This window comes from Photobacterium makurazakiensis (genome assembly GCF_050336715.1).
GTDB lineage: Bacteria > Pseudomonadota > Gammaproteobacteria > Enterobacterales > Vibrionaceae > Photobacterium > Photobacterium makurazakiensis.
In genome coordinates this window covers 1-57,671 of the sequence record NZ_JAKJSJ010000027.1, presented here as the reverse complement: position 1 = coordinate 57,671, position 57,671 = coordinate 1, and the positions used below count along the sequence as shown (strand labels likewise).

60 protein-coding genes (1 of these 60 running past the window's edge) are annotated in these 57,671 nt (G+C 40.7%); 19 read left to right on the top strand and 41 right to left on the bottom strand.

Translation table 11 applies throughout. The features are described from left to right. A protein-coding gene (gene proC, locus L4D09_RS13430; protein ID WP_428458017.1) for a pyrroline-5-carboxylate reductase crosses the window boundary here: on the top strand, positions 1-767 show its 3' portion. It extends 91 nt beyond the left edge of the window; the window shows 767 of its 858 coding nt (coding positions 92-858); its start codon lies off the left edge, out of view; the stop codon is at positions 765-767. Between the two features lie 119 nt (positions 768-886). On the opposite strand, the gene L4D09_RS13425 is transcribed toward proC, so the two are convergent. The 3 genes from L4D09_RS13425 to L4D09_RS13415 form a co-directional block, all read right to left on the bottom strand. Further along, the gene (locus L4D09_RS13425) at positions 887-2,821 is read right to left on the bottom strand and encodes a TRAP transporter permease (protein ID WP_428458016.1); all 1,935 of its coding nucleotides are present in this window, start codon (positions 2,819-2,821) and stop codon (positions 887-889) included. Positions 2,822-2,934: 113 nt separating this feature from the next. After that, positions 2,935-3,900: a TAXI family TRAP transporter solute-binding subunit gene (locus L4D09_RS13420; protein WP_428458015.1), complete on the bottom strand. Its 966-nt coding sequence runs from the start codon at positions 3,898-3,900 to the stop codon at positions 2,935-2,937. 235 nt (positions 3,901-4,135) lie between these two features. Further along, on the bottom strand, positions 4,136-4,861 hold the full coding sequence (locus L4D09_RS13415; RefSeq protein ID WP_428458014.1) for a GntR family transcriptional regulator: 726 nt from the start codon (positions 4,859-4,861) through the stop codon (positions 4,136-4,138). 244 nt (positions 4,862-5,105) lie between these two features. On the opposite strand from L4D09_RS13415, the gene hpf reads away from it, so the two are divergent. After that, positions 5,106-5,462 (top strand): ribosome hibernation-promoting factor, HPF/YfiA family, encoded by a 357-nt coding sequence (hpf, locus tag L4D09_RS13410; protein WP_428458013.1) that lies wholly within the window; start codon positions 5,106-5,108, stop codon positions 5,460-5,462. Positions 5,463-5,611: 149 nt separating this feature from the next. Here the strand turns inward: hpf and L4D09_RS13405 are convergent, their stop codons facing one another. Continuing rightward, positions 5,612-6,154 (bottom strand): TetR/AcrR family transcriptional regulator, encoded by a 543-nt coding sequence (locus L4D09_RS13405; RefSeq protein ID WP_428458012.1) that lies wholly within the window; start codon positions 6,152-6,154, stop codon positions 5,612-5,614. A gap of 249 nt (positions 6,155-6,403) precedes the next feature. Between L4D09_RS13405 and L4D09_RS13400 the strand changes: the two genes are divergently transcribed. The 4 genes from L4D09_RS13400 (at position 6,404) to L4D09_RS13385 (ending at position 10,349) form a co-directional block, all read left to right on the top strand. Continuing rightward, a complete protein-coding gene (locus L4D09_RS13400) occupies positions 6,404-7,021 on the top strand; it encodes a hypothetical protein (protein ID WP_428458011.1) in 618 nt (205 codons plus the stop codon). Between the two features lie 103 nt (positions 7,022-7,124). Beyond that, positions 7,125-7,841: a DUF4336 domain-containing protein gene (locus L4D09_RS13395; protein WP_428458010.1), complete on the top strand. Its 717-nt coding sequence runs from the start codon at positions 7,125-7,127 to the stop codon at positions 7,839-7,841. A gap of 278 nt (positions 7,842-8,119) precedes the next feature. Then, positions 8,120-9,184, top strand: coding sequence for an isopenicillin N synthase family dioxygenase (locus tag L4D09_RS13390; protein WP_428458009.1), 1,065 nt, complete (start codon positions 8,120-8,122; stop codon positions 9,182-9,184). A gap of 232 nt (positions 9,185-9,416) precedes the next feature. Further along, positions 9,417-10,349: a DMT family transporter gene (locus L4D09_RS13385; RefSeq protein WP_428458008.1), complete on the top strand. Its 933-nt coding sequence runs from the start codon at positions 9,417-9,419 to the stop codon at positions 10,347-10,349. Between the two features lie 99 nt (positions 10,350-10,448). Here L4D09_RS13385 and L4D09_RS13380 read toward each other — a convergent pair whose 3' ends face one another. Next, the gene (locus tag L4D09_RS13380) at positions 10,449-12,821 is read right to left on the bottom strand and encodes a Lon protease family protein (RefSeq protein WP_428458007.1); all 2,373 of its coding nucleotides are present in this window, start codon (positions 12,819-12,821) and stop codon (positions 10,449-10,451) included. Between the two features lie 254 nt (positions 12,822-13,075). On the opposite strand from L4D09_RS13380, the gene L4D09_RS13375 reads away from it, so the two are divergent. Continuing rightward, positions 13,076-13,600 (top strand): RNA methyltransferase, encoded by a 525-nt coding sequence (locus tag L4D09_RS13375; protein ID WP_428458006.1) that lies wholly within the window; start codon positions 13,076-13,078, stop codon positions 13,598-13,600. A 113-nt stretch (positions 13,601-13,713) separates the two neighbouring features. Here the strand turns inward: L4D09_RS13375 and L4D09_RS13370 are convergent, their stop codons facing one another. Both L4D09_RS13370 and L4D09_RS13365 read right to left on the bottom strand, forming a co-directional pair. Continuing rightward, positions 13,714-14,436, bottom strand: a complete 723-nt coding sequence (locus L4D09_RS13370; protein ID WP_428458005.1) for a hypothetical protein — start codon at positions 14,434-14,436, stop codon at positions 13,714-13,716. Between the two features lie 238 nt (positions 14,437-14,674). Then, positions 14,675-16,666, bottom strand: a complete 1,992-nt coding sequence (locus tag L4D09_RS13365; protein ID WP_428458004.1) for a metallophosphoesterase family protein — start codon at positions 16,664-16,666, stop codon at positions 14,675-14,677. A gap of 186 nt (positions 16,667-16,852) precedes the next feature. On the opposite strand from L4D09_RS13365, the gene L4D09_RS13360 reads away from it, so the two are divergent. Then, the gene (locus tag L4D09_RS13360; RefSeq protein WP_428458003.1) at positions 16,853-17,266 is read left to right on the top strand and encodes a hypothetical protein; all 414 of its coding nucleotides are present in this window, start codon (positions 16,853-16,855) and stop codon (positions 17,264-17,266) included. Positions 17,267-17,338: 72 nt separating this feature from the next. Here the strand turns inward: L4D09_RS13360 and L4D09_RS13355 are convergent, their stop codons facing one another. Beyond that, on the bottom strand, positions 17,339-18,097 hold the full coding sequence (locus L4D09_RS13355) for a DeoR family transcriptional regulator (protein ID WP_428458002.1): 759 nt from the start codon (positions 18,095-18,097) through the stop codon (positions 17,339-17,341). Between the two features lie 294 nt (positions 18,098-18,391). Between L4D09_RS13355 and ltnD the strand changes: the two genes are divergently transcribed. The 6 genes from ltnD to L4D09_RS13325 all read left to right on the top strand — a co-directional run bounded on the left by ltnD (position 18,392) and on the right by L4D09_RS13325 (position 24,969). Continuing rightward, complete coding sequence (gene ltnD, locus L4D09_RS13350) at positions 18,392-19,297, top strand: L-threonate dehydrogenase (RefSeq protein WP_489685999.1); 906 nt, start codon at positions 18,392-18,394, stop codon at positions 19,295-19,297. Positions 19,298-19,299: 2 nt separating this feature from the next. Then, positions 19,300-20,559, top strand: coding sequence for a 3-oxo-tetronate kinase (otnK, locus tag L4D09_RS13345; RefSeq protein ID WP_428458001.1), 1,260 nt, complete (start codon positions 19,300-19,302; stop codon positions 20,557-20,559). Beyond that, the gene (gene otnC, locus L4D09_RS13340) at positions 20,552-21,184 is read left to right on the top strand and encodes a 3-oxo-tetronate 4-phosphate decarboxylase (RefSeq protein ID WP_428458000.1); all 633 of its coding nucleotides are present in this window, start codon (positions 20,552-20,554) and stop codon (positions 21,182-21,184) included. The genes otnK and otnC overlap by 8 nt, the downstream gene beginning before the upstream one ends. After that, a complete protein-coding gene (gene otnI, locus L4D09_RS13335; RefSeq protein ID WP_428457999.1) occupies positions 21,184-21,960 on the top strand; it encodes a 2-oxo-tetronate isomerase in 777 nt (258 codons plus the stop codon). The genes otnC and otnI overlap by 1 nt, the downstream gene beginning before the upstream one ends. 151 nt (positions 21,961-22,111) lie before the next feature. Next, a complete protein-coding gene (locus tag L4D09_RS13330; RefSeq protein ID WP_428457998.1) occupies positions 22,112-23,566 on the top strand; it encodes a GntP family permease in 1,455 nt (484 codons plus the stop codon). Between the two features lie 164 nt (positions 23,567-23,730). Next, complete coding sequence (locus L4D09_RS13325) at positions 23,731-24,969, top strand: multidrug effflux MFS transporter (RefSeq protein ID WP_428457997.1); 1,239 nt, start codon at positions 23,731-23,733, stop codon at positions 24,967-24,969. 98 nt (positions 24,970-25,067) lie between these two features. Here L4D09_RS13325 and L4D09_RS13320 read toward each other — a convergent pair whose 3' ends face one another. From L4D09_RS13320 to L4D09_RS13310, 3 genes are all read right to left on the bottom strand, one after another. Next, on the bottom strand, positions 25,068-25,439 hold the full coding sequence (locus L4D09_RS13320) for a VPA0510 family protein (protein ID WP_428457996.1): 372 nt from the start codon (positions 25,437-25,439) through the stop codon (positions 25,068-25,070). A gap of 247 nt (positions 25,440-25,686) precedes the next feature. Then, on the bottom strand, positions 25,687-27,771 hold the full coding sequence (locus L4D09_RS13315) for an EAL domain-containing protein (protein WP_428457995.1): 2,085 nt from the start codon (positions 27,769-27,771) through the stop codon (positions 25,687-25,689). An 84-nt stretch (positions 27,772-27,855) separates the two neighbouring features. Then, positions 27,856-28,770: a phosphate/phosphite/phosphonate ABC transporter substrate-binding protein gene (locus L4D09_RS13310; RefSeq protein WP_428457994.1), complete on the bottom strand. Its 915-nt coding sequence runs from the start codon at positions 28,768-28,770 to the stop codon at positions 27,856-27,858. 475 nt (positions 28,771-29,245) lie between these two features. Here L4D09_RS13310 and L4D09_RS13305 point away from each other — a divergent pair, with 475 nt between their 5' ends. Next, positions 29,246-30,625 (top strand): amidohydrolase, encoded by a 1,380-nt coding sequence (locus L4D09_RS13305; RefSeq protein WP_428458037.1) that lies wholly within the window; start codon positions 29,246-29,248, stop codon positions 30,623-30,625. Positions 30,626-30,718: 93 nt separating this feature from the next. Here L4D09_RS13305 and gltS read toward each other — a convergent pair whose 3' ends face one another. The 5 genes from gltS to L4D09_RS13280 all read right to left on the bottom strand — a co-directional run bounded on the left by gltS (position 30,719) and on the right by L4D09_RS13280 (position 35,965). Further along, complete coding sequence (gltS, locus tag L4D09_RS13300; RefSeq protein ID WP_428458036.1) at positions 30,719-31,939, bottom strand: sodium/glutamate symporter; 1,221 nt, start codon at positions 31,937-31,939, stop codon at positions 30,719-30,721. Between the two features lie 68 nt (positions 31,940-32,007). Next, positions 32,008-32,811, bottom strand: a complete 804-nt coding sequence (locus L4D09_RS13295; RefSeq protein WP_428457993.1) for a PhzF family phenazine biosynthesis protein — start codon at positions 32,809-32,811, stop codon at positions 32,008-32,010. Between the two features lie 31 nt (positions 32,812-32,842). Then, on the bottom strand, positions 32,843-33,415 hold the full coding sequence (locus L4D09_RS13290) for an NAD(P)H-dependent oxidoreductase (protein WP_428457992.1): 573 nt from the start codon (positions 33,413-33,415) through the stop codon (positions 32,843-32,845). 55 nt (positions 33,416-33,470) lie between these two features. Beyond that, entirely contained in the window at positions 33,471-33,824 is a 354-nt protein-coding gene (locus tag L4D09_RS13285) for a MerR family transcriptional regulator (RefSeq protein ID WP_428457991.1), read from the bottom strand. A 257-nt stretch (positions 33,825-34,081) separates the two neighbouring features. Next, entirely contained in the window at positions 34,082-35,965 is a 1,884-nt protein-coding gene (locus L4D09_RS13280; protein ID WP_428457990.1) for an amidohydrolase, read from the bottom strand. 122 nt (positions 35,966-36,087) lie between these two features. Here L4D09_RS13280 and L4D09_RS13275 point away from each other — a divergent pair, with 122 nt between their 5' ends. Beyond that, a complete protein-coding gene (locus L4D09_RS13275) occupies positions 36,088-37,017 on the top strand; it encodes a LysR family transcriptional regulator (RefSeq protein ID WP_428457989.1) in 930 nt (309 codons plus the stop codon). A gap of 46 nt (positions 37,018-37,063) precedes the next feature. Here L4D09_RS13275 and L4D09_RS13270 read toward each other — a convergent pair whose 3' ends face one another. From L4D09_RS13270 to L4D09_RS13255, 4 genes are all read right to left on the bottom strand, one after another. Next, the gene (locus L4D09_RS13270; protein WP_428457988.1) at positions 37,064-38,101 is read right to left on the bottom strand and encodes a linear amide C-N hydrolase; all 1,038 of its coding nucleotides are present in this window, start codon (positions 38,099-38,101) and stop codon (positions 37,064-37,066) included. A gap of 105 nt (positions 38,102-38,206) precedes the next feature. Beyond that, entirely contained in the window at positions 38,207-39,085 is an 879-nt protein-coding gene (locus tag L4D09_RS13265) for a LysR family transcriptional regulator (protein ID WP_428457987.1), read from the bottom strand. 247 nt (positions 39,086-39,332) lie between these two features. After that, entirely contained in the window at positions 39,333-40,052 is a 720-nt protein-coding gene (locus L4D09_RS13260) for a class I SAM-dependent methyltransferase (RefSeq protein WP_428457986.1), read from the bottom strand. 168 nt (positions 40,053-40,220) lie between these two features. Then, positions 40,221-41,078, bottom strand: coding sequence for a GNAT family N-acetyltransferase (locus L4D09_RS13255; RefSeq protein ID WP_428457985.1), 858 nt, complete (start codon positions 41,076-41,078; stop codon positions 40,221-40,223). Between the two features lie 211 nt (positions 41,079-41,289). Between L4D09_RS13255 and L4D09_RS13250 the strand changes: the two genes are divergently transcribed. Next, on the top strand, positions 41,290-41,595 hold the full coding sequence (locus L4D09_RS13250) for an SH3 domain-containing protein (protein ID WP_428457984.1): 306 nt from the start codon (positions 41,290-41,292) through the stop codon (positions 41,593-41,595). Between the two features lie 47 nt (positions 41,596-41,642). On the opposite strand, the gene L4D09_RS13245 is transcribed toward L4D09_RS13250, so the two are convergent. Then, on the bottom strand, positions 41,643-42,107 hold the full coding sequence (locus tag L4D09_RS13245) for a TetR/AcrR family transcriptional regulator (RefSeq protein WP_428457983.1): 465 nt from the start codon (positions 42,105-42,107) through the stop codon (positions 41,643-41,645). 521 nt (positions 42,108-42,628) lie between these two features. Here L4D09_RS13245 and L4D09_RS13240 point away from each other — a divergent pair. Both L4D09_RS13240 and L4D09_RS13235 read left to right on the top strand, forming a co-directional pair. After that, positions 42,629-43,441 (top strand): EAL domain-containing protein, encoded by an 813-nt coding sequence (locus L4D09_RS13240; protein WP_428457982.1) that lies wholly within the window; start codon positions 42,629-42,631, stop codon positions 43,439-43,441. Positions 43,442-43,450: 9 nt separating this feature from the next. Next, positions 43,451-43,870 (top strand): hypothetical protein, encoded by a 420-nt coding sequence (locus L4D09_RS13235; RefSeq protein ID WP_428457981.1) that lies wholly within the window; start codon positions 43,451-43,453, stop codon positions 43,868-43,870. Positions 43,871-43,951: 81 nt separating this feature from the next. Here the strand turns inward: L4D09_RS13235 and L4D09_RS13230 are convergent, their stop codons facing one another. From L4D09_RS13230 to L4D09_RS13135, 20 genes are all read right to left on the bottom strand, one after another. Next, positions 43,952-44,566 carry a hypothetical protein gene (locus tag L4D09_RS13230; protein ID WP_428457980.1) on the bottom strand — a complete coding sequence of 205 codons (615 nt, stop codon included), beginning with the start codon at positions 44,564-44,566 and terminating at the stop codon, positions 43,952-43,954. 110 nt (positions 44,567-44,676) lie between these two features. After that, a complete protein-coding gene (locus tag L4D09_RS13225; RefSeq protein ID WP_428457979.1) occupies positions 44,677-45,399 on the bottom strand; it encodes a hypothetical protein in 723 nt (240 codons plus the stop codon). 51 nt (positions 45,400-45,450) lie between these two features. Beyond that, positions 45,451-45,987, bottom strand: a complete 537-nt coding sequence (locus L4D09_RS13220; RefSeq protein ID WP_428457978.1) for a hypothetical protein — start codon at positions 45,985-45,987, stop codon at positions 45,451-45,453. A gap of 37 nt (positions 45,988-46,024) precedes the next feature. Continuing rightward, positions 46,025-46,477: a hypothetical protein gene (locus L4D09_RS13215; protein ID WP_428457977.1), complete on the bottom strand. Its 453-nt coding sequence runs from the start codon at positions 46,475-46,477 to the stop codon at positions 46,025-46,027. 2 nt (positions 46,478-46,479) lie between these two features. Next, the gene (locus L4D09_RS13210; RefSeq protein ID WP_428457976.1) at positions 46,480-46,944 is read right to left on the bottom strand and encodes a hypothetical protein; all 465 of its coding nucleotides are present in this window, start codon (positions 46,942-46,944) and stop codon (positions 46,480-46,482) included. Further along, a complete protein-coding gene (locus L4D09_RS13205; RefSeq protein ID WP_428457975.1) occupies positions 46,935-47,465 on the bottom strand; it encodes a hypothetical protein in 531 nt (176 codons plus the stop codon). Before L4D09_RS13205 ends, L4D09_RS13210 begins: the two co-directional genes overlap by 10 nt. Continuing rightward, entirely contained in the window at positions 47,416-47,853 is a 438-nt protein-coding gene (locus L4D09_RS13200) for a hypothetical protein (protein ID WP_428457974.1), read from the bottom strand. Before L4D09_RS13200 ends, L4D09_RS13205 begins: the two co-directional genes overlap by 50 nt. Further along, on the bottom strand, positions 47,853-48,236 hold the full coding sequence (locus L4D09_RS13195; protein WP_428457973.1) for a hypothetical protein: 384 nt from the start codon (positions 48,234-48,236) through the stop codon (positions 47,853-47,855). Before L4D09_RS13195 ends, L4D09_RS13200 begins: the two co-directional genes overlap by 1 nt. Before the next feature lie 11 nt (positions 48,237-48,247). Continuing rightward, positions 48,248-48,640, bottom strand: coding sequence for a hypothetical protein (locus L4D09_RS13190; protein ID WP_428457972.1), 393 nt, complete (start codon positions 48,638-48,640; stop codon positions 48,248-48,250). Between the two features lie 5 nt (positions 48,641-48,645). Next, positions 48,646-49,212, bottom strand: a complete 567-nt coding sequence (locus L4D09_RS13185) for a hypothetical protein (protein WP_428457971.1) — start codon at positions 49,210-49,212, stop codon at positions 48,646-48,648. Continuing rightward, a complete protein-coding gene (locus L4D09_RS13180) occupies positions 49,209-50,090 on the bottom strand; it encodes a hypothetical protein (protein WP_428457970.1) in 882 nt (293 codons plus the stop codon). The genes L4D09_RS13185 and L4D09_RS13180 overlap by 4 nt, the downstream gene beginning before the upstream one ends. A gap of 16 nt (positions 50,091-50,106) precedes the next feature. Then, positions 50,107-50,859: a hypothetical protein gene (locus tag L4D09_RS13175; protein WP_428457969.1), complete on the bottom strand. Its 753-nt coding sequence runs from the start codon at positions 50,857-50,859 to the stop codon at positions 50,107-50,109. Between the two features lie 15 nt (positions 50,860-50,874). Then, entirely contained in the window at positions 50,875-51,372 is a 498-nt protein-coding gene (locus L4D09_RS13170; RefSeq protein ID WP_428457968.1) for a hypothetical protein, read from the bottom strand. Positions 51,373-51,633: 261 nt separating this feature from the next. Next, complete coding sequence (locus tag L4D09_RS13165) at positions 51,634-52,224, bottom strand: GNAT family N-acetyltransferase (protein WP_428457967.1); 591 nt, start codon at positions 52,222-52,224, stop codon at positions 51,634-51,636. Positions 52,225-52,330: 106 nt separating this feature from the next. After that, entirely contained in the window at positions 52,331-52,792 is a 462-nt protein-coding gene (locus L4D09_RS13160; protein ID WP_428457966.1) for a MarR family winged helix-turn-helix transcriptional regulator, read from the bottom strand. Positions 52,793-53,007: 215 nt separating this feature from the next. Beyond that, entirely contained in the window at positions 53,008-54,042 is a 1,035-nt protein-coding gene (locus tag L4D09_RS13155) for a TRAP transporter substrate-binding protein (protein WP_428457965.1), read from the bottom strand. Between the two features lie 100 nt (positions 54,043-54,142). After that, positions 54,143-54,619 (bottom strand): MarR family winged helix-turn-helix transcriptional regulator, encoded by a 477-nt coding sequence (locus L4D09_RS13150; RefSeq protein WP_428457964.1) that lies wholly within the window; start codon positions 54,617-54,619, stop codon positions 54,143-54,145. Between the two features lie 63 nt (positions 54,620-54,682). Beyond that, positions 54,683-55,984 (bottom strand): TRAP transporter large permease, encoded by a 1,302-nt coding sequence (locus L4D09_RS13145; RefSeq protein ID WP_428457963.1) that lies wholly within the window; start codon positions 55,982-55,984, stop codon positions 54,683-54,685. After that, positions 55,981-56,517: a TRAP transporter small permease gene (locus L4D09_RS13140; protein WP_428457962.1), complete on the bottom strand. Its 537-nt coding sequence runs from the start codon at positions 56,515-56,517 to the stop codon at positions 55,981-55,983. Before L4D09_RS13140 ends, L4D09_RS13145 begins: the two co-directional genes overlap by 4 nt. Beyond that, complete coding sequence (locus L4D09_RS13135) at positions 56,517-57,545, bottom strand: TRAP transporter substrate-binding protein (protein ID WP_428457961.1); 1,029 nt, start codon at positions 57,543-57,545, stop codon at positions 56,517-56,519. The genes L4D09_RS13140 and L4D09_RS13135 overlap by 1 nt, the downstream gene beginning before the upstream one ends. Positions 57,546-57,671 lie beyond the last annotated feature (126 nt).

Here is a 57,671-nt window from a genome sequence, read left to right as displayed (position 1 = left end):
TTAATGGCTGGCTACAAAGTGGAATAGCAAGTGATGCCATTCATATCGTTGATCCTAATATGGATTCGTTGTCATCACTGGTAAATAACGATGGTGTATTTGCCTATTCGTCACCAACGGAGCTTCCTGCGAAAAAATTTGATTTCGTTCTACTTGCATTAAAACCGCAGATGGTCGAAAAAATATTGCCACTTTACCGTGACTTTATTGCCTCTGATGCCACATTGATTTCGGTAGCAGCAGGGATTACGAATGAATCACTTGGCAAACTACTACCTGATGTCAATGCTATCATTCGTGTTATGCCAAACACTCCAGCATTAGTGCAACGAGGCGTAATGGTAGCCTGTGCTAATAACAAAGTGCAGCCAGAACAACAACAAGTATGCGAAAGTTTATTTGCTGTACTCGGGCATTTTTACTGGGTCGAAAAAGAATCGCTTATGGATGCCGTTACAGCGGTTAGTGGAAGTGGTCCAGCTTACCTATTTCTGTTCACTGAGTGTTTAATTGAAGCCGGCAACAAAGCAGGCCTCCCGCAAGAGCTAGCACAACAACTAGCGATAAATACCGTTGCTGGCGCGGCTCATTTAGTGACTGTTAACGAAAAAGACGTGGCAGGTTTACGTCGCGATGTAACCAGCCCTAATGGTACAACCGAGGCTGCACTTAATGTATTTATGGAACAACATGGGCTAAACAAACTTGTTGGCAATGCTGTTCAAGCCGCATCAAAACGTAGTAAAGAGCTGGCTGAATTATTCTAATTTATCATTCACTCAAAGCTAAATAGAAAGACACAGTGCCAATACTGTGTCTTTTTTATATAAAATAAAAAGACCTGACTAAGTCAGGCCCTCTTAAATAATTATTCAATAGAACAAAATCAAGTTAGCTCTTGTTTTAATTCTTTATTGAACATCTTAGGCATATAAACCAATCCAGCCACAATACTAACAACAGCAAATACCCGTATAGCAAGATTTAGATCAGAATATAGAGCCAAGAATAAACCTACAATAGCCAGTACAACTCGCATTATTACGCCGAGTCGACCACCTAAATACCCTGTAATTGCACCAGACACTAATGTTAGCCCACCGATGATAGCAATTAAGTGCCCAATAATATTTTGGACTTCACCTTCCATACGCATTTCAGGTACGAAAAGATAACTTAACCCAACAATATAACCCGCAATTGCCATCCTTGATGCATGCAAGCCGGTTACCAACGGGTTGCATCGCGCAATGGATGCCGCAGCATACGAGGCTATCGAAACTGGTGGGGTGGCATCGGCCAAAATGGCAAAATAGAACACAAACATATGTGCAGCTAGCACTGGCACACCAAAGTCATTAATCAGCATTGGTGCCCCAATTGCGGATGTAATAACGTAAGCAGCAGTTGTTGGTACACCCATTCCCATTACCAAGGTAACGAACATCAATATCAGTGCCGCTAGCCATAAGCTGCCACCAGAAACATCTGAAATCAAACTACCAATGGACACCACTAGTCCTGTTTTAGTTAGTACCCCAACAATGATCCCCGCACCAGCGCAAGCAATAGCAATAGGCGCTGTATTCGCACCAGCCTTATACATCACATTTAGCAGTTTCTTCAAATCAAAGCGGGAGCTTCGTTTTAAAGATGTGATAACAAGGGTCGCAACAATAGAATATAATGCAGCAGTGTGCGGTGAATAGCGCATCATCAGCAAGGTTACCAGCACAACTATTGGTAAAAGAAGATGAAAGTCTTTAGCGATATCTTTAAATGTTGGTAGATCGGCAGGGTCCATACCTTTTAAGTTATTCTTCTTCGCCTCTAAGTGAACAGAAATAAAAACTAAAGCAAAGAAACAGAATGAACCTAAAACAGCAGCAACAATAATATCGGAATAAGGCGTATTAGTCATTTCAGCCATAATAAAGGCACCTGCGCCCATAATAGGCGGTGCGCTTTGTCCACCAACACTCGCAGCTGTTTCAATGCCCGCAGCAACCTGTGGGCGATAGCCAATTCGCTTCATCATTGGAATGGTGAACGAACCCGTCGTAAAAACATTTGATGACGCAGAGCCACTCATCGTGCCGAAAAAGGCTGACGTTACTACCGCAACTTTTGCAGGGCCACCAGCGTATCGACCCGCTATCATTTCTCCGCCATTGGTGAACAAACGCCCTGTTCCACTGGCTTCCATGAATGCACCGAAGGCAATAAAAATCGCGACCATCGTTGCAGCAATACCAGTGATTGAGCCTAAAATACCTTGCCCACTTAATAAAAACACCGTTTCGACAACTTCATCATATCCAATTGGTCGATAGTGAAGGACACCCGGCATATAATCGGTGACAAACAAATATGCAATGCTGGTAACCACTAACCCTGCGAGTACAGGGGAAACTGCGCGGCGAATGGCTTCTACGACCAAAATAGTCGCTAATGTTCCCATCAGCATTTCGACTGGCAGAATTTCGTCAACACCCTCTAGACGATAATTAATTCGCTCGGCCTCTAACCAAGAATAAGCGAATGGCACAATGGCAACCAAAAACAATAAGATCCCCGACCAGCTCGGTAAAAAGAACCCCGTATTATTTTCAGAGCGTTTTCGCCCAGGAGTGATAAGAAAAATAAGAGGGAGCAAAAACAATAAATGAATGGAACGTTGGGTTCTCGGCTCTAGATAACCAATAAATGCACTGTAAAAATGAAAACAAGTGCCTATCACTGCCCATCCCATGATGAACAGCATCAACAGTCTTTGAAAGTCTGTTTGTTGTAAGAGTGAATCCTTATTATCAGTAGCCATGACGAGACTCCATTTCGGGCTATAAATAAGCTAGCAACTCATTGCATTACTCAATATTAAGCACAAGCAAATTTGCTTGTGCTTAATGGCGATAGTTAAATTAAGCGTTCAGCTTATAAATAGCCTTTTTCTTTAAAGTACTTCTCGGCACCAGGGTGGATAGGCGCAGGCGCATCACTCATCGATGTGGCACAGTCAAACACTGACATACTGCCATGAATCGAGGTTAGCTTGTCTTGATTGTCACAAATTGATTTAGTGATTTTATATACGGTATCAACAGACACAGAATTATTAACCATTAAGGTTGTTGCCATCTTAATGGTATTTGCTCCTGTATCAACGCCTTGATATGTATTGGCTGGAATAGCAGTAGGAAGCAATCCGTAATTTTTATTCAGCTTATCCAGTTGCTGCTCGGAAAAATCGACAAACGCCAAATCACGAGATTGGCCCATTTCGATAACAACGGCTCCAGGTAGTCCTAAGTTACCAAAAATATAATCAACTTGGCCATCTTTAAACTGGGCACTCAGTTCTGCGAAACTACCGTGGTTAATCTTGAACCCTTGCTTTTTACGCAATGTATTGTAATCAGTATCATTCGCTTCCATTATCCAACGAAAGGCCTGTTCACCTGATGACCCACGTTGAATAATACCGATTTTTACATTCTTGCCCTGTAAAATTTCTTCAACTGTTTTATATTCAGCATCTTGAGCTCGAATAAAGTGGCTATACACATCTGAAAAGCTCATGCCTATCGTGCTGAGTTCTTTGTGTGGTTTACCATTGAACAGAACCGTACCTGTGTGCGCTTGGTAAGTAAAGGTGTCCAATCCCCAACCAAGTTGGCTACGACCGCGGTTAACTTTTGTCGGGTTAGCTGTTCCACCACCAGGAACAACCTTAAGGTTAAACTCTGGGTTTTCTTTTTTAATCAAGTTAGCCAAACCAGAAGACATGCTATACCAGCCGCCTCCGAGCTGGCCAGATGTCCACTCAATAGTTTCAGCTTGGCTGATTGCTGGAACAAGCATTGATGCAGATAAAAGGACGACCTTGTTGAGCACTTTCATTGTTTTCCCTCACTCTATTTATTAGCTGCTTACGCTGTTTATTATTATCATCGCGCTGGCAACTTCTCCGTTGTATTCTGAATTGTATACAGATTGGAATATCAAAGGTCAATTGCTTGTATTTAAAATGTGACCGAGATGTAAAGATCGAAAATAAAAAAATGGGTCTGATCCTAGTAGCAGGATTAGACCCATTTTTAATATGTGTATATTGGTTTGATTATAAATCAGTGATTTAAGTATTACTTTTCACTATATTTGGTGTATTCCCAGTATAGATATGCCCATACCCTTCACGAATATACTTGGCAACCTGCTCTTTACGCTTTTCGACATGGTTTCCCATGATAAACATCGCCTTTTGTGCATCTCGCGCAATCAGTGCTTCAATGATATGAATATGCTCTGACTCATTGCCTGTTGGACGATCGGTTAAATTCACCCAGCGGATAAAATAAATCCGCTGATTAATTTTATTCAAGGCTTCTGCTAGCTCTTGGTTACCAGAAAGCATCACAAGTTGCTGGTGTAACTTTTGGTCAAAATCCAAAAGCACTTCTTTTGGCGTGTCTTCACCTAGCTGAGAATATTCAATGGCAGACGCTTTTAATGCTTGAAGCTCTTCATCCGTCGCTCTTTCAGCAGCAAGGAAGGTGGCCTGCTGCTCAATGATTTTTCTAAACTCATATAGATCAAAGACTTCCTTTTCTTCCAACATATGGCAAAAGAAACCTTTATTTCTTTCCCAACGCAGTAACCTATCTGAGACAAGCTTTTGCATGGCTTCGCGTAACGGGGTTCGGCTCACGCCTAAGTGAGTGGCGAGCTTACCTTCATTAATCCTTTCTCCTGGCTTGAAATGAAAGGAGATAGCCATATCACGTACAGTTTGGTAAACATCTATTTCTTCTTTTGATTTTGTTGATGTTTTGGTTAATTTATCAGTAGTTGAGCTAGGCATTTTTATTATCTTTTAAAAGGTATCTGAGGAAACTGTATTCAGTTTGGTTAATCTGAGTCAAGACTTATCCTGATACCATGATGAAAACTTAGCACTAAACAGTAAAATTAAGCATTTAGTGGGAGTAGAGGCAAGATTATTTGGTAACACAGGGCTCAATCACGTATGTGTAAATCCATACTTGGTCAAAGTGCACTGCGTTTGCTACGTTTAAAAGACATAGTGACTGGAAAGGTATAATTATATGAAAGTAACTGTTCAAACACATCACATATCAATTAATGACGAGTCACGAAAAGAAATTGAAAGTAAATTTGAGAAGGTATCCACTCACTTTCCACAGCTGATCAGCAGCGACGTCATCATCACAAAAGTACACGGGCAACACGAAGTAGAAATTTTTACCAACTATGAAGGTGCACGAGTTTCAGCAAAATCGACTAACGATATAATGTACCCTGCCATTTCAGCAGCCTTAAAAAAACTAGAGACAGGCCTACGCAACCGTAAAGGACAACTGAAAGCAAACCTTCACGCAAAGCCAACCAGCACAAAACCCGAAATTGCTTCAGATATCATCCAAGAAATGAAATTAGTTTAAATAACCAGGCTCATGAAGCCAGCAACTTAGTGCTGGCTTTTTTTTAACTTGAGTCAGTTGACCAATCCTATTTTTTAAAACGTAAAATAGGGATTCCAAGTAAGGCGAGGAAAAAACGCCCTCCTACTCGCAACGCAAACGAAACGCTGTTAATTGTTGGATGAGAGGGCAACGATCCATGACGCTATTTCTTCGATCCTTGTTTGCTTGCCATTCAAAAGCCTTAGCATTAAACCTCCTATTAGAAGTGCATAAGCTTGGTGAGCGTTAGATTCACCAACAATTTTACTTAATTCTAATTGAAAGTTTCTATCTGCCATTCTCAGCAAGGTATCGTTCGCGACATCTTTGTAATCACGGTTTTTAACGTAGTCGAGCAATACCACCATTTCCCCTTGAAAACGATTATCAAGTGTTGAAATCAGACTATTAATGGCTTGCTCTTTATTTTCGGGGATCTCGCTCTGTTCAGATACACCATAAAGGCTTTTAGGCTGCAGAATGAACTCTGTGCAAGCAGAAAACAATTCTTCTTTGCTCGGAAAGTAATGATAAAGCGCACTTTTTGATACCCCAAGTGCTTCAGCAATGCCTCGCATACCCAAGCCATTTAAGCCATGTTCAGCAAAGATATCGACTGCTTTGATAATGAGTTCCTGACGATACGCATCGCGATCTACAATTTTTGGCATAACCCCACCCACCTTAAAAGTCCGATCGGACTATAACCAATTATTGCCAAAAGTCCACTCCTTAATCCAGAAACACGTAATTAGACCATGTGGACTAAAAAATTGACAAGCAGTTATTTTCACCATAAGCTTTAAAAAGACCAAGTGGACTATAAAGAGGTTATCTGGAAAAAGTAACGACGAATTTGTCCACCTTTGAGAAGCAAAACAACAGTGCCAATAGCACTGTAATATCCACCGGAGTAAAACATGTCAAAAGATCAAGTTAAGATAAAAAGTGCCGTCATCGATTGGGTGTGTGCAGGAAAGTTCAGTTTCTCAACAGGATTTGGAGCAACGAAAGCAGAGAGCGCAATAGCCAACTATGCCGCGCTTGTCGCTCCCGTTGCGTTATATTTTCTGTCGTGGCAAGACTTAGGGTGGACGATACTACAAATTGTTGCTGCAAGTTTGCTTGCGTTAGACATGGTTGGCGGCGTATTAACCAACTCTTTAGGTTCAATGAAACGCTTTCTTCATACTGACCAACAGGTAAAGGTCAATTGGTTGGGTAAATTAGTCGGCAGTAAATTTGCCTTCCCACTTATTCACTTTCAGCTATTTGCGGTGCCACTGTGTTTTGATGTTGCGTGGTCTTATGCCTTTTTCTGGTATGCCGCGATGATGATTGCCGTAATTTTAGTCCACTATGTACCGTTATATCTTCAACGCCCTATTGGGTTGTTAGTTGTGATGGTCTCAATCATGATTTCTCCAGCTATACCTGCTGTTGTTGGGCTTGAATGGCTCGCGCCTATATTCATGATTAAGCTAGTTTTATCACATGGTGTAAGAGAAGAGCCTTACCGTCCGACTACAGCTCAATAACAGTGAGCAGTCTACATCCTTATTTAATGAGGATTTAAACCTAGCTTCTGTCTAGCGAGGTGTGAGCGCTAGACGGAGCAGATGATTGAAGGAGGCAAATACGATGATAAAAATCAGTAACAACCTATGGGTATTTGATGGTAAGTCAGTCACTTTTATGATGCTGCCATTTTCAACTCGAATGACGGTAGTAAAACTCGCTGATTCAACGTTATGGGTACATAGCCCAATAGAATTAACCGAAGCGATGAGATCACAAGTCGACTCTCTAGGGAAAGTACAATACCTTATTGCACCAAATCACTTACACCACCTGTTTTTAAAAGAGTGGCAGGATGCTTATCCTGCTGCCCAAACATATGGCACGAGAGAAGTGATGAAAAAACGAAACGACCTTAGATTTACATCCGAGCTTACTTCCGAAATTCCTTACCCTTGGGAAGCAGAGATCGATATGCTTCTTTTTACCGGTTCCAAATTAATGGAAGAGGCTGTCTTTTTCCATCGAGAGTCAAAATCTTTAATTTTGACCGACTTGATTGAGAATTTTCCGCCAACTGACTTTACACAAATCCAGCGCTTGTTTGCTAAGTTTACAGGTATTCTTTCTCCAAATGGTAAAACCCCCATTGATTGGAGAATGAGCTTTATGTTCCATAAAGCAGAGGCGAAACAGCATTATTTACAAATGGTTAAATGGGAGCCTCAACAAATCATTATGGCGCATGGTGAAATTGTAGATAGTGATACGCTGGCCTTTTTACGCAGATCTTTTGCTTGGTTAAGGCTTTCTCATTCTAATCGGCACAGCACTAAGTAGTAATTATTACTGATACTTTTTTGCGCTCATTGCCCGGGCGTTTAAAAGTCAGCCAAAATGTACTCGTATGAACTGGCTTTACAGCCGCTTCAATTTTATTTTCGCCATCACCAAAAAATTACACCCACCATTTCCTACAACATCGATCACATTTTAATAACAATACAAATACAATCGTCTCTTTGCTCGCTAAACTGTATACAGCTTTGAATAAAGTTTGGAATTCAGGGCTAAAAACATACTAATTAAAAATAATTACATAAGTCGAGAGGAAGAAAATGTCTACTGATACCCTGACTCCAAATGCACCAATTAACAAAGAAGCACAGCTTGAAACCATTAAAAATGCTGAATACGGTGTCGCAAGAACCATCACAACCGATGATATTCCTGTGATTGATATTGCACCGCTGGTGTCAGGCGAGAACATTGAAGACGTGGCGGCACAAATCCTTGATGCTGTTACGCACAAAGGCTTCTTCTATATTGCCAACCATGGTATTCCTCAGCAGGTAATGGATAAAGCAGGTGCAGCAATGCGTGGTTTCTTTGCCAAACCACAAGATGTCAAAAGCGAAATTCCTGTTAACACGAGTCAACGTGGCTGGCTAGCGCCGGGTATGGTTACGCTAGAAGGGAATAAAACGCATGATTTAAAAGAGATCTTCTTCTGGGGACCAGAACAATGGACTGAAGAATTAGATCAAAAGCGCGCAGAATTACCTCTCATTGCCGATAATCTATGGCCTGATAGCTCAACGCCTGAGCTTCGGTCTGATCTTATCCCTTATTATGACGCCGCAAACGCCGTTGGACATAAGATCCTCTCTGCTGTCGCTATCGCACTCGGCCTTGAAAAAGACTTCTTCGCTAAACGTTATCAGACCCCTTTATCCCGAGGCCAACTGGTTTATTACCCTGTTTCGACTCAACAAGACGAAGCTGAAGAACGTTACGGCTCAGCGCCTCATACTGATTACGGCGTGCTCACATTACTACTTCAAGATATGAATGGCGGATTAGAAGTACTGACGAAAGACAACGAGTGGGTCACTGCAGTGCCGATCCCCGGCACGCTTGTGTGCAATGTTGGTGACTTGCTACACCGCTGGTCGAACGATCGCTTTAGCTCTAACTTGCACCGCGTCATTAATCGTTCTGGCAACGAGCGTCATTCTATTGCCATTTTCTTCGATCCAACACCAGATGCCGTGATCAATCCGCGAGATATGGGATTAAAGGACACAGACGAAGTACGATATGAATCTGTTATTACCGCTGACTATATTAATGCTCAAAATAAAAAGTCGTTTGCGCAGTACAATAATGGCGATGATAAATAAGCTAGATTAAACCATTCGTTTCGAGATTCAGTGATAGCCTTAACCAATAGACCGTTTCAAAAGCCAGTTGGTATTAGCCACTGGCTTTTCATTAATTGATACGATTTATCACACAAATACCGTGCGCTAACTGGCCTTTTCAGGCACACTCTGTCGACTATTTCCTAACGACCAATCATAGCGATTTTTTGCTTTATTGGTTTGCATTCAAGGCAGAGGTTCAACTTAGCAGATGCTCAAAAGTATCCACCAATCCATAACCAATAATAGTATCACCAATCAAATACCACCGGGCCTGAAGTTTATGCTTCTCTCGGCACTAGGGTTTTCCTTAATGGCCGCCTGCGTTAAATTAGTCAGTGTCTCGGGCATGCCCCTTTTTCAGATTGTTGCCGCTAGGGCGCTTATCTCACTGCTTATCAGCTATGCCGATATTAAGCGGAAGAAAATCCCTGTGTGGGGAAATAATAAACCTCTGCTTATTGCTCGCGGTACGGTGGGTACTTTAGGGTTAATCTGCGTGTATTACGCAATAGCTAACCTGCCGCTAGCCGAAGCGACTATCTTGCAATATTTGCACCCGGTCTTCACCGCTATCTTAGCGCTGCTGTTTCTTAAAGAGCATATTCAAAAGTCGACCATCATTTGTATCTTGCTGAGCATTCTTGGTTTAATCGTCACTGTAAAGCCCAATATGATCACCGATACGGCAGCAGAACTTCCCATGTTTAGCGTCGGTATTGCTATGCTCGGTGCACTCTTTAGTGCCATGGCTTATACCATTGTTAAGCGCCTGAGCCGTACTGAAGACAGCTCGGTGATTGTGTTCTATTTCCCATTTATCGCACTGCCTCTTTCACTTGCCCTGCTTGGTGATAACTTCCAAATACCGACGCTATTTGAAGCCGTTTTACTGGTTTTAGTCGGTATATTCACGCAGATTGGCCAAGTTTGCTTAACGAAAGCAATGAAAACCGAGGCTGCAAGCAAAGCCACAGCCTACTCATATATTCAGGTTGTTTTCTCTATTATATTGGGGGCGCTATTATTCAATGAATTACCATCGGTATGGACACTTCTTGGGGGCAGTTTAATTATTACTGGTACGCTCATTAATATCTTTGGTAGTAAGAAATCGGTCAAACAACCAAAAACAGCAGCTTAATAACACCTGTAAAAATGGCCGCCTAACTGATAATAACGTATCAATTAGGCGGCCATTATTCATTTACTGACGGTTAAATTGTTTGAGCCTTCAAGCCGTTTAACGACGCAATGCATTTAGCTTAAGCTGTGCTTTACCAAATACGGATTCCGTTGGATAAATGCCTTCTTCGGTTACCGTCCCCGCCGTAATACCCGTTAAAATTTCAATCGCTTCCGTCACATGCCCAATCGCCCAAATGTGAAACTCTCCTTTCTCGACAGCTTCAACAATATCTTTACGTAACATTAAATTATGCACGTTAGATTGTGGAATAATCACCCCTTGAGTAGGCTTACGGCCTTTAATGGTACACACATCAAAGAACCCCTCCACTTTCTGGTTAACCCCACCAATTGGCTGCGCTTCACCAAACTGGTTCATAGAACCAGTAATAGCAACATCCTGACGTAATGGCAGCTGCGAGAATGCAGAAACAATGGCACATAGCTCGGCCATCGAAGCACTGTCGCCGTCGACACCACCATAAGACTGCTCAAAAGTAAGGTGAGTCGTTAGTGGGATCTTACTGGTTTTACCAAAGGTCGACGCTAAATAAGCAGATAGAATCATGACACCTTTGGAGTGAATGCTCCCGCCCAATTTGACGTTACGCTCAATATCAAACACCTCACCTTCGCCATAAGCCGTCGTCGCGGTGATTCGATTTGGCGCACCGAATTGATAATCCGATGTAGAAATCACTGACAGCCCATTGATTTGACCTGCGACTGTGCCTTGCGTATCAATCAATGTCGTTCCGTTAGTAAAGGTTTGCATGACATGGTCTTTTAAACGACTGACCCGCTTTTCCTGACTCTGCAGCGCTTGCTCGACATGGTTAGCACGGATCATTGTCGCCTTCGATGACTTCGCCACATAGTTAGTTTCTCGTAGCAAGTTAGCAATATCAGCAGAGTGTAATGATAGTTTGTTCTGATCGTCAGCTTGGCGGGAACTGTATTCGACGATCCTCGCGATCGCTTTACGATCACAATGTAACATTCCGTTATCATTTACAATGCTGGAAATGAACTGAGCGTACTGCGCTTCTGATTCCTCAGTACGATTCATCTCATCTTCAAAATCGGCAGTCACACGGAATAGCTCACTGAACTCAGGATCATAATGCTGGAGTAGTTGGTAAGTTTGATAATCACCAAACAAGATGATTTTAACATTCAACGGAATATCTTCTGGGTCTAATGAAATTGTCCCCGATAACGTGACTTCTTTCTCTAACGAGCTAACGTTTAACTTACGCGCTCGCAACGCACGTTTTAAACCATCCCAGACATACGGTCGCTCTAGCACTTTCACCGCATCCATCAATAGCACACCGCCATTGGCACGGTGCAAGCTACCAGCGCGGATCAATGAAAAATCGGTAAACACGGTGCCTTTATAAGTCGCATTTTCAACATAGCCGAAAATAGAATGATAGTTGGGACTCTCTTCCACCACGATTGGAAATTTATGCTCAGGCTGACTTACCAACACATTCACTTGGTAACGGCGCGGCATTTTTTTATCGAGTGCAGCATAAGCTAACGCAACTTGCTCTTCGCTTTCTTCAAGGAAGATATCAAGATTATCAAGAATGTCGGCTTGCATGGCCTTAAGGTATGCTTTTACTTCCGGTAAAGACTTATAGTTTTCTTTCAACGTTTTAATAAAGTGTGCGACCACATCCAGTGCAACTTCTTCATTCAACTTCTGAATTTTATCGGAAAAATCTTCTTCCAATTCAGTTAGCTGACGCACAATTCCACGCAGCTTACGTTCAAGCTCATTAATCGTATCTTCAAATGCTTGTTGATCTTTTTCAGTTAATAGAGCAAAGGTTTCTTCAGTATGTGGCTCTTCACCATTCAGTGCCACTAACTGGTATTCGCCAGCCGTAGTCACAGAGAGGCTGACGCTGTGCTCTTTCGCTTCATTGGTTAGCGTAATAAGCGCACTTTCTTGTTTTTGTGTTAATTGATTTTTTAGTTTCTCAGAGCGGCTGTAATACATTTCGTTATCGAAAGCCAATGGCAAAGCCTTCACCAAACGTGTCATCAGCTTTTCAATGTCTTTCTTAAATGTATTCCCAGTACCCGCAGGTAACTTTAAGACCTTCGGACGGCGGGTTTCTTCAAAATTTGCGACATAGCACCAATCATAAAGGGTATGCCCACTGCCATTTGGATCATGTCGGTTTAAATAACGCAACATCATCGTGCGCTTACCTAGCCCATTACGACCAATGGCGTAAATGTTGTAACCTTTCTCTTTTATCGACATAGCAAACTCAACCGCTTGCTGCGCCCTCTCCTGCCCAACAATTTCATCAATTGGGGTCAAGTTCTTGGTTGACTTGCAATCTTCAGGCAAGCCCTGCAATTCTGATGCACGATACAGCTTGTCACTGCTTAGAGGTTTAACTGACATAAAGATCCCTCTTCTTATGACACTTCATGTTATCAGTGTAGACAGTAAAACATTATGTTTTAGTGACTTACCTTCAGTTTAAGCTTGAATGCTTCCTACTTAGGTCTTTTTGCTGCTTTTATGAACAAAATTCAGCCCTTGATATTCCCGTATGCTTATTCCTAACATCTAACTCGCTTCTTCTTCGACTACCACTCACTCTACCTCTCTGATAAAATGCCGCGCTCTTAATATCAGGTCAGCGGAAAATATCGATGAAAAATACCCGAGTCAGTATTGGATTAAGTAATCCGAAAAGCCCCACCAATGTGGGTGCGGTTATGCGTGCCGCAGGGTGTTATCGCGTCGATTCGGTTTCTTACACTGGCGAACGTTATGACCGTGCTGCTAAGTTTCAAACTGATACTAAAAGTATGTCTCGTAAAATTCCTCTAACAGGTGTGCAATCATTGCTCGACAACCTGCCTGAAGAAACGAAAATTGTGTGTGTCGAACTCGCAGAAGGTGCGATACCTTTACCAGCATTTGAACACCCAGATGACGTCATTTATGTTTTTGGACCGGAAGATGGCACCATCGCCCAGGATGTTGTTGACCGTGCTGATGCCGTTGTTTATGTACCGACAGTGGGTTGCATGAACCTTGCTGCCACCGTTAATGTGCTGTTGTATGATCGTTTAGCTAAAGCAAGTGATGTTATTGCGGGCGATGAATTAATCCGCCAGAGCCGAGACAACCGCAATAAACTGGTTGTTAAGGCATCAACAGCCGATTTATAAATGTCGACAACACCTTCAGTTTACTGAATGAATAAACCTCATTAGATTTTGGCCAAGCTTTCGAGAATTAAACAAATTGCTCTTAAGCTGGCCAATTAATATCTGACATTGGATTACTGTCCAAGTTTATCCAGAATTACACGTACTTTAGCTTCGTTTTCTTCATAAACAGTTATTGTTTGAATAACATTCAAACAGGCTGGTGTCAGTTGCTGCTGATTTTTCTCTTTTACCGTGGAATAGAGTGTTGCAGGAAAGTCATCAGGAATTCCTTTTGGGTCGCTATATGTCGCTACGGATTCTTGATAGTTATGATGATATTTTAAATACGGCCAGCTAATAATTTCCACCGCTGCTTTTACTATGCCCTTTTTCCATTCATCCCGAACCTCTTCCGGTGATTGTTCAAAATGCATGTCATCGCTCGTTACCGCATCTAACCATCGCTGAACAGAGGCCAAGTAATGTTGATGATCATACTCTTCGATTAACTCCATGACTGCCGGAGACGAATAAGAAAAACAAACATTTAATAAATAAAGCTCCGCAAGTGACTTACCATCAAGTGCGACTAAAGCCCTGTTATAAGCTTGTTCGTGCAATACCGTTTCAACATTTTTACGTTGCTTTTCTTCTTCTCGACGTTTCTCTTTTAAGCATTGAATTCGGGTCTTACCATCTTCAATAAGTTGCTGCGCTTGTTGCAAAACATCAATTTCCGTTGATGAATACAATTCAATAAGATCAACTAAGATAACATTTTTAATGATATTCGATGCCGTTGTTGCCTTGGTTTGCTTGCTTTTCAAGGCTTGGCTATTAGCAAAATCAAGCATAATAATCCCCTCACTATCTACGTTGATGTATACACATCGATACAATTAGGATGATTAGAAGGTTTATGGAATTGGGCTTGGTTAAGTGATAGAAGCGCTCTTTTAATCGCACGTCATAATATTAGTGTAGACAATAAAACACCTTTAATTAGTGACTTGAGTTGTATTTGGTAAATAAAAAAGCCACCTAATCACTCAGGTGGCTCTCAATGTAATCAGCCAACGTTAACCGATCTAATTATTGCTTAACCAACGCAATCTCTAGATCTCGATCAGCAATCATCCACCAGCGATTACCATACTGGCTATCGTAGCCCACCACAGGTTGGTCTGCACACGAGGCTTCTCTAACCGGCGTATTGGTTAAGTAACTTTCATCCCATGGAGCATCAACAATACAATATTGAGTAACCAGTGGATTCCACTCACCATTGCTGTATTCCCCTAAGATCACGTTTTCAGCATTAATGTTCGCGTCGGCGGTAAACTGCACACCGTATAAGTCACCAATATTACTCTCAGCATCCCAGCCTTGGGAAGCAGCCATCGGTAAATCGCGATGCCCTAGTTTCGTGCTGCCATCTGGCTGTGAACCCGGCAAACCAGGACTTACTCGAATGTCCTTTTCTCCACCAAACGCATTTTGATACACACCACCGTGGTTTTGCATACCACTGACGATCAAGATATCTGAGCGAGTTTCAGCTGTTTTTGGCTGCCAGCTCAACGTAACGTGCTTTTTCATATCGATGGTTGTCGCAGGTACAACAACATCTCCTTTTTCTGCACCGGTATCATCAACACCTTGTTGCCCTTTTACAACACGATTATTACCGTTCAGGTTTGGATCCCATGAAGAATGCTGGGTAAATAAGAACTGATAGCTTAAACGCATCATGTCGTTCATGGTTTCAGCTCGGCTTAAGCCTGCGGTATACCCCATTGTGCGTTCCGTCGTATCAACACGGTTAAAGGTATTGTTAATACCGCCAACCAGGCGTGCAGAAGAGCCATCATAGCCAAGGCAATCATTGGTTTTGTACTGAACAATATGATTTAGCACAGGGCGTTGATCATCGGGGATTGAATTCGGATAAATCAAAGATTCACAACGATCTAGGGTACGACTAAAGGTATCCATTAACGTCCAGTTTGGATCTGCTAACTCTTTCATGCCATCTTCATTCTGAAGAATGGTGTGCGGAGTAACATAGGCGTGATAATCAACACGCTGACCGTTAAAGGTTAAAATTGCGGCATTTGCATCAAATGAATTAGAGTCATATTCAGGCTTGAAGGTCGCCATTTTATGCTGAATAACATCTTGAATTAACTCACGTTCACCATAACGGTATTCATAACCTTTGTATGATGCGTTACCACTTACAATCTGAGTGTAAGACGGCATACGGTAGTTACCACCACTTGGCGTTGAAGCAAGTGTATCTACGCTGCTTCGGCCACCCGGATCGTTTGAGCCATAAACGCGAGCATGGATTTGCGAGCGTTGATACATGTGCTCATGGCCCTGTACCCAGATAACGTCATATTCTGCAAACAGTTCGCGGATTTCTTTATGAATATCAAACAAGCGATTGTCGTCTTTTGTGCCTTGAACAATCTGCTCACGCGTTTGACCATATTTAGCACCGACAAGACCATCGTGGCTAGCAATCACCACATGATCGAATTGGCCTTCATTCTCAGCAATCACATCCTGAATCCAGCCAAACGCAATCGGGAGGTTGTAGTACGCCAGGCCAATCATCAATACGTTGTCACGAATAATATAGTAGTTAAGCCACTCGGCAGAAGGCATGTGTACTGCGTCTTCAGGAATATAATGACGCATATTGTCAATCCACTCGACGGTATACGCCCAGCTTGTTTCGTGGTTGCCCATTACAGGCAAGAATTCCATACCAGCTTCACGATACTTTTCAGCCACTTCACGCCACTGCGCCCATTCTTTGGTCGATCCATTATCGGTTAAGTCACCAACAGGGATAACTACGTTCACCCCTTCAGCCTGATGCTTAGCCAGTACGGCTTCCATCGGGTGCATCGCCACATTCCAGCCACCACCTTGAGTATCAGGTAGTAGTCCCACCTTTAACGTTGAGTCAGCCGGAATAATTTTTCCTGATTCGTTATTAGAACTATTACAACCTGCCAATATACCCACTATCGATAAGGCTACCAAAGAGCGCTTCCAAGTCTTATTCTGCATGATCATCCACTACTTACTGCTATTTATTAGATTAACTGAAAAGGAAAATAAGCAATTTAAATGACAATTTGGCGGTTTTATTCCTGCAATTATTGCAGAGGATATATAACAACAGTGTCATGAATCAGTGTTACTAATAAATCAAACTTTCAATGACTACGCGTTAATATGAAAAGCAACATTATAATGAAAGCCGCATTAGGAATAGCGATTTTATTACCCAATATTTCACTTGCTGCATCAACCACCGATACGACAATCAAGCGTCAGCTATCACCTGAGCAAATGATGTTTGAATTACACGAAGAAGCAACATGTTTAGTTGCCGCTCAATACCTAAAAAATGAACGAGTAAAAATACATAAAAATAATTACGCAGCGCTAATTGATGAGTTTTCGGTACCCGTTGACGCAGAAACATCTATTGTGAAGCGGGCTAATATGGAATACACCTATTTCGCTGAGCGTGCGAAAAAGCGTTATACCGACGTCGATCACCACATGTTACTAACATCAGCCTATACACATCGATGTTTATTTATGAATGGTTACGAGGCTCAGCGCCCATTTATTGAAGCATCAGAAAAGAGCACACTGTAAAACGACGATAAAAAGGCATGCTATAAATGGCATGCCTTATTGACGACAAGAGTGGCTTGCTATAGTCCGACGCTATACAGTCACGACATCGATACCACGTTCAGACAGATCATCAGTACAGCTAGATGGAAAATCTCTATCGGTAATGACTTTATCAAAACAATCGATATCAACAGCGTGAAACGTTGCCACCTTTCCGTATTTAGAAGAGTCACTCACTAAATAATTTTGTTGTGACGATGCTACAATTGCCTTTTTAACCAATACCTTGTCTTCACTCGGTGTCGATATACCACGTTGATTCCAAGATGACGTCGAAACGAAAGCCACATCAATGTTCATTTCACGTAGTAGACGCGCTGCTTTATCACCTACCGATGACTGATTACTTTTATCAACCTTTCCGCCAGTATGGTAAAGGCTGCAATCTGAGTGATTCATCAAATACCCTGCAATCGCAAAGTCATTCGTGATCACCAATAGATCATCACGATGATTAAGCTGATGGGCAATTTCTAACGTCGTTGTGCCTGCATCTAAATAAACCGTCATATTCTGCTTTATCAGCTGTGAAGCGTATAAACCGATCTCAGCTTTTTCATTTCGATACTGATTAATCTTCACATCATGAGAAAGCTCTATATGGATGGTTTCTGTAAGCTGAACCCCACCCGATACCGACATTACACGCCCGTCAGATTCTAGCTTGGCGATATCACGGCGAATCGTCATATGTGATACATCAAGTTGCTGAGTCAATTCACTAATGCTGATGACTTCCTGATTACCCAACAAAGTTAGGATCGTTCGTTGTCGTTCTGCCGGAATCATAATGCTTCTTCTATATCTAGTTGGCTTGCACACATCTTAACACTACAAAACCCACTATGTGAATATATGTGAGCATTTGATAAGGCAAAGTTTGATTATTCTCTAAGCTTTCAAACTATTAGCATAATCCCGCTGCAATCTTGCCTTTTATAGCGAGTAACTCACACTCAAGATTCACAATATTTATCACAACCTATGTTAAAAAGTGTGAAGTTGCGCCTAGATCAATCCAAAGAAGCATCATAGAATCACAAACAACAACACAAATTCACAAAAGTTAACATGGAGAGGCAAATGGAAACTCAACAAATACAGTCAGTTGCCGTAATCGGACTCGGTTCAATGGGTATGGGCGCTGCGAAATCATGCATTCGTGCAGGCCTACATACTTACGGTGTTGACTTGAGCACCGACGCATTAAAAGAATTAGAACAAGCTGGCGCAAAAGGTGTTTCACATAATTGTGCCGATTTCGCACAAACACTTGATGCCGTCTTATTACTGGTTGTGAATGCCCGACAAGCAAAAGCTGTACTATTTGATAGCCAACTGGCTGAAAAACTGAAACCTGGTACGGCAGTCATGGTTTCTGCCACGATTTCGGCTGAAGATGCGAAAGCCATTGAAGCAGGCCTTAAAGCGCACCAACTGATTATGCTTGATGCACCTGTTTCTGGCGGTGCAGCAAAAGCCAATATCGGCGAGATGACCATCATGGCATCGGGTTCTGAAGAAGCCTTTACCAAATTAAAGCCTGTACTCGATGCAACTGCTGGCAAAGTCTACAACATCGGTACTGAAATCGGACTTGGTGCAACAGTAAAAATCATCCACCAGCTATTAGCCGGTGTTCACATTGCAGCCGGAGCTGAAGCAATGGCACTGGCTGCTCGCGCGAATATTCCTCTCGATTTAATGTATGACGTTGTGACTAACGCAGCCGGTAACTCTTGGATGTTTGAAAATCGCATGAAGCATGTGGTTGATGGCGATTACAGCCCAACATCAATGGTTGATATTTTCGTTAAAGACTTAAACCTTGTATCTGACACGGCAAAAGACCTGAAATTCCCGCTACCACTAGCTTCTACCGCACTGAACATGTTTACCAGCGCAAGTAACGCCGGCTTCGGTCAAGAAGATGATAGTGCCGTGATCAAAATCTTTGATGGCATCGAACTACCTAAGAAGGAGCTGTAATCATGCTATTAGGAGTGATCGCCGACGATTTCACAGGCGCAACTGATATTGCAGGTTTTCTGGTAGAAAACGGCATGCGTACGATTCAACTAAACGGTACACCAACAACACAGGTCGATATTGATGCCGATGCGGTTGTGATCAGCCTTAAATCGCGCTCATGCCCCGCAGAAGAAGCCATTGAAACGTCAGTTGCAGCCTTACAATGGCTACAACAACAAGGTTGCCAGCAGTTCTATTTCAAATATTGCTCTACCTTCGATAGTACTCGCGAGGGCAATATTGGCCCTGTGACCGACGCTTTGCTCGACACGTTGGGTGAAAACTTCACCATTGTTTGCCCAGCACTTCCAGTAAATGGTCGCACCGTTTTCAATGGCCACTTATTTGTAATGGGGGAGTTGCTGTCTGATTCTGGCATGCGTAATCACCCTGTTACCCCGATGACAGATTCAAGCCTCATTCGCTTAATGGATGCTCAATCTCGCGGTGAGTCAGGTTTAGTCAATTACCAAGTCATCGAGCAAGGTGCAGAACAAGTTACTTCACTATTTAGTGAACTGTCACAAGCAGGCAACCGATATGCGATTGTTGATGCCTTTAACCAAGCCCACCTTGAAACCTTGGGCAAGGCAGCTAAGTCACTGAAACTGGTAACAGGCGGCTCTGGCCTAGCCACAGGTATTGCTAAAAACTGGGCTGAATATTTAAGCGATCAATCGTCAGCCAAAGCCGCTGGCAAGCCACAAAAAGCAAAAACAGTTGTGTTATCAGGCTCTTGCTCAGTAATGACCAACCAACAAGTTGCCAACTATGCGGCTAAAGCACCGCACTTAGTATTGGATATTAAAGCCTGCCTAGAGCAAGACGATTACTGTGAACAAGTCTTCCAATGGGTACTAAATAACCTTGATGGCACATTGGCGCCAATGGTATACGCAACCGCTGAGCCGAAAGTATTAAAGAACATTCAAGCCCAATACGGCGCGCAAGCATCAAGCCATGCTGTAGAGCAGTTTTTCAGCAAACTGGCTCATCAATTAAAAGAGTCTGGCGTGCAGAACTTCATTGTCGCTGGCGGTGAAACCTCTGGTGTCGTGACTCAAAGCTTAAATGTAGAAGGCTTTCACATTGGCCCACAAATCTCACCGGGCGTACCTTGGGTTAAAGCCATTGGCTGTGATCTGTCGCTAGCGTTGAAATCAGGCAATTTTGGTGATGCCAACTTCTTCGAAACAGCACAAGGGTTTTACCATGACTGAACAACAACTCAGAGATCAAATGGTGACACTTGCTCGCTCAATGTTTGAGCGAGGCTATGCTACCGGCGGTGCTGGAAACTTGTCACTTAAGCTGCCCAACGGTCATTTTCTGGCAACACCGACTGGCTCTTCGTTTGGCCGATTAGATGCCGAACGTTTATCCGTTGTCGATATTGATGGTACTCATATCTCAGGCGACCGACCATCAAAAGAAGTGGCATTCCACTTGGCAATTTATCGTAACAACGCTAATTGCAATGCAATTGTTCACCTGCATTCAACCTACCTAACCGCATTGTCGTGCTTAGAAGGGTTAGATACTGACAACGCGATTAAGCCGTTTACCCCGTATTTCGTTATGCGTATCGGTAAGCTACCAGTGATCCCGTACCTACGCCCGGGTGACCCACGCATTGCTGAAGAACTGGCTAAACGTGCTGCTGATTATCGTGCTTTTCTACTGGCAAATCACGGCCCTGTCGTCACCGGCTGCGATTTAGTCGATGCAGTAGATAACGCTGAAGAGTTGGAAGAAACCGCAAAACTGGCGCTGATGCTAGACGGTAAAGCGATCCGTTACCTGAGCGATGTTGAAATTAATGACTTAAAAGGAAGAGGCAAATAATGGCTAAGTTCGCAGCAAACCTCACCATGTTATTCACTGAGGTGCCTTTCTTAGAGCGTTTTGCTCAGGCGCATCAAGCTGGATTCAAAGCGGTTGAGTATCTTTTCCCTTATGCTTTTGAGGCTGAAGAGCTAGCGGGTGAATTGAAAAAATATGGCTTTGAACAAGCACTATTCAATCTACCTCCGGGTGATTGGGATGCTGGCGAACGAGGCTTCGCTGCCATTCCAGGTCGAGAAGATGAGTTCCGTGCCAGTGTCGATACCGCATTGAACTATGCCTTAACCCTAGGCTGTAAAAAAGTACACGCCATGTCTGGCATTGTTAATAACGACTATAGCCACCAGCAGCACGTCGATACTTTTATAAGCAATATCCGCTTTGCCGCCGATGTGTTCGCCGAACACGGTATCGAGCTGATGATTGAACCACTAAACAACCGAGATGTACCGGGATACTTTATTTCTCGCCAGCGTGATGCTGTAGAGCTCATCAAAATGGTCGACCGCCCTAACGTTAAGCTACAGCTCGATCTGTATCACGCTCAGATCATGGAAGGTGACTTAACGGTACTCATTCATGACTTAGCAGCCTACACAGGTCATATCCAAATTGCATCTGTGCCTGACCGCCATGAGCCAAGTGAAGGCGAGCTTAACTACCCTCACTTATTCAATGTACTCGACAAGTCTGGCTATACCGGTTGGATTGGCTGTGAATATAACCCAAAAACAAACACAGTCGACGGACTGGGTTGGGTGAAGCCTTATTTATAAACGTAGACACCGTAATACTTAAAGAAACAAAAAGATAAAGAAATACAGCTTGCGGCACTTGTCCCCCTAAGTGCCGATTGAAAACGATAAACCGACGTGAAACTCAATAAATCATAGAGCCTGCTCAGCAGGCCAAAAAAGGAATGAAAAGATGGATGGAGCAATTTTAGGCATTATTGTTGGTATAACCGCAATGATGGTCATGATAATCAAGACCCGTATCCCTGTCGCACTTGCAATGGTGATCTCTTGTTTAATCATGGGACTATTTGCAGGCATGGCCCCTACGGAGCTCGTCAATGCAATCAAATCGGGCTTTGGTGGCGTATTAGGCGGGATTGGTCTTATCATCGCCTTCGGTGTCATCATGGGTGCTTGTTTCGAAAAATCAGGCGCCGCGGTTCGAATGGCTAAAACCTTTGTTAAGATTTGCGGTAAAGGCCGTGAAGACTTAGCGCTTGGCTTTACTGGCGTATTGGTGGCAATTCCCGTTTTCTGTGACTCTGCTTATGTACTATTACACTCGCTAGTTCGTGCTATTTCTCGCAATACCGGGAAATCTTCGGTTGGTTTGGGTGTAACACTTGCGCTTGGTCTACTGATCACCCATGCACTTGTGCCACCAACACCGGGACCAGTTGCTGTATCCGGCATTCTTGGGGTCGATCTTGGCGTTTACATGCTTTGGGGCTTAGCTGTATCAATCCCAATGATGCTGCTGTCACTTATCTACATCCGTAAAGTCGGTAAAGAGTATTACCGTGTACCCAATGGCGACACTTGGATCACTAACCAAGCTGATTGGGCAAACCTCGAAAACGTAAAAGAAACCAAAGATGAAGAACTACCAAGTAACTTCCTATCATTTGGCCCTATTTTAGTACCCATTGTACTGATTCTTGCAAATACCATCGTAGGTAAAGGTGACAGCTTCTTCCATACTGTTCTAGAGTTGCTAGGTAATCCAGTCGTCGCTGTTGGTATTGGTGTACTAATGGCACTTTATGGCCTAACAACTCAAATTGACCGTAAAGAAATGATTGGCTCAATGGACGATGCACTATCAACCACTGGTCTAATTCTTGTTGTAACAGGTTGTGGTGGTGCAATGGGTGCGGTATTAAGCGCTTCAGGCGCTGGCCCTCAAGTTGCTGAAGCAATTTCAAGTAGTGGTATCCCACCACTACTTGTGCCACTAGCTATCGCGTCAATGCTACGTCTAATTCAAGGCTCAGCTACCGCTTCTATGATGGTTGCTGCAACCATGACCCTACCGCTGGTTGAAACACTTGGCCTAGACCCAGTGTTTGTTGCACTTGCTTGTGCTGTAGGCCCTGTAGGCTTCTCACACTTGAATGACTCATACTTCCATATTATTAGCCGTACACTTGGTATTACCGAGCTGTCTGATCAACTGAAAATTTGGAGTTTGACCTCAACTATTGCATGGGCTATTGGTGCAAGCATTATCATGACGCTGAACCTCTTCTTTGGTAAAGGCGGAACGCTAATTGACCCAATCGTACCAATGGCTGTACTGGGTGCAATCGTTGTCTGGATGAAATCTCGTGAAAAAACACCGTCTGTGAATACTGCGATTTCTTAATCCAACCAATACCCCCTCCCCAATCAAAACAGCCTACTTCGGTAGGCTGTTTTCTTGCTACAAGCTTAACAACAACCATGTTTCTTATGCCTCACACTCAATTCACAGGTAAGCTATTGCCATAAAACAATAATTTAACCCAGTGCGTTATTAAGGATCCATTGTTGAACGGTAGTAACCCTGCAATTTCTTCCCCATCGATATCACCACCATCCATGTTAACTTTGGTGCTACTTACTGGTTTGTCTGCAATGTCGATCAGTATTTTCTTACCGTCCTTGCCACAAATGGCTGAATATTTCGACGTAGAATACAGCGTTATACAGCTCTCAATTTCCGGCTATATCGCAATGAATGCGGTTGTTCAGTTTGTGATAGGCCCACTTTCTGATCGTTTTGGTCGTCGAACGATGATGCTTTGGGCCTGCATGATTTTCGTTCTCGCTACCATTGGCTGTTTGCTGACTGACAATGCATATGTCTTCTTGTTTTTTAGGACACTTCAAGCTGTTGTCATTAGCGCAGGCGTTATTGCCCGCGCCGTAGTAAGAGATATTGCCGATGAGCGTGACGCAGCCAGTATGATTGGCTATATCATGATGGGGATGTCGATGGTACCTATGATAGGGCCAACACTCGGTGGGTTTCTTGGCGAATGGTTTGGCTGGCAAGCTAGTTTCATTCTTTTGCTCATCTCCGGCATTGCTATTAGTATATTAACGTATGTTGATATGGGAGAAACTGCGCCACAAACCCGCTCATCACTGGTACAACAAATCAAAAGCTACCCAAATATACTTATTAACCACGCTTTCTGGGCTTACAGCTTAATTACAATGTTTGCTAACGGTACCTTCTTTCTCTTCCTTACAGGTGGCCCTATTATTGGGTCTGTCGTTTTTGAAATGTCACCATCTGTATTCGGCTTATACTTTGCGTTTACACCATTAGGGTACTTAATTGGTAACTACTTATCGGGCCGATTTTCGAAACACTATGGTATGCAGAAAATGATTGCAGTTGGCATTATTTTCGCCGCTATTGGCTTAGTGGCTATCTTGCTGCTGAGTTATTCGGGGCTAACAACGCCCATCATTTTCTTCGGTTTGATGTTTTTGGTTGGCCTCGGTAATGGTCTTATCTTACCGAATGCCACTGTTGGAATGTTATCGGTCAAACCAGAATTAATCGGTTCAGCCTCTGGGCTTGGTGCAGCAATCATGACGGGAGGTGGGGCAATTTTATCTACCAGCGCAAGTATCGTTGTCTATTCTGATTCAGGCGTCACTCCAATGGTATGGCTAATGCTGCTGACCTTTGGCCTAGTCGCTCTGCTTTATTGGTGGAGTTGTACTATACAGGTAGAACACAGTCATCGCGAAAACACCAAACCTTCTCGATAAACACACTTATACCGACATCGCAATAAAGCCCTACATAGTTATTTTCTTTCTAGTAAAACTATGCGGGCTTTATAATCACTTAACATCAGTACATGCTGCTACCTTGGTCGAGAAACATACTCATAGTTATCGCCACGACGCTTATAATAGTGGTTATCGATAATGGCATAAGTTGCACCAGCAACGATGGCAAACGTAGCAATTTCTGGTAGCCGACTACGATGGTAATGGCGATGCCTTGGTGCTTTTTTAACTATCACCACCTTTTTGTGATGCTTATGATGTTTGTGGTGCTTATAATGTTTATGGTGCTTATGTTTGTGATGCTTTTTATGTTTATGGTGATGCTTATGACCATGTGCCTCAGCTACATTTGGAACAACCAATCCAAACGATAAAATCAGGGTTGCAACTACCCCATTGACCAATGCTTTTTTCTTCCAGTTACCTGGTTTTAACCACTGTTTCATGGTTTTCTCCTCATTATTTATGACGTTAGAATACGTCTCGAGAAGAAAAACAATGTTCGATTAATGTCAATTTATGGTCGTAGGAATGTCAGTAACCATAAAAACATTAATGGATAAACCTAAGCTATTGAATAATCGGTAACGATAGACATATACAGTTACAACTATTAGCCCGCCATATGCAACCAGACAACCCAGATATCAACAATACCAATACTGCTAGCTGAAAAGTTCTGACAATATTTAGCTAAAAGCTGTTAGCACTCACTTTATTTTTTTGAGGTGTTGAACCAAAACATTGCAGTATATATTTAAGGTGGCTCTTACTCATTGGTTTAGCAAAATAAGCCCCTTGTGCCACTAAGCACTGCTCTTTACGTAGAAAGTCTTCACTCTGTATCGATTCAACCCCATTTGCGATAACACCAATCCCCATTTTTTTTGCCATCGAAATAAGGGCAGAGACAATTAGCTCATTTTCACGGCTCGGGTGTATAAAAAAAGAACTATCTATTTTAAAGCCATCAAGTTTAAGCTCTGACACTAACTTCAACGACGTTTGGCTAGCGCCCACATTATCAAGCCATACATCAAAACCATGCGCTTTCACCTTACTAATCATACTTCTAACATCTTTTACGTAGTGAACAAAACTAGACTCAGGTATTTCAATACGAAACWAGGATGGTTTAACCTGATGATTATCCAAATACCTTAGAATTCGATCAAAGTTAAGCTGCTCCATAACTTGCCTTGTTCCTAAATTAAGCGAAAAGTAAAAATCATCACTGACGTACTCGCGCACGCTTTCGTAAAAGTTTATCACTTCAATAATTTGCCATCGGGTTAGTTCATTTAAAATATTTAGGCCTTCAGCAATTTTAATTAAATCTACTGATGAAATAACGCCAAACTCATCATCTTGCCAGCGGATCAAAACTTCAACACCTACCAGTTCATAGTCCGCTAAATTAAACTGAGGTTGAAACTCAAGGAAGTAGCCACTTAACGACTTTAAAGTACTCTGAAGTTTGTTTTCAAGACGATAACGGTACTGAATACCTAGATCCATAGCATGATCATAATGAACATAACGCCCTTTACCACGCCGCTTTGCTTCATATAATGCTATGTCTGCATTTTTTATTGACTGCTCTACTCCCTTAGCGTCATAACATTGGAAAACACCAATACTGGTATTCACATAGAGCTCATTATCATCAATTAGAATAGGCTTTTTTACTGCAGAAATTAAACGGTTCGCGATTAATTCAACTTCTGACTTTCCATTGACATCATTAAGATAAATAACAAACTCATCACCTCCGACTCGAGCCACCATATTTTGTGGTTTCAATGAAATGATCTTGTCTTTGATTCTCAGCGAGGCACGTATGCGATAGGCAACTTCGATCAATACTTTATCGCCAATTTGGTGACCATAGTTATCATTTATCGACTTAAATCCATCTAAGTCCATGAAAAGAACAAAATAATTGGTTTCTCGATGCTCTTCGATTGTTCTTTTAAAGAGATGCCTATTGGGTAAAAATGTTAAAGCGTCATAGTAGGCAAGCTCTTTGAGTTTTCTATCATGATCTTCAAGTAGGTGACACAAGCTATTAAACTTGCCTATCATCGTACCAATCTCGTCCCCCTGACTCTTAACTTTGAAGGGTCGATAATCGCCTTGTTTCATGCTAGCAATATGACGAGTTAACTGATAAATCGGTGATATTAATCTTTGACTAATAATAAACACACAAGCTGAAACAAACAGCACAGTTAACGTAAAATATATTATTGAGCGCTCTGTAAGTTTAGCTTTATGATTATCCAATTGATTAATAATATTTTCGTTTGCTATCCGAGTAATTCTAATGACATCATCAAGCGGCATCTTTATATATATACCAGCAATCACAGACTCATCGATCATAACGGGATAACCTATATCAATCGAAGATTCCCCCTGGTAATTGTAGGTATTTCCAAGTTTAATACTATTTACAACAGCACTATTATCAAACACCTCACCCACTTTAATATTCTTATCCGTTCCATCATGAATAATAATACCATTGTGATCRAAAATAATTACGTCTTCAATTATTTCATAACGATGTAGATGCTCAACCATTAAATTGACATGTTCAAAATCAAGTAAGTATATTGAATCTTTCAACTCATTACTTAAATATCCAGACAATAGTAAACTGTTACTATCTACGATATCTTTATAACTACTTCCAATGATAGCCTGAATAGATTGCGTAGATTGTTCCGTACCTTTCTTCAGTTCTTCTAAATGGACGAATAATAGAACTGCCATCGATAACGTTATAATCGTTGCAATTAATAAAACATTTTTTGTTGCCCACCCAATTCTCATATTGTTGTACAGCTATAGTTCGTTTCAAAAAAGAAGAGTACTTTCAAGCAATCGTTCATCGGTTTCACTTAACTCACTAAAACGGCTTGTTTTTTGATATTTTTTTAGCGCCTTATAAGCAGAAGCACTCTCATGTGCCTGTAAAAGTATGCCTTTTATCGCCGCTTTGTGACTCGCTGGTAATGTTGAACGGACTAACATGTATGACCGTGGTACAGATGGTGTTTTATAAATCAACTTGAGTGCTTCTTTTATGCGAATAGGCACATCCTCATTATCCTCCCAATTAACACTACTTAACACCCCAACATCTACTTTTCGATGATAGACCCAGGTCGAAATATTAACCTCATTATGCCTTCTCGTGAAATCAGATGAAAATACATAATTCACCATAGAAGGCTCACCTACCTCTTCCAAATCTTGGATGTGATTAACAGGTAATTGGTGCTGCTTTAACGCCACCATTGGCAAATAATACCCGCTGGTTGAGCCAGGATCTTCAAACACTACTTTCCGTCCAATCACATCTTCAATAACATCAATTTCACTGTCTTTTCTTGTAAAAAAATAACTATTATATCGAGAAACGTTCTTTTTCCACCGTAATAGTATTGGCTCCATCACTGTCTGCTGATAAATCTGACTTGCGCCATATAAAGTTTCAGAAACAATATCAACCTCACCCCTATTAATAGATCTAATCATATCTTCGATATTCGCCTTAACAATAATCTCATAGCTTTGATAACCAAAAACATCCATTTCTTTTTGCAGATAACCCATTAAAGGCCTTGTTTTTTTTATATGTTTAGATGGATGATTACTAATGACACCAATAGAAAGTGTACGAGTATCTTCTTCACCCATTGAAAATACTGGCCAGCTTATAAAACATCCCAACAACAATATGATTAAAATGTGCATCGGCCGTTCCATACTAAACACCTTGTATATAATACTAGACAAGGAACAACACTTTTGTAGTTCACTAAATTTATGAAAAATACGTCAAGTTTATATCCCTTTTTGGGATGTATGTTTTTTTAGGCATTAACATAGCAACATTCAGCTACCAACTAATGATAAATATATTACTAGCCTTTGATTAATAAAGATAAGCTGTTAATCGATGCATATTTTCAACGTCAATTTATCGTCACCTTTAGTACAAGTCACACGAATAGTTAATGTGCCTTTTTGTGATCTATCGCACTATTACTTCTTAATAAATCGCTTCTCTAGCCTGATTGACCTCCGTTGCCTGACTCATTATCTCATTATGAGATATGAATCTTTGCCCATGCTTACTTTACCGCCTAAAATCACCACGCCGAATTATTCTCTTATAATAGAAACAATGAACAGAAAAATAACACTACTAGCTGCTGGGCTACTTCTTGCAGGTTGCTCGATGCCTTCTTCCCTGCCTGATTACAACGCCTCAATGATCATCACCAATGGTCAACTCCTTACCATTAATGACCATAAAAAAGTTATTGATGATGGTGTTATCGTTATTCAAGACGACACCATTATTGCAGTGGGTAATGAAAGCCTTCTCAGCCGCTATCAAGCACCCAAGGTGATAGATGCTGAAGGTGGTATCGTAATGCCTGGGATGATAAACACTCACAATCACCTACCGATGATTGCATTTCGCGGCCTAGGTGAAGAAGGGATTTCCAACCGCCTATTTGCCTACTTCTTCCCGCTTGAAAAAGAAAAGTTAAGCCGAGAGCTCATCTATGAAGCAACAAAACTTGGTGCCGTTGATCTAGCCCAAAGCGGTGTCACAACCTACGCTGATATGTACTACCATGTGGATGATATGGCGCGTGCAACGAAAGAAGTTGGTTTACGTGCCGTACTTGGTGAAACAGTAATTAAGTTCCCTGTCGTCGATGCTCCACAACCATATGGCGGCATTGAATATGCTAAAAACTTCATTGCTGAATACCAAAATGACCCCTTAATCACTCCCGCCTTTGCACCACATGCGGTGTATACTGTTTCAAAAGAAAAGCTTCAAGAAATCAACCAACTATCTCAGCAGCTGGATGTACCTGTATTAATCCATGTCGGAGAGTTTGGCAACGAAGCTGAGCGCATTGAAGGTAATGATGAGCAACTTAGCCCTGTCGCGTGGCTACAGAAAATTGGTGTATTAGATAACCGTATGGTACTCGCACATGGTATTCACTTAACTCAAGAAGACATTGATTTAGTGAAGGCAGCCGACGCCAGTGTAGCCTACAACCCAATGGCTAACGCCAAAGGTGCAACCGGTATCGCTCCTGCTTGGGACATGTACCAGCAAGGTGTTCGCATGGGATTAGGCACCGACGGGCCAATGAGCTCTAATCAGGTCGATTTATGGCGAACACTTAGCTATGCCGCCAACATGCAACGGCTTAAGCATGAGGATCGTACCATTATGATCCCAGAGCAAGTGATCGAACTCGCGACGATTGGCGGTGCTAAAGCTCTACATATGGAAGATGAAATCGGCTCGCTAGAGGTGGGGAAAAAGGCTGATATCATCATTGTCGAGACCCAATCGCCAAACATGATGCCAAACTACAATCCATACGCAACCTTGGTATATCAGGCTAACCCTAGTAATGTCGCTACCACTATTGTGAATGGTGATATCGTGATGGAGAATCGCCAAATTCAAAATATTGATATGGCTGAAATGCGTGAGTCGGTAAAAATAATTGAAGCAGACATTGCAGAATTTGCGAAAGAGCTGTCAAAGAAAGCGATAAAATCACCTAGCTTGATGAAATAGCTTGATGAAATAACCTGAGACTTTAAAAACAAAGGGGGGATGCATATTGCATCCCCCCTTTTTATTACGTTTGACTACCCATAGCAGCCCTTATTAGAAGCTCGTCAAGAAGTACGGAATAAGCAGAGCATTGACTAAATCAATAAAGAAAGCACACACTAATGGCACGATTATAAAGGCCAAGTGCGAATTACCGTATCGCTGTGATACCGCCGACATATTTGCCATTGCGGTTGGCGTTGAGCCTAGTGATATCCCACCGAAACCCGAACATATTACTGCCGCGTCATAATTCTTACCCATCGCAGGGAAAACAATGAAAAGGTTTATTAAGATAGCGACGATAAACTGCGCTGCTAATATGGCAAAAATAGGCCCTGCTAAGTCAATTAATGTCCACAATTGCATGCTCATCAACGACATGGCAAGAAACGTACCTAAAGATATATCAGCTATTAACGCAATGGCGGGTTTCCGTGTTGGCCAAACTGTACCCGATATTCGAGGATAAGATGAAGGGACAAGGTTAGTAATAACAATACCTGCAAATAAGCAGGTAACAAATAAAGGTAGTTGTAGACCTAACTCGCCGATTGCACCATTAAGAATATAACCAAAAATAGCACAGATATGAATGGCTAGAATGGCATCCAAAAAATCAAACGCAGTGATGGATTTATCACCTTCATCTGACACTCCAATGTCCAGTTCTTCATGATGACTAGGAGAGAGTTGATAACGATTAATTAAAAATTTAGCAATTGGCCCGCCCATTAAGCTCGCTAGAATCAAGCCAAATGTCGCACTGGCTATACCAATTTCCATCGCATTAGAAATACCATATTCTTCAGCAACACGCGGCGCCCAAGCAATTGCCGTCCCATGCCCGCCAATCAACGAGATGCTTCCGCCAAGTAAGCCTACGGTTGGGTCTAAACCAAATAACCCCGCAACACCAATACCTGTAAGGTTTTGAACAATCATATAGCCAATAGTAATCGCGAGTAATATCACTAATGGCATTCCTCCGCGGAGCAAATCTTTTAAGCTGGCGTTAATCCCAATGGTTGTAAAAAAGTAGACCAGCAATACATCACGCGCGATTAAATTAAATTCAATTTCAATATTGGTGATGAAGAAAACCAGAGCAATAAGCACAGAGAACAAGATCCCACCAGTGACCGGTTCTGGAATGCTAAATTCCTTGAGTACAGGGATGACATTATTAAGCCGTCGTCCAACAAACAGTACAACAATCCCAATTGTAACAGCAAAAAATCCATCTAATCTAAGGATGCTGTTAACCCAATCCATTTCCATGATTTACCGCCTTTAGTATGTTTAATTTTGGCTTTTTATCTAAAACTGACATTTAACATGTCTTAGACAGAAATCTGACCTTTAAGGTATAAAACACCAAAGCCAGAAACCAATACCCGCTCATCAAGCACCTGACAATATACCCTCCCTCCCCTTAATGAAGCTTGATGCGCCAGTAATAAATCTTTAGATAGCCTTTCAGCCCAAAGGGGGGCTAAACCTGAATGTATAGACCCCGTTACTGGGTCTTCATCCCCACCATTTGCAGGCCAAAAGTACCGAGAAACAAAATCATAATCACCGTTCTCATTATCAGCTTGAGCTGTTATCACAACATCAAATGGCGCCAACGCTTTTAACTGCTCTGAGTCATAGGAGAGCTCTCTAACCTCATATTCCGAGGCCATTACTGCTACATAAGCTTGGCGATTTCGTAGCACTTCAATTGGCTTATGGGATAAACCAGCAAATAGTGCTTCAGGTATCTGATCCAAAGGCTCAGGGCATTGGTTGGGGAAACTCATTTCAATACGGCCATCGGCTTTCTGCGTCACCAACAAGCTTCCAACCTTTAAGGTGGTATATTCTATTTCACCGGTACAGCCTAAGTGGTTAAACAAAACATAGGACGCAGCCAATGTTGCATGGCCACAAAAATCGATCTCGGTAAGCGGTGAAAACCAACGGATTTCATATTTATTGACAGCAACCGCTTTAATAAAGGCGGTTTCTGACAAATTATTTTCTGATGCAATCTTTTGCATTAAAACGGCATCTGGCCATTCCTTTATTGGAATGACCGCTGCAGAATTACCTTTAAACTGTTGTTGAGTGAATGCATCAACAACAAAAATGTCCATATTCACTGATAAGTCCCTTGTTAGAGTGCCTATCGCCCTAGTCTATTGGGGCAAGTTTAGACACTGACGAATTCCATTTATCTCTTTGCTTCTGGGTCGAGTTTAATACTGGACCAATATAGGTTGATGAAACCTGTTTTATCCCACAAAAACCCAAAACTGTGTGCTTTAATTGCTTGTGTACAGCATTCCCCTGAAACCAGCGATAGTAAAAAGGTGGTGTATCCATTGTGAAAACCACATCAGCGGTTCGACCTTTAAGCAGCTTTTTAGGGATTGATTTGTCCTTTTCATACTTAAATGCAAATCCAGGTAATAATGTGCGATCGACTAAACCTTTTAATTTAGCTGGCATCCCTCCCCACCAAACAGGTAACACAATTACAATATGCTCAGCCCACAATAGTGACTGCTGAAATGATACTAAATCCGGTTCAAGCACTAAGTTGGAGTCATACCCTCCGTTCAAATTAGGCTCAAACTCCAGCTCACTTAAAGAAACATGTTTAACTTCATTGTTTGCCGGGCAAGCCTGTATATAACTATTAACCAGTTCACCGCAAAAACTGACTGATTTAGGGTTACCGTTAATTACTAATACTTTTCTCATCTCGATTTATCTCCTTATAAAAAGGACAGCATAAACCTTTCCCCACAGGGCAGAGTCAATCAGTTCCTAGGCATTGTTGGATACTTTTCCGATACCCTTCAATCTTTTCTTTTTGCTGAGTTAATCGGAGTACTTCTTCATCGATAGAATGTTGCTTTTGAGATAAAAGCTCAATGACTAACGGCCAATCTAGTTCGCGGTGACCCACAGCAAGTTGTTTTAAATCCGATAAGCTTACACCTAATGCTTGCGCATCTTTGATTAGTTTAACAAATTTAACATCACCCTCATCGTAAACACGGTAGCTTCCGCGCCTTTTGATGTTCAAAAGCAAGCCGATGGATTCATATAGCCGAATTGCTTTAGGCGATGCCCCAGAACGTTTTGATATTTCGCCAATATACAACATCTACCCCTTAGTTAATTAATCCTTAATAAACAAGAGTATACTATTTACACCGCCATTTTATTAAAGCAGATTTGTGCGTTATTTGTGTATTCAACAACATCTATGACAGGCATTTAGGAGGGATTAAGACAATTCGAGCTGACAGTAGGAAGTGCAACGGAAAATATAACAAAGCCTTGTTAAATCAAAAGATCTAACAAGGCTTATTCCTTCACTGAGTCAGCAATGTGACTCACTCAATTTACTTCCGGCTACGGCTAGTTAAATTTAATCTCAGACATAGCCTGCTGTAAGTGAAGGCTCGTTGTACAAGTATCTTGGTCGTGGTTGTGACCTTGGTGGCTGTTAAGATAGCTAACAACACTCATCGTGTTCTCAGTCATCGCCAAACCTGCATTACTCGATGTTAGGTGCGCAGGTGTACCTTGATATATTGTAGCTTCCACCTGAATGTCTTTAATATTTTCAGGTTTTACTTTATATGGGCTGCTATCAAGCACTGTAAAGTTTGCATACTTACCAATATCAATCGTACCAATTTCATTTTCTAGTCGAGCGGTATATGCGGCATCGATGGTAATGGCACGCATCGCTTCATCAACAGTAATACGCTCTTGCTTACCAACCGCTTCACCTGATAAACCGGTACGGTTCACTGCTGCCCACATCAGGCTTAAAGGTTGTGCTGGTGCCATTGGTGAATCAGAATGCAGTGATAGCGTACCACCAGCATCAATAAATGAACGGCCTCTAGCCATTGTTTCAGCACGTTCTTTACCTACACCTTCTTCAGAGTACAGCTCTGCTAAAATGTGAGTGTAATATGGGTTTACACTAAAGTTTGCCCCTAACTCAACCGCTTTCGGAATATCATCTTTATCTGTAATACCTAAATGATGAAAACCAGTACGGTGATCTTCACGTGCATATTCTTTATTCATTTTTTCAAGAATATTGATCGCAGTTTCAAACCCTAAGTCACCATTCGCATGAACATAGATGGTGTAATCATCTTTCCAATAAGGGCGCATGCTTGCTTCAAGATCAGCCGGTTCTTGAATCCACTCACCGGCATGCCCATCTGTGTAACCATCTTTAAGCTGCATTAGCTGGCTATACATCGCACCGTCAGCAAAAAGCTTAATAAACTTCGGTAACCATTTTATATTTTCGCCACTATAAGCTTCATGTTGAGTTTGCCCTTCAGCAATAGCTTTACCTTTGATTGGATCGTTATCGGCCATCATATAGGTAAAATTACCGGCAGGCATAAGCCAGTAGTCCATCGGAAAGAAATCATCTTCTAAGATACTTACAACTTGTTCAAACATCTCTGGAGTCGCAATTACACCAGGGTCAATGGCCGTCGTGATACCACCAGATTGCGTGTAATCCCTTGTTCGCTCCATCCCAGTTGCAAACATACCGCTTTCAACAAGGAACTTTAACATGTCGTTCAAGATGAGTTTTGCACCCGCTTCAAAGGCGTGGCCACGTTCCCAATCTAGCTGCGTATAAGCATGTCCATCACCCGACCAACCATCTTCGTTCCACCCCATCATTTCCATTGCCGCATCATTAAAGAAAAGCTCATGGAAGCTCCGGTGCCAAACAATGATTGGGCGCTCTTTTGAAATACTGTTCAGTAATTCACGGCTCATATTATTATCGTGGAAGTAATTATGGTAACCCCAAGACACTAACGGTTGTCCTTTGGGATGATTCTTTTCAATTTCAGTCAAACGCTCTACATACGCATCATGGCCTTGAACACCTTCGACTTTAGCCCAAGGTAAGTCCCAATCGGCAGGCGTAATAAATTCAGTGCTCAATAGAATACCCATCATCCATAAGTGGATATGAGGTTCGACAAAACCAGGCGTCAGCACTTTATCTTCAAATTCTGTATTTACCGAAAAGCCTTTCTTTTCTGCATATTTTTTTTCAAGATTGGTACGCTTACCAACATCTAAGATTTTTCCGTCTTGAACAGCGATCGCATTAACCTTGCCATAATCATTTTCCGATAATGTAACTATGTCGTTTGAGACAAACAGAGTAATTGGGCTATCTGGTTGGGTCGCCATAGCGGGCATTGACATCACACTTGCAATGGCCGTAGACAGAAGTAACTTTTTCATTGTTTTGCCTATTATTTTTAATTTATAAATTGTTATAAGTAAGCGAACTCACGCTCGACTCACCGATATTTCTCTTCTATACCCCTACTATAGTCATGGAATTCCGTTTGAAGTAATGCATAATGAAGGGGAAAACCAATCATTATTATCGTGAGGCAACACGCATGTTTTCTTATGAGCATTTAAAGTCGTTTTGTGCCACTTATGAAGCGCACAGCTATAGCGGTGCAGCACGTTTACTCAATAAAGATAGAACAACCATTCGTGAACAGATAAAAGCGTTAGAAGATAGTTACTGTACCGAGCTATTCACTATTGAAGGCAAAAAAGCGCGACCAACGCCTTTTTCTGACTCGATGTACAAACAAGCTAAATTGATCGTAAGAAGCAGCGAACGACTCGACTTAAGAATGATGACGGCTTATAAGCATGAACTTAAATCCATCGATATCTATCACGACTCTTTAATGCCGAATGGACTAGTGCTTGAGATTGAAGAATTCATGCTAGAAATGTCTCCAAACATTATTGTGAATTGGCTACACAGAAACAGAGATGAAGCGTTAACTGCAGTTTCAAATGGACACAATAAAGTCGCTGTCATGCAGCATCGGATGTTCAATGTATCTGATTATGCTGTTGAAAATATTAAACTCGGCGATGTCGATATCAGCGCTTATGCAAGGCCTGAAAGTATTTTATTTCAGCAAAAGAATATCTCAATGGAAGATCTTGAATTAGAAAAGCAATATATTAGTGAAAACCATTCTATTTCAATGCCCGAATTTTTAGCTATATCACCAAACCTTCGGGTGGTAAGCAATAACGATATGTTACTTGAGTTAGTAAAAAAACATGGATGGGCTTTGATGACAACGTCTACCGCGGAGCCGTCTGTTGCCACTGGTGAACTTCAAGAGTTAGCATTTAAAGAGCTCACAAAATCGGCCCGATTTGGCCTGAGCTTTTTTTATCCATCAACATTTGAGCAATCCGCCATTTATGACGGGCTACTGAACGTCATGCAGTCATATGCCAAAAAACACCTGTGAAGAATAATTAAACTGGCTAGTTAGTAACTAGCCAGTTTTTCGCAGGTTATTGCCCTGAAGCAATAACCTTTTCGGTTATTTCACCAATTAATCCAGCCTGAACCAAATCGAACTCAATATTCTTGCCTGAGTTTTGAATAGCTTTAACATTGTATTGTAATTGTGTGAAATCATCTCCCCACTGATAGCGCAGTAAAGTTTCACCGGATTGTAAATGGTAGTTCACATTATATTCAGTCGCGTAACCTGCCATCTCACCATTCACCGGACGGTTTGGCGCATCGTGCGGAATTTTGAATGTGATCGAATCAAGTTTCACCATACCGTTAATAACACTTGTTGGCTCTGTTAAGTGGCCATAGAAATACGACGAGTGTATAAATCGGTCTTCAGGGTTTGCATTCCCCCCTGTACCTAAGTTTGTTTGCGAGTATTGCCCTTCTAACTCTCCCCACCCACGTTTAGAACGTTCAACATTCGCTAGGTGTTGATCATAGTCTGGCTGGTTGGTCATAACCGTGTATTGTGGTCCATGCCAAATACGTGGGCCTTCTGCTCTAAATTCAATAATCGCAGAATCACCCGTAATGTCTTGCAAACTAATATGCAGTGCAATTCTTACAGGAACTCCCGGTACAAACTCGGTATTTGGCGGGTTGCCTTCAACAAACTTCACGGCGTCATCTACCGTCGAATATTGAGAAAGAATATGTTTTAGATAAGTTAATGTACCAAAGTCTTCTGCATTCTTTGAGTCTGCTGTATCCATTCCCGCATCGTAAAGTACATTACCACTTAGACCGACACTATTTATGCCATCAGTCAGTTGACCATAAGTCGTTGTGCCTGTGACATCATATTGGGAGGTCATTGTATTATTGTTGTCAAGATGCGTCACATAAGAAGATGATTTAGGGATATTAACTAGCGTAGGGTTAGTCTGCTCTGACCAATCGAGAGTACGAGATACAAAAGTACCATGATCTTGTGTATTCCATAACAGTCTTGTGCAAGCTTCTGCCGCTGTTACAACACCTAACGATAAAGTGCCAACAATAGCGGTAGTGAGTAATTTCTTGTTCATGGCATCTAACCTTATTCATGTAATAAACAAGGTTATGATTGCATCCAACCATCAATCATAAAAATACGAAACGATGGATAAAATCCATCATAATTCAGGCCTTATTTAATTGAAATGATTTCTAGCCACCACTTTAATCGCCTCTATAACAGGGTGCGTTTCTAGGCCAACAGGAAAGTAAAACGTAAACCCAAAATTTAGGTGGCCTGCTATTTCACTCACATCAAGACGCAGTAGTTCACCACTATTAACAAAAGGCTGTGCCAGCGCAGTACTAATAATTGCCCAACCGTCATGTTTTACCATCTCGGTTAATAAATCATTGTTACTGATTAAATGATAGCGAGGAGAAACCACGTACAAACCGGGCAGTGTATTAAAATCATTCTCACTGATGTATTGCTTTTCAAGTGCTAAGTCATCAAGAGTGATGTTCTTCAAATGCCCAAGTACGCTTCGCCTACCGGCATACACAGCCAATTCACCATAACCCAGTGAAAAGTAGTTGATTGGTTTACCTGTCGCATTAACATTCCGGTGTTGCATCAATGCAATACTACTATTATCTTTTTCTATAAATTCAAAAGCTTCTTCTCTATTTCGATGAAGCCAATTAATTTTTAATTCAGGAAAGTGTTTCGCTAGTTCATGCTCAATTTTAATCGCCAATTTATTGGGTAACGATACATCATGATAAATGTTGATTAAAAACAGTTCTGCATCAAACGCTGCTTGTAATGAACGATTTAAACACTCGCTACTTCTAACAAGCTTTTCTGCACGTAGGTAAATATGGTGTGCAGTGGGTGTTGGCATTGCCTTCTTGCCGTCAATAACAAACAAAGCGACCGCATAATAGTCTTCTAGCGCTTTGACTTGATCGCGTATCGTGGTTCGATCTTTGCCTAGTTTTCTTGCTGCAGCACTGTAACCCCGTTCTTCAAACGTTGTACAAAATGCAAGTAAATGCTCATACGAAAACATTATTAGCCCCCTAAAAACGCAAACTATTATGATTGATATTATCCATCATAATAGTTAACTAGAAGCACTTTTTGGCATTTGAATTTTAAATTCGACAACTAAAATATCGAAACGTGACCTTTAGATGGGGAAATGATTAAAGCAAGGCCAAAAATGACGCTTTGGCCTTTGATTATTTATGTACTCGAAAGCAATGTGTTGTCTAGAGCTCGACTCATCAGAGCTTGAAACTAAGTGCGTAAACTAATCAATCGAGCTTTTGGCATTTAATAAAAATGAAATTTGGATTTTTGGATAAGTACTCATACTTTTCCGGTGAAATCTCTTTCACTTTTTCCAACACCTCACCTTCAGAGATTTGCGTAACGGCCAAGCCATTCTCTGTCAGCGCATTCATTATTTCAGTTAGCGAACGACGATAAAAACTCACCTCAACAGGTACACCAACAGTGTCCCACTTCTCGGTAACGCGCTCGCGTTCGAAGTAGTTGCCCGTTGTCGAGCATTCAAAATCGGCGAATGGGTGGTGGGTTGAAAACACAAATACCCCACCGGCTTTTAATACACGGTGAACATCGCTGAATAGTGGTGAGAGATCTTCAAGGTAATGGATCATCAACGGTGAAATAACGAGATCAGCACTCGCATCAACCTCTTGAGGCAAACCTTTTGATAAATCTTGCGCATACGCTGTAACTTTCTCAGTCACTCCAACTTTAGAAGCTTTGATATTGACCAGCTCAACCATTTCTGATGAATAATCAATACACGTTACCTTTTTTACACCATTCGCAAGAAGGTGTTGTGCATACACCCCAGATCCACAGCCAAGATCAACAACATCAAGATCAGTCAACACAGGTAACATTGCTTGTAAGGTAGGACGTTCTAGGTAAGCGTTGTAGATGTTGTCTTGAATAACATCATCATATTCATTAGCGAACGTTGAATACATCTCTGATTTCATAATACCTTCTTAATATATCTACCATTAAAAGAATGCCGCGGTACGGCGAGTCTTTTACAAGATCTATAGGCTTCCGACAAGCAAAAAGAATGACCGATATCATGTTACTAAAAATAAAGTTAAAGCCGCGTCGTTTTGATTAACTGAACGGCCATTACTGCCGATATATTAACCGAGTTCAAATGTTGTTACGCCAAATGTCCTTTCTACGGAAATATCAGGAACATTATCGGTATACATCCGTGCAGTGGTAAAAACCGGCTCTAACTGATACTTCTGTGCTAATGCAACAGCAGCGACATTCACCTCTGGGACATCTACATACACATTATCAGTGGTCTTGGTCTTAGCTTTTAAACTCAAAAAAATATCTTCAGCCACTAATGCATCATTGGCAAACAATGGGCCGATTTTATAGCCGCTACGGCATGGACGCATCACACCATAACCTACTAACTCACCATGCTGTCTAACCCCTAAAGCAATAGTGCCAGTTTGACTCAACCAAGACTTTAAAAACCCAGTTCGCTTAGTTGGGAAGAAGTCACTGTCATAATGCTCCACTTCTTCAAATGGCAAATCTGCAAGAGAAACAATATCACCATCTTTGATCTCGGGTGTTACTCCGCCACCGTTACCTTCATAACGAGTATTGCCGTAGGCTAAGTTAAAACCAGACTGTCGGTAGTTAGCCTGTTGATCGGCTACCCCATCCAGACCTATGTTGCATCCATCAAGGTAAGCAAGCCCAGCTTGCCATAATGCCAGCCCATACCCATTTCCTCGGTATTCGGGCTTAACAATATAAAAGCCGAGAAATCCGTAGGTTTCGTCATATTTTACGACCGAAATAGAGGCAATAGGTTCATCACCTAAGTAACCCATTAAAAAACCATTTGGGTCGGCTGCATAAAACGATTCAATGTCATACAGCCCTGGATTCCACCCTTCTTTTGCAGCCCAGTTAATGGCAAGCATTAAGTCATCTTTAGACATAATTTGAATGCGATAGTGATGGTCAGACATAGTCTCAGCTCCTTGATATTTTTACATTAAGGGTAGCTGAGTCTTAGTAAACAGTCGCGAATGAAAGAGATTTGAGCTAGCTCATTGCACTTTAGTTTTATCGTCGTGCATACCAAATAAAATTGGCACATACACAACCAGTGGCATAATATTAAGGTAAGTGATGTATATCACGTTAAATGAAAATAAAAATGTAAGATAAGGAGCGGACATGAGACATATACTACCTTCAGCCTTATTGATTACTATGGCATTGCTTTCAAAACCACTTTTCGCAGAAAATTCAACAACACTGAGTTTTTCGACGAAAATAATACATAAGTATGAATTATATCAATCAAACGTAGATATGCTGAATATACGTGATGACTCAACTACTAACTCAGAGGTCATTGGACAGTTTAACAAAGGAGATAAAGTTAAAGTCATGTTCGTGGAAGGAAATACTGGGTTCAGCCGAATAACATTCGAGGGAAAACCAAATTTTGTCGCAACTAAGTATTTATCAAAAATTTGATCGACTGAACGTCTCAAGCCTATTAGCGATTTGAGACGTTCATAAATTTATGAATAGTTATCAATCGAATGGAATAAAACAAACTTTCCAAGCAGGCAGTATATAAGTTCAGATTCTAATGATAAATCAGCCGTTCTTCCTTCAAATAAAGAAACAAAGTTTTTCATTCCTTCACGGCTCTCTTCACGAAATTGAGCAACCAAGATTGCATTCATGTAGTTAATGAATTTTTCATCTGACTTCATGGCAATAATCCAAGACTCCCAGATTGTTTCTTCATTTGTAAAATCAATCACGTCATCAATAACTATTGGAATCTGAGTACATACTAATTTAAATAAATCCTTCCTATAGGGAAACAAACGAGTTATTCCAGAGCGTGAAATCCCAGTAGATTGTGATAAATTTGTAAAGCTAACTTGTTCCCACCCTTTTTTCTCGACCATTTCCAATGTTGAATCAATAATACGCTGAGCTGTTTTTTCTGATTTTTTAGTAGCGACAATAATCATGAAGCTAATTCCTAAAAGCTGTATAAATAAAAGCATCTTTATAATTGTGAATCCATAATACGCACTAGTAGGAATATCGTCTACTAAATATGGCACGGCATACGAAAAAAAATGCACGTGATATCAAAAACCAAATATTGATCACACAAATACTACTTTGTGATTACTCCCCTTCGATGAATATCACATTTTACAGCATAAATGACCTATTTTTAGGTATGGCATACGCAATTTTAGATAAGAATTCTCGCTAGAATCACCTCCCCCACAAAGAGGAAAATTCAATATCTATTCTGAAATTTGTCGAAAAAATAGTAGCAACCATATGAAGCACTAAAGTTCGTACATTTATAACGCCACATAAACAGTAAACATTTATCTTAATTCAGAGTCAAAACATAACCTTCACTTTTAAACCTAGGTTACATTTATAATTAAAACATGATGTACTTTTTTTGTTTACGCTATAATTACATAATCAGAATGATATACTATTTAAAAGTCACATATTATATAACGATATGAATAATAAAAGTCAGCAGCTCATTCAACTACAGCAAGCAATGAAAGAAAATGAATACGTTCATACTGGAGCCTATAATACAAGTTTACCTGAAAGCGTTACCATAGATCCAAACTTACAACCTATTTTTGACTACAATATGCGAGTTGTAGGTGCTGAGTTATTATCGCGTGTTGTAGATGGTAGTGACAATAACATTTCTGAACATTTTTATAATACAGGCTCTTGTGTTTCACGACTATCAGCTACGAAAGCCAGTATTAATTATCTTACAAAGCATTATTCATCGTTACCCAACTTTATCAAGGGTAGTCCTATTAACATCAATATTGATGCAGATGCTTTAGGAAACACATCATGGATTGAGGAAATCATTAGCTGCTGCAAATCACAACCTTTTAATATCCGTATAGAAATAACCGAGCGCTACCCTATTCTTCAAACACCTAGTTATTTAAGAAATTTAAAGTTAATTCACCAAGCAGGCATTGCCTTGATACTTGATGACTTTGGTTCGGGCCACTTTAATTTCGATCTCTTAACATTGGGGCTATTCACAGAAGTTAAATTTTCGAATCGTTTTGTTCGTATAGCAATGAAACGAGACCGCCAGTTACGTCTACTCAAAGAGCTAAATTACTACTTTAGCCTCCACGGTATGCAAACAACAATTGAAGGAATAGAAAATATCACCGAATTCGATAGAGCAGTCGAGACGGGGTGTAACAAGCTACAAGGCTATTTCATGTGCGAACCATTTAAAATTTATGATACTGCGCAGAATATGGAACTAGAGTATGACTATATATAGGGGAAGATGATGAACTTATCTCGATTGTTAGTAGTGATCGCTCCTTTTATCACTGCACCAACAGTAATCGCATCAGCACAATCTTTATCTGAACAGCAAGCAACACGTCCAACAGAAGCATACAATGTTGAAGTGAAAGCCTTTGATCGCGGTAAATTTTTATTAAAAGATGGATCGATTTTTGAGTTAAGAAAGCACGACTATGTAAACCGTATAGGCTATAGAGAGAAAGGCTTATTGTTTGTCGGTAAAGGTAACGAGTGGTTCCTGTGTTTAGACAACGGCCACTACCAAGTTCGTCCTATTCGCCAGTTCAAGCACCATCACAGCCGCGAAATCATTGTCGGTAAAAGCTATTCTGAACTAGAGCAATACCCCATATGCCAAACAAAAAAGTCCCTTCAGGATCAAAAGCGCAATACAGAATAGCCAAAAACCCAGAGGGTTACCTCTGGGTTTATGATCATTGTATTCACTTTATTTCCAAATCAGTTTGAAGACAGGCAATCACTAACTTTTGATTAAGCGCAGCACAGATTGGTCTTTCAATTTAATAAAACCAAATACTGCCTCTTTGAACCCTCTATCTCGTGCATACTGTTGTAAAAAACCTGGAGACTCGTTGACATCGTATACGGCTGAATAGTCGAAAAATTTGAAGCCTACTGTCGTTTTAAGTACAACAAGCATATGCCCTTTTCTGGTATCACCAATTGTAAAACGGTGTGCAAGTAAGCCTAATTCGCCAACATTCATACTTACCATCGAAGGCTGCTCATCATTATAAAAGGTATTGCCATCCATTCTGCGCGATAAATTGACTCTTATAGGAAAATAATCACTGTATTTATCAAAAGTACCCACCGGTATTACGTAACCATTTACCTCAACATCAAAGTCTTTATTCAAACTGGCAATAGTAAGCTCCGTAGGCCGCCCTCCCTCTTCTACATAACCAGAAATAGTATTCATGACATCTGTGCTATAAAAACCACTATCAATATAGCGTAGCGTCGCTTCAGCAAAAAAACTGCAGAATGTTGCTTCGTAATCAGGGTAGTTTTCCGAAAAATGATTGACGATTGGATCACGATATAAGTCAGTGATTACATTAAAGTTAATCATTCTCTCTGTGTCAGCACGAACTATATGCGGGTAAATGAACAGGAAGATAAATATTGAAACAACTAAAACTCTAAGCGTTTGAATTATATGCAAAATAATCATAAACCTAGTTATATATTAAAACCAGAAATAACCCGGTACTCAATTGAATCTTTGTTGAAATCGATGATCTCCAGCTCCGCGCCTTGAAACACCACTCTTTTAGACATCGTCATGTCATTTTTGAAACTAATCCCATTTAAAAAATAATCGACTTGCTTATCTGTTGTCGAATACTGGAATACCACCCAAGAGCCACCTTCAATACCTTGATAGGTGATTCTATTTTTAGCGTTTGAGTCGAGTACTGTTGTCGCCTCAAGCTTCTTGGCCTTCACGGTATCAACATAAGTTTTAAAGCCAACCGTTGCAGCAAGTTGCCCACTGCTCTTGTTCACTTTCAGTTGACCATCCACCGGAGAGACTAAATCAGTTAACCCAACGCCATTCGAGCCTGAGATGTAATACCAGTCATCATCTTGATCAGTGACTTCATATTTACCTTTTTCGGCGTATACGCCGTTAAACCCAAAAGTAACTAAGTCATATATTTCAAACCGTTCATGAATTTTTACTGATCCATCATTAAGTACGTCATTACCAACACGGACAATATTTGTTGTTCCGACTGGTGGTACGCTTTGTACCGGTGAATGAAATAGGTCGATAATAGAACTGTCAGTTTTTTTCTCTAACTGAACTTGAGGTTTATTTAGTTCAGGGAAATCTTGATAGTTTGGTGCGTAAGGATCTGCGCAGCCAGCTAACAATATAATTGGAAAATATTTGTACATTACACAATCCAAAAGAGGAGGCATAATGCCTCCTTTCATCCTAACCAATGATTAGATACATTCAACGACAATTTGTGCTGCCGCTGTTGCATCACCACTCGCTAATTCAGTTGTTTCTTTATCTGTTACAGCAATAAGAGCATAAACTTTTTGACCAGCATCAACATCCGTCAATGCGTATTCATCACCACCTGATGTATCACTATTTACATTAACTGTAGTAAAACCACTTACAGTACCTGGTGCACTGGCTCCTTGTGCCAATCTTACTTCAGCAGTTGCCCCTGCACCATTAAGTGTACCTGTCTGAGAAAGGTTGGTTATGAAAAGGTTCGCGGTAGTACCACCGCCATTGGTTTTAACTGTAATTTCAGCAGGCGCATAGCCACTGGTCGTAAGATCAGACATGTTATCTGACATATCTGTAAAGTGTACGAAACCATCGCTTGCAGTGCCGGCATCAATACCACATGTTGACGTTACAGAAGTCGAAAAGTCTAAATTAAAGCCTGCATCCACAGCCGCATTTGCTGTTGTGCTCATACCTAATACAGAACCAAGAATTGTTGCCATAACTGCTTTTTTCATAGTACTTTCTCTCATTAATTTAGTAATTGCTGTTTAGTTATTTACAGAACGACTGAAGCGTTACTGTTACTTTTGGTGTCCCTGCAGGAAGGTCACCTTTATTCATTGCCAAGCGAAGTGAAATGTCCACATTCTCAGCAACAGTGAAATCAATTCCATCAGTATTTAATAGTTGAGTTAATGTATATTCAGTTCCACCAATATTAAAAAAGTGGATATCAAAATCGGGGGTAGTTGCCCCAAAACCGCTCCATGTCGGGTCTATTATTTTCAATGCAAACGTAGCCGTTGGATCATTAGTAATAAGGCTTATATTTGCAGGTGCTTCATTTGACGTTTCACCATCGAAGCTAATTCCACTTGTAGCAGTATTCAACTGCATACCACATAAAGCAGGTACCGTTCGTTCTTGGTACACACGTGGCGACCCAGACTCAGCAGAAAGTACATTTAAAGAAACAAGCAACATCAAATAAAATAGCTTATTCATAACTAGCACCTAAGCTGAATAACAAAGGTTATTTTTTTGTGTCCAGGAGACTCCTGCCAAATATTTTTTGTTTTTAGCGTTGCTCTGAAATGATAATTTTTATTAACTTTTACCGTAACCCCAGAATTCATATACGTAGAAACAGAGTAATTCAATGGTCCTAATGTAATTTTAATATCCGTACTAGCAACGGTGTTGTCATCAAAGCCTGACAGATCATAACTTTTAATTTTTAAATTCTCAGACGGGCCTGGCCCCATAAATCGCAATTCTGCATAGGGTGATGTAGGCCAACTTTCATCATTAAATTTAAATGGCCCAGAAGCATTAGTTACCCCTATACCGCAAACAGACGACGGGTCAATAGTCTCAGATTTAATAGACAATTGCGTTGAAGATTCTACTTCTGAATAACTGCTCTGAGAATAAAATAAAAAGACTATGATAATAAGTTTTTTCAACTGCATACCATCACCCAATCCAAAACTAACTCGCCTTCAGGAAATGAGCTTGGGATAGAGTCCGACTCAAAATATAAGTCATACTCACCAGAATCAAAGCTCATCTCGGTACCCACCATGGTATCTACTGATATAGTTATTTCAGTACTATCAGCAACAGTTACAATCCTTGCACTAATATCGCCATTTTCTAAGCTAGCAATTGGTCCGCCTTTTCGTGCAATCGATGAAGATAACTTCACTGACATTCCTTCAGGTGCCACAGCAATTACGGTTAATGGCGTTGCATCAACATAACCTAGCCAACCGAACTTCGGTGGAGACGATTCAAATTTGAAACCACATTCTGGCGCTTTTTCTTCAAATGTCCTTGTCCATATAACAGATTTACTGTCTATATCATTAGTAGCTGCACTAGCCGGATAGCTAAATGTAAATGTAATAATTACACTAAATATATAAATATACTGGTTGAGTTTATTTACATGTAACAGATAGCTCAACTGTTGTTGATATTGTTTTACCATATAAATCATCCCTTGGATGTTCCGCATTAAGCATTAAGCTAAAGTTACCTTTTGATATATCTTCTGCTGGTTCAGATATCCATTGAGAGATAGTCTTTTTTGTACCTGCAATATCTAAGAACACCTTTTCATCTGCTGGGGCGAAATTACTATGACTGATATTGGAAACACTAATAGTTGCATCATAATTAATACTTGCTGAAATCGCTTTTTCCTCGAAGTCATCAGTATCACTATCAACTTTATAAGTGCCATCACCGTCATTGATGGTTAAACTACATGCCGTATTATCTTCAGTAAATTTAAACGTTATTTGCGCATCTGTTAATGGTCGAGCAAAACTAGAAATCGGAATAATGAATAACACTAACCCGAGGCATCGTACCATTACTCCCCCCAATCAACTTCGATTTGAGATTTTTTAGAAGCTTCTATTTGTGCTTTTAAGCGCATCAGCTCCATTTCGTATAAACGAGTACAATCCACACGTTTTTTCGCACCAAATAGGGGTACGGTAACCTTCACTCCCATATTCAGCCCTGAGTTTCCAGTTGAGTTTGCATTATCTCCCTGCTCCCAACCAGTACTTTGGTCATAATCAGTAGAGCCCGAATTGTAGTCGGTGTAAACTTCCACTGTTGAGTCTGAATCTAATGAACTTTCACAGGTGAAACCATCTGGTGTTGTTACTCGGTCATAACCTGCTGCCCAGGTATTCGCAGAAATAACGGATAATCCAAGTAATACAATATTGAGCTCTTTTCTGATCATGCTAACCACTACTAACTCACTTCTTTATTCCAATAGACTTTAGCGACTGTGCATACTTTTGTTCTGAACATCCCAACATTTGCACCTTCAGATGTCGAACAAATTGTTTTTTTCTCTACAACGTTTGGTTTCGTTGCTTTCAATACCAACGGAATTTTTTTGGTTCTATTAGCTGGTACTTTCAATAATCGATATTGACCAAACTGATCTAATAATTTTTTACCGTTAATTTCTATGCTGTATTCTTCAGCGTTATCGGATAGGTTACCGACTGTTAAATAGAGCTTTGCTTTTCCCGAGTCAGTGAGTAAGTTTTTATTAACAGGACCTTGTGTATGTGCTAAAGAACTGTAAGAGCTAGATAGACAAGATACATAAAGCATTAGTATCACAATTTTTTTCATATCAATTACCAGCATAGTATTTGCAAATCCAAAGATACTTCATATGTATTCCCAAGCATTCGTTTATAATATGAAGTATCATTAAAAAATAATGTCAGAGTGTCAGCGACATTAATCCCTGATGGACTTCCCGCGTAAGTTTTAATTTCAGTAAATGATGAAGTTCCATCGTATGTATTGTAAAAGTCATTAACGAGCAATTGCTCCCCACTACCAGCCTTCAATACCACATTACCTTTTTGAATCATCGCACTTACGTGTCTTTCCTTTGGCTCAGTGATTTTGTTCATCTTTACGCTAAGATCGATATTTCCACTTGAGTTCGATTCGATATTCAACCCAATGGCCTCGACTTTTCTTGATATACCAGGCCAATAGAATCCGGCATTATCCCCATCAATACCCAAACTACAAACGGCAGCTGCAAACCCTGATGTATCATAACCTTCAGTATGTTCACCATAGATAGTAATCTCTTCAGAGCCTAGCAAGTCACCTTCGCTATACCCATAACCAGCATTCGCTACGCTTGAAGTAAAAAAGATCAAAAGGCTTATAGCTGTTGTTTTCACGAACGATATTCCTTGAATTTACATTCAACTGTCATTTGAACGCCATATCTACCATTCTGAATATCAGCAGCCTCTGTATCAGGAAATAACTTAACGCCGATACGTGATTTAACTGTATTAACTTCACGTCGCTCGATTGATAACGTATTCTTCCACGGCTTCGTTGGCATAAAAGGTGTTTGAATGTAGCCAATAAGATCATCACTTGCATTTGCTACGTTATTAGGACTATCAACTACCCTTGCATCGGTAATTTCGATGGTTGACACAATGTCTGATCCATTATCCAAGTAAATATCTAGCTGTGTATCCATATTCACACGCTTAGATTTACCAAAGGTGAGTGTTCCTTCTTTAATATTTTCAATATGGCATACTGATGATTTTCCAGTATAGACATCTACTTCTGGTTTATAATCAACCTCACCGACTTTAATTCCATTAACCCAATAAGAAACTAAATTTCTAGGTATGTTTTTTGTTTTAACCTTCTTATTTACATAAATTGATTTCAGCTCTATTGAACTTTTATCCTGATAGCTAAACTTATAGTCATTATCACCTTCGACTTTAACTACTCTTTTATCAGGTGTTAATACAGCCAAGAATCCGTTTTGATCCTGGTCTTTAAACTCAATAAGGATCTCATTTCCACTCGATGAAGCGTAAAACACACTCATCGACCTTTGCTCTTCATAGTTATTATTAAAAAGTGCATTTTCAATTAAAAGTGGTTTATTATCGAAACAATAATCAATGCTAATAAATTTATTACTTTCCAAATCTGGAACATCAACACTATCGCATTGCTTTGCGTTCACTAATTGACTCATTACCATGCTATAAATGCAAATTAGGAGAGTAATTTTATTTTTCATAACCTATCTCATAAAATCATGGTTTATTAGACAACATGCATTGTATTTCAACACTTTCATTACTGTTCATACTAATATTCAATAGTATGCTGCTTATCGTTTTATTCGACAGCTTAATCATTTTATTTTTACTACCGGCCCCATCAGCTTGGTAAAAAATAGGCTGGATTTTATCCTTACCATTAAGTTCTATGTGTAGATATTGGTTTTTACCATTATCTACATACAGCTTTACCTGATAGTAGTTTACTAATTTTTCTATCTTCAATATTTGACAAACTGTCGATGTACCACGGTATAAGTCAATCGATGAGCGATAATTAACATCGCTTATTTTTACACCGTTAATCCAATACTCAACTTCGTTTATCGGTAATACGCCAAATTTATTATCCGTATGTACATATACTGTTTTAAAATAAGATAGCTTATTGACAGTTTCGTTATATTTAAAATTTCTATAGCTGTCTAACTTAACTATCTTATTACTATTTTCAATTATCAAGTAGCCTTTCTTACTCTTATCAATGAATGTGAAGTTTATTGTTTCATTTTCACCATATGGATCGACGCGAATAACATTAACAATATCGGAATTGTCATAATGTTCTTCTTCTACCATCAATGGTATTTTACCGAAACATACATTAACAATGATATTCTCAGTTTGAACTTCATTATTAATTAATTTTGGTATCGAGTAATCTTGACACTTTGCTTCTAATTTAAAACTGAAAGCCAATATAATAATTAAAGCAAGCTTACCCATTCACAATAACTGCTATTATAACCTAAACATTATACCTATAGAGACATAGGATCCACCATGTATCGCACTCGTATTGTCATACCCAATATGACTATATAAAGATAACTTTTTTGCTTGAAGCTCACTACCTATATATGTTTTTATATATGATGAAATCCTACCATTATCTCCAGCTCTTCCCTCAATAAAATTAAAACCTAATGATGTTCCCAAGTATGGCTTAATAACATACTCATTGAGAGAAAAAGTTGAACCTATACGAGTTTCTAGTCCCATAATTTTTCGAGATGAAACATTCTCATTACTCGTGTTATTTTCACCTAATTCTAGGCCACTTCTTACAAAATATGATSAATGTTTTATTATCTCTTCACCGTAACTCAATACCATGTTCAAGTCTTTATTATTTACTTCAAGTTTTGAATCAATGTATCTTGAGTAAGTATCAGCATTACAACTGGATATAAATAAAATTTGAAACAACACAATATTTAATATTTGTTTTACTTTCATCTCTCATTTATTCAGCCCTGTTAACTTTTGAGAACATATTAGTCGTATGACATCATTACGCATCAATTTAGAGGCGAAAATGTGATCCCAATCATGATGAATGCAGTTCTTTTATTTACGTATATCCAACTTAATTTTAGACATGCATTCTTTATTTACCAAATACATAAAAGCCAGTACAACCGTGAAGTCATACTGGCTACATTTTGACTAGTTTATCTACATAAAATTAAGATTTACAAAGAAGTTACTATTTTTAACCTATTCCGAAAATAGCTTTAAGTAAGAATCTAAACATAAACCATAAAATAATCGGTCATCAAAACCACCATCATATTTGTAGTAGTTTTTCAAACGTCCTTCCTGCTCAAAACCGCACTTTTCCAGTGTTTTATACGAGCCTACGTTACTTGCATAGCAGTCAGCCGTTACCTTATGGGCATTCAGCATACTAAAAGCAAGTTGTGTCAGCGCCTTGCATATAGCTGTTGCAATGCCTTTACCCCAAGCGTGCTCGGGCAATTGGTAACCAACTTCAAAGTTGCCTTCTAATAACATCACTTGGGTTAATCCACCCATCCCCATATATCGGCCATTCTTGTCACTGATGATCACCGTCGGGTGTTCTGGCCAGCGTTCTTCAGCGATAGCTGATTGCGTGTCTTCAATGATTGGCTCAAAAAATGCCCGATATAGCTCCTCTGGAGCGGGAGCAAAAAACAAAAACTCTGTTACTTTTGGGTTCTCAAGCATCGCCAGAATGTCAGCCAAGTCATCGGGGGTGATCAGCTTAATTGAATATTCTGATGTTAAGGCAAGGCTTTTGCCTTCTAATAGTTCATCGAAAAGCATGTTTTTCTCTTTAAGCGCTAATTCATTGCCGTTATTGTAAATCACTAAATGTATTGGGTATTGAAAAAAAACGACAATATGAAGGGGAGATAGGTTTAACCACAGACTAGTCTTTCGCTTGTTGCATAGACTCTAATCGTTTTAAAAGTCTACTGAGGCTCATATCTAAATTTTTATATTCCGTAGCGGACAACGTATTAAGTAACTCTGTTTCCCATTTCACGGCGCATGAAATCAAGCGATTCAGTAACAACTCGCCTTCTGACGTTAACTTTATTTCAATACTTCGATGGTCGTGATCGGCAACTTCTTTTACGATAAGCTGCTTATCCTCAATCTTATTCAAACCTCGTGATACTTTCACTTTATCCATGTAGGTAATCTCAACCAGCTCCTTAGCAAGCACTGGTTGATGCTCGCCGATTGCCGCGATTAACCGCCACTCGGTACGGGTTATCCCAAACTCTGCGGTATACACGTCAGAGAACCCACGACTAATAAGATCCGCTGTTTTGACTAATTTATAGGGAAAGAATTCCTGTAACTCAAAAGTGGATTGATTTTTCATCCTTATTACTCTCCCTAAGCGCTCGATATAACTAGCTAATATAGCGAATTTTCCCTCGCATTACAGCTAGAAACATCACTAATAATCTTTGTTTTCGCCTGCTTGAACATCTATGAGAATAAGGTATAAATGAAAATATAAGCCACCATAACCATACTTTTCACGAGAAAGAGAAAGCAGAGCTATAGTGGCTGTATTTATCGATATGTCAGAAATTACTGCTTCGCTAACTCTTTGTTTAATTCTTTAAGGTAATAGTCATAAGCAGCTTTACCATCAACGTTACGTTTCTGTGCTGTTTTGTACCAATTTTCCTTTAGGCCAACGGTTAATGCTTTAACTTGCTCAACCATTTCTTCTGGCGCCTGCGAGAATTCATTGCCTGATTCAAGCGCAGCTTCAACACCTGCGGCATCAGCATCATCCATCATTTTGCCAAATAGCCGAGACAGCTTTTCGCCTGAAACAGCCATAATTGCCGCTCTATCTTCAGGTGAAACTCCTCTCAACGTGTCTTTATTCATTACGATCCCAAAGCTGCCACGATATAGCCCACCGGGCATTGCCATTGTGTAAGGAGCAACTTCATGAAGGCGGAAGCTTTTCAACACTTCAAGTGTTAAGAAAGTACCATCAACCACGCCTTGGGCAAGTGATTCATACACTTTCGTAGGCGGCATAGAAATAGGAGAAACATTAAGGTCTTTTGCTATCGCTCCTCCAACTCCCCCACCGATACGGTATTTCTTCCCTTTCAAGTCATCAGCACTTGTCACTTTATCACGAGAAATAATTTGCCCTGGTCCATGTACACCAACAGCAAGGACATCGACACCACGGTGTTCTTTACCTTTCCTCAAGTAATTATCGTATGTGCGCCAGTAAGCAACAGAGACTAACTCAGAGCTACTGTCTTCAATAAACAGCGGAATTTCTGGTAGCTGTGTTAGCTTAAAACGACCTGGCTTTAACCCGTGGAAGAACCAGCTCACATCTGCGATACCATCTGTAACAATATCCACTTGTGACTGTGGAGGGCCTAAATCATAATTGACATTGATTGTTACTCGACCTTCCGTAGCTTCTTCAACCCACTGTCCCCATGTTGGCCAGACATCAGTATTAATGCCGTGGTTGGGTGAACCCCAAGTACTAATTTGAATGACTTTTTCGGGAGCAGCTACCGCACTCCATGAAGAGAGTAATAATGAGGTGGCTCCAACTAATAAAGCTGACTTTAACAATGACATATATTAATCCTTTAATTATATATTGCCGCTTAAAATGAAACAGCAATATAAATTTCAATCGCAATAAATAATGCAGACGACAAGGTCTTATTGATAGGAGTTACATTTCTTCATCTGAAAGTTCGAATTCTTTCATGTACTCTAAGCGCTGAGCTAGTCTATTTAATGTTAAATACATTTCTTTATATTCAGATGCTGACAGTACTTCAAAAAGTTCTGATTCCCACTTTACCGCTCGTGGGATCAATTCGTTATATAACGACTTTCCTTTTACCGATAGACTCACCTGTACACTGCGTAAGTCGTTCTCTGACACTTGCTTTTCAACCAGTGACTTCTCAACAAGCTTCTGTATTCCTCTTGATACTTTTACCTTATCCATTGAAGTATGTTCAACAAGTTCTTTTGCAAAAGCAGTTTCAAGTGATCCAATAGATGCAATCAATCTCCATTCAACGCGACTAATCCCATATTCTTTTATGTATATCTCTGAAAATCCGCGACTTACTAAGTCAGCAACACGAACTATTTTATATGGGAAGAATTCGTGTAAATCGAAATTATTATCTTGTTTCATACTTACCCCTACAGTCTGGCGTAATACAACACTGTATTACGCCAAGAACTTGTTATATTCCCATCAGCTATACATTAACTGTGGCAGAAACAATGCAACACCAGGAATCAATACAATGACGGCTAATCTCACCATATCAGCAACCCAAAAAGGTACCACACCTTTGAAAATCGTGGATGTTTTAATGTCCTTTATTACCCCAGACAATACAAATACATTCAGCCCTACAGGTGGTGTTATCAAACTTATCTCTGTGACAACCACAACAACAATACCAAACCAAATAGGATCAAAGCCCATCTGTACAACCACAGGGAAGAAGATCGGTACCGTCAGTAGCATCATCGACATACTTTCAAATACACAGCCCAGTAAGATATAGATCATCAAGATCACAGCCATCGCAAGGTACGGTGACATTTCTACCGCTTGGATCATCTCTATTAATGAATCAGGCAACCCAGCACGGTTAACAAAGTTTGATAAGATCAATGCTGAAATAACAACGGCAAACAATGAAGCCGAGGTTTTTGCGGTATCAAGTAAAATATCACGCAATACTTGATAGTTCAGTACCCCACGGAAAAATGCCAAAGCAAATGCACCACACGCACCAATGCCCGCTGCTTCTGTTGGGGTAAACGCACCGATATAAATCCCGCCCATAACCAGCACAAACAGTAAAATCGTTGATGATATGCCTTTTAATGCGATAAAGCGCTCTTTCCATCCCATCCGCTCTCCCGGAGGCGCAGAACTTGGATTACGGTAGACGACCCATTTTACCGCCATTAAATAGAGCACAATACCTAATACACCCGGTATAAAGCCCGCAGCAAACAACTCTCGGATACTGCTTTCTGTTAAAAGACCATAAATGACCAACATTACACTCGGCGGGATCAGAATACCAAGCGTACCACCAGCAGCAATAGAAGCCGATGCTAGTCCATCTGAATACCCATACTTACGCATTGGTGGCATCGCCACTTTCGCCATGGTGGCAGATGTCGCCAAACTAGAACCACAAATTGCTGAAAAACCACCACAAGCCAATATAGTCGACATCGACAACCCACCTTTGCGGTGGCCGACAAACGCATTACATGCTTGATACAGCTCTTTTGATAACCCTGCTTTCGTCACAAAGTTTCCCATCAAGATAAACAACGGGATAACCGATAAGCTGTAGTCTTGCCCTGTATCAATAATACGCCTAGCTGCCATCGACATGGCTGCCATCCAATTGTAATCAACTAAATACCAAAAACCGAAGAAGCCAACGACTCCCATTGCAAAAGCAAGTGGTAACCGTAAAAACACCATAACTAGCAGGCATGTGAACCCTATAATTGAAGCAATCATCCGTTATTTCCTTCAGTTATTTCCTTGTTAGCCACGCGTTGTACCGTGTCCCCACTCACCATTTTTCTTACGTACATCATGGCATTCGCTAGTGTCAACAAGCCGCCGACACCGCCAGTTACTGCAATTAAATAAGTGACATAACCCGTTGGAATTTCTAATATTTCAGAGACCTCCTCATATTCCAACGATCGACCAGCTAACTTCCAATTCATCATAGCAACTAAAATTAACGCTGCTGAGCACACTAAGTTAATCACAACTTGGCGTATATTGACCCAGCGCTTAGGGAAGTAGTTATCAAGCAGATCAACGCTAATATGTTCTTCGCTCCAAGAGACTAACGGGAACGCCATAAACACCATCACAGCTAACAAGACTTCAATTAATTCTGTGGCACCGTTAATGGGCATATCAAAAAAGTAACGACCAAACACATCAATAAACGTGATGATCATCATTAACATCAAGCTGAGGGCGGCAAGGGCTTCTAGCCCTCGCTTGATGCCCGTGGAAATACGAGCATTCATCATTACTCACCTAACACAATTAGTTGATCTTGATAGAAGTCATACGCAGCAGGGCCATCAACCTTGCGCTTCTTCGCCGTTTTATACCAATCTTTTTGTAAGTCTTGCCCTAGCACTTTCAGCTCAGCAACCATTGAGTCTGGTGCTTCACTAAATGTATTCCCTGCCGCTTTTGCAGCGGCGACTGCCGCGTTATCAGACTCATCCATCATTTTACCGAACAATCGCGACAATTTTTCGCCAGATACCGCCATGATAGCGTCACGATCTTCCTTTGAAACATCGCTCAAGGTATCTTTGTTCATCACAATCGCAAAGCTACCGCGATATAAGCCACCCGGTACCACCATGGTATAAGGCGCCACTTCGTTTAGGCGGAAGCTGCTCAGTGATTCTAGAGTTAAAAACGTGCCATCAACGACGCCTTGCGATAATGATTCATACACCTTAGTGGTCGGGATAGACACCGAGGTTACTTTCATTTCTTTAGCCAGCGCACCAATCACGCCACCACCGATTCGGATTTTCTGTCCACGCAAATCATCTAATGATTTTACTTCTTCGCGGGTAATGATTTGACCAGGTCCATGTACTGCGACAGCCATTACATCTAAACCGCGATGTTCTCGGCCTTTTTTAAGAAATTTTTCGTAAGTACGCCAATAAGCAACAGAGGATATTTCAGAGCTTGCACCTTCAGTAAATGTTGGAATTTCAGGCATCTGAGTTAATTTAAATCGCCCAGGCTTATGACCATGGAAGATCCAGCTGACTTCACCAATACCATCAGTAACCAAATCAACCTGAGACTGTGGAGGCCCTAGATCATACTCAATTTTCACCACAACACGGCCATCGGTAGCTTCTTCAATCCACTCACCCCACGTTGGCCAAATAACTTTGTTCACACCATGATTTGGCGATCCCCAAGTACTAATTCGAATGACTTTTTCTGGTGCGGCAAAAACATTCCATGACGCGGACAGCATAGCAGTAGCACCCAGTAGTAGCGCCGTTTTTGAAACTGACATACATCCTTCCTTTTGGTTTCACTTGTAACGATATGTTACCAGGGTAATTGTTATTGATTTACTTGCTTTTTAACCATCTATTAACAATAAAACATGCTAATTAAGAAGTATCAATGGGTATTTTAT

Coding starts and splice junctions, on each gene's coding strand:
- L4D09_RS13195 (WP_428457973.1), bottom strand. CDS start 48,236: ATGATCAGAAAAGAGCTCAATATTGTATTACTTGGATTATCCGTTATT.
- L4D09_RS13415 (WP_428458014.1), bottom strand. CDS start 4,861: ATGCCTAGCTCAACTACTGATAAATTAACCAAAACATCAACAAAATCA.
- L4D09_RS13190 (WP_428457972.1), bottom strand. CDS start 48,640: ATGAAAAAAATTGTGATACTAATGCTTTATGTATCTTGTCTATCTAGC.
- otnI (WP_428457999.1), top strand. CDS start 21,184: ATGGCTAAGTTCGCAGCAAACCTCACCATGTTATTCACTGAGGTGCCT.
- L4D09_RS13160 (WP_428457966.1), bottom strand. CDS start 52,792: ATGAAAAATCAATCCACTTTTGAGTTACAGGAATTCTTTCCCTATAAA.
- L4D09_RS13270 (WP_428457988.1), bottom strand. CDS start 38,101: ATGAACAAGAAATTACTCACTACCGCTATTGTTGGCACTTTATCGTTA.
- L4D09_RS13225 (WP_428457979.1), bottom strand. CDS start 45,399: ATGTACAAATATTTTCCAATTATATTGTTAGCTGGCTGCGCAGATCCT.
- L4D09_RS13420 (WP_428458015.1), bottom strand. CDS start 3,900: ATGAAAGTGCTCAACAAGGTCGTCCTTTTATCTGCATCAATGCTTGTT.
- L4D09_RS13265 (WP_428457987.1), bottom strand. CDS start 39,085: ATGTTTTCGTATGAGCATTTACTTGCATTTTGTACAACGTTTGAAGAA.
- L4D09_RS13320 (WP_428457996.1), bottom strand. CDS start 25,439: ATGAAACAGTGGTTAAAACCAGGTAACTGGAAGAAAAAAGCATTGGTC.
- L4D09_RS13210 (WP_428457976.1), bottom strand. CDS start 46,944: ATGCAGTTGAAAAAACTTATTATCATAGTCTTTTTATTTTATTCTCAG.
- L4D09_RS13135 (WP_428457961.1), bottom strand. CDS start 57,545: ATGTCAGTTTCAAAAACGGCGCTACTACTGGGTGCTACTGCTATGCTG.
- L4D09_RS13175 (WP_428457969.1), bottom strand. CDS start 50,859: ATGGGTAAGCTTGCTTTAATTATTATATTGGCTTTCAGTTTTAAATTA.
- L4D09_RS13140 (WP_428457962.1), bottom strand. CDS start 56,517: ATGATGAATGCTCGTATTTCCACGGGCATCAAGCGAGGGCTAGAAGCC.
- L4D09_RS13330 (WP_428457998.1), top strand. CDS start 22,112: ATGGATGGAGCAATTTTAGGCATTATTGTTGGTATAACCGCAATGATG.
- L4D09_RS13180 (WP_428457970.1), bottom strand. CDS start 50,090: ATGAAAAATAAAATTACTCTCCTAATTTGCATTTATAGCATGGTAATG.
- L4D09_RS13405 (WP_428458012.1), bottom strand. CDS start 6,154: ATGCCAAAAATTGTAGATCGCGATGCGTATCGTCAGGAACTCATTATC.
- L4D09_RS13230 (WP_428457980.1), bottom strand. CDS start 44,566: ATGATTAACTTTAATGTAATCACTGACTTATATCGTGATCCAATCGTC.
- L4D09_RS13165 (WP_428457967.1), bottom strand. CDS start 52,224: ATGCTTTTCGATGAACTATTAGAAGGCAAAAGCCTTGCCTTAACATCA.
- L4D09_RS13155 (WP_428457965.1), bottom strand. CDS start 54,042: ATGTCATTGTTAAAGTCAGCTTTATTAGTTGGAGCCACCTCATTATTA.
- L4D09_RS13145 (WP_428457963.1), bottom strand. CDS start 55,984: ATGATTGCTTCAATTATAGGGTTCACATGCCTGCTAGTTATGGTGTTT.
- L4D09_RS13305 (WP_428458037.1), top strand. CDS start 29,246: ATGCCTTCTTCCCTGCCTGATTACAACGCCTCAATGATCATCACCAAT.
- L4D09_RS13365 (WP_428458004.1), bottom strand. CDS start 16,666: ATGCAGAATAAGACTTGGAAGCGCTCTTTGGTAGCCTTATCGATAGTG.
- hpf (WP_428458013.1), top strand. CDS start 5,106: ATGAAAGTAACTGTTCAAACACATCACATATCAATTAATGACGAGTCA.
- L4D09_RS13425 (WP_428458016.1), bottom strand. CDS start 2,821: ATGGCTACTGATAATAAGGATTCACTCTTACAACAAACAGACTTTCAA.
- L4D09_RS13215 (WP_428457977.1), bottom strand. CDS start 46,477: ATGAATAAGCTATTTTATTTGATGTTGCTTGTTTCTTTAAATGTACTT.
- L4D09_RS13260 (WP_428457986.1), bottom strand. CDS start 40,052: ATGAAATCAGAGATGTATTCAACGTTCGCTAATGAATATGATGATGTT.
- L4D09_RS13375 (WP_428458006.1), top strand. CDS start 13,076: ATGAAAAATACCCGAGTCAGTATTGGATTAAGTAATCCGAAAAGCCCC.
- L4D09_RS13280 (WP_428457990.1), bottom strand. CDS start 35,965: ATGAAAAAGTTACTTCTGTCTACGGCCATTGCAAGTGTGATGTCAATG.
- otnC (WP_428458000.1), top strand. CDS start 20,552: ATGACTGAACAACAACTCAGAGATCAAATGGTGACACTTGCTCGCTCA.
- L4D09_RS13290 (WP_428457992.1), bottom strand. CDS start 33,415: ATGAGAAAAGTATTAGTAATTAACGGTAACCCTAAATCAGTCAGTTTT.
- ltnD (WP_489685999.1), top strand. CDS start 18,392: ATGGAAACTCAACAAATACAGTCAGTTGCCGTAATCGGACTCGGTTCA.
- L4D09_RS13370 (WP_428458005.1), bottom strand. CDS start 14,436: ATGCTTGATTTTGCTAATAGCCAAGCCTTGAAAAGCAAGCAAACCAAG.
- L4D09_RS13400 (WP_428458011.1), top strand. CDS start 6,404: ATGTCAAAAGATCAAGTTAAGATAAAAAGTGCCGTCATCGATTGGGTG.
- L4D09_RS13200 (WP_428457974.1), bottom strand. CDS start 47,853: ATGGTACGATGCCTCGGGTTAGTGTTATTCATTATTCCGATTTCTAGT.
- L4D09_RS13390 (WP_428458009.1), top strand. CDS start 8,120: ATGTCTACTGATACCCTGACTCCAAATGCACCAATTAACAAAGAAGCA.
- L4D09_RS13275 (WP_428457989.1), top strand. CDS start 36,088: ATGAAGGGGAAAACCAATCATTATTATCGTGAGGCAACACGCATGTTT.
- gltS (WP_428458036.1), bottom strand. CDS start 31,939: ATGGATTGGGTTAACAGCATCCTTAGATTAGATGGATTTTTTGCTGTT.
- L4D09_RS13205 (WP_428457975.1), bottom strand. CDS start 47,465: ATGGTAAAACAATATCAACAACAGTTGAGCTATCTGTTACATGTAAAT.
- L4D09_RS13245 (WP_428457983.1), bottom strand. CDS start 42,107: ATGATTATTGTCGCTACTAAAAAATCAGAAAAAACAGCTCAGCGTATT.
- L4D09_RS13355 (WP_428458002.1), bottom strand. CDS start 18,097: ATGATTCCGGCAGAACGACAACGAACGATCCTAACTTTGTTGGGTAAT.
- L4D09_RS13385 (WP_428458008.1), top strand. CDS start 9,417: ATGCTCAAAAGTATCCACCAATCCATAACCAATAATAGTATCACCAAT.
- L4D09_RS13395 (WP_428458010.1), top strand. CDS start 7,125: ATGATAAAAATCAGTAACAACCTATGGGTATTTGATGGTAAGTCAGTC.
- L4D09_RS13310 (WP_428457994.1), bottom strand. CDS start 28,770: ATGGAACGGCCGATGCACATTTTAATCATATTGTTGTTGGGATGTTTT.
- L4D09_RS13250 (WP_428457984.1), top strand. CDS start 41,290: ATGAGACATATACTACCTTCAGCCTTATTGATTACTATGGCATTGCTT.
- L4D09_RS13220 (WP_428457978.1), bottom strand. CDS start 45,987: ATGAAAAAAGCAGTTATGGCAACAATTCTTGGTTCTGTATTAGGTATG.
- L4D09_RS13255 (WP_428457985.1), bottom strand. CDS start 41,078: ATGTCTGACCATCACTATCGCATTCAAATTATGTCTAAAGATGACTTA.
- otnK (WP_428458001.1), top strand. CDS start 19,300: ATGCTATTAGGAGTGATCGCCGACGATTTCACAGGCGCAACTGATATT.
- L4D09_RS13380 (WP_428458007.1), bottom strand. CDS start 12,821: ATGTCAGTTAAACCTCTAAGCAGTGACAAGCTGTATCGTGCATCAGAA.
- L4D09_RS13150 (WP_428457964.1), bottom strand. CDS start 54,619: ATGAAACAAGATAATAATTTCGATTTACACGAATTCTTCCCATATAAA.
- L4D09_RS13360 (WP_428458003.1), top strand. CDS start 16,853: ATGAAAGCCGCATTAGGAATAGCGATTTTATTACCCAATATTTCACTT.
- L4D09_RS13285 (WP_428457991.1), bottom strand. CDS start 33,824: ATGTTGTATATTGGCGAAATATCAAAACGTTCTGGGGCATCGCCTAAA.
- L4D09_RS13240 (WP_428457982.1), top strand. CDS start 42,629: ATGAATAATAAAAGTCAGCAGCTCATTCAACTACAGCAAGCAATGAAA.
- L4D09_RS13235 (WP_428457981.1), top strand. CDS start 43,451: ATGAACTTATCTCGATTGTTAGTAGTGATCGCTCCTTTTATCACTGCA.